The sequence below is a fragment of the Methylobacterium sp. A52T genome (assembly GCF_053346095.1).
Map to the genome: position 1 here is coordinate 1 of NZ_JBKFBI010000026.1, position 50,227 is coordinate 50,227.

Annotated in this window: 50 protein-coding genes, 2 tRNA genes and 1 pseudogene; 21 read left to right on the forward strand and 32 right to left on the reverse strand. The window is 71.1% G+C overall.

The genetic code is table 11. The features are described from left to right. Window positions 1-220 (forward strand): annotated as a pseudogene (locus ACLBYE_RS08975) (glycosyltransferase); the annotation flags it as partial. Between the two features lie 174 nt (window positions 221-394). On the opposite strand, the gene ACLBYE_RS08980 reads toward ACLBYE_RS08975, so the two are convergent. The 23 genes from ACLBYE_RS08980 to ACLBYE_RS09090 all read right to left on the reverse strand — a co-directional run bounded on the left by ACLBYE_RS08980 (window position 395) and on the right by ACLBYE_RS09090 (window position 24,334). After that, the gene (locus ACLBYE_RS08980; RefSeq protein ID WP_020092251.1) at window positions 395-655 is read right to left on the reverse strand and encodes a hypothetical protein; all 261 of its coding nucleotides are present in this window, start codon (window positions 653-655) and stop codon (window positions 395-397) included. 299 nt (window positions 656-954) lie between these two features. Further along, window positions 955-1,668 (reverse strand): ABC transporter ATP-binding protein, encoded by a 714-nt coding sequence (locus ACLBYE_RS08985; protein WP_020092250.1) that lies wholly within the window; start codon window positions 1,666-1,668, stop codon window positions 955-957. A 13-nt stretch (window positions 1,669-1,681) separates the two neighbouring features. Next, window positions 1,682-2,992 (reverse strand): lipoprotein-releasing ABC transporter permease subunit, encoded by a 1,311-nt coding sequence (locus ACLBYE_RS08990; RefSeq protein ID WP_447693887.1) that lies wholly within the window; start codon window positions 2,990-2,992, stop codon window positions 1,682-1,684. 9 nt (window positions 2,993-3,001) lie between these two features. Then, on the reverse strand, window positions 3,002-4,327 hold the full coding sequence (gene proS, locus ACLBYE_RS08995; RefSeq protein ID WP_447693888.1) for a proline--tRNA ligase: 1,326 nt from the start codon (window positions 4,325-4,327) through the stop codon (window positions 3,002-3,004). A 508-nt stretch (window positions 4,328-4,835) separates the two neighbouring features. Next, window positions 4,836-5,162, reverse strand: coding sequence for a DUF1467 family protein (locus tag ACLBYE_RS09000; protein ID WP_020092247.1), 327 nt, complete (start codon window positions 5,160-5,162; stop codon window positions 4,836-4,838). A gap of 5 nt (window positions 5,163-5,167) precedes the next feature. Continuing rightward, window positions 5,168-5,572, reverse strand: coding sequence for a methylmalonyl-CoA epimerase (gene mce / locus ACLBYE_RS09005; RefSeq protein ID WP_447693889.1), 405 nt, complete (start codon window positions 5,570-5,572; stop codon window positions 5,168-5,170). A gap of 261 nt (window positions 5,573-5,833) precedes the next feature. Next, window positions 5,834-7,507 carry a ribonuclease J gene (locus ACLBYE_RS09010; protein ID WP_447693890.1) on the reverse strand — a complete coding sequence of 558 codons (1,674 nt, stop codon included), beginning with the start codon at window positions 7,505-7,507 and terminating at the stop codon, window positions 5,834-5,836. 16 nt (window positions 7,508-7,523) lie between these two features. Then, a complete protein-coding gene (locus ACLBYE_RS09015) occupies window positions 7,524-8,327 on the reverse strand; it encodes a biotin--[acetyl-CoA-carboxylase] ligase (RefSeq protein ID WP_447693891.1) in 804 nt (267 codons plus the stop codon). Between the two features lie 7 nt (window positions 8,328-8,334). Then, window positions 8,335-9,780: an NADH-quinone oxidoreductase subunit NuoN gene (nuoN, locus tag ACLBYE_RS09020; RefSeq protein ID WP_020092244.1), complete on the reverse strand. Its 1,446-nt coding sequence runs from the start codon at window positions 9,778-9,780 to the stop codon at window positions 8,335-8,337. A 10-nt stretch (window positions 9,781-9,790) separates the two neighbouring features. Beyond that, the gene (locus tag ACLBYE_RS09025) at window positions 9,791-11,311 is read right to left on the reverse strand and encodes an NADH-quinone oxidoreductase subunit M (RefSeq protein ID WP_020092243.1); all 1,521 of its coding nucleotides are present in this window, start codon (window positions 11,309-11,311) and stop codon (window positions 9,791-9,793) included. A 1-nt stretch (window position 11,312) separates the two neighbouring features. Continuing rightward, window positions 11,313-13,436 carry an NADH-quinone oxidoreductase subunit L gene (gene nuoL, locus ACLBYE_RS09030; protein WP_091977237.1) on the reverse strand — a complete coding sequence of 708 codons (2,124 nt, stop codon included), beginning with the start codon at window positions 13,434-13,436 and terminating at the stop codon, window positions 11,313-11,315. Window positions 13,437-13,518: 82 nt separating this feature from the next. Next, window positions 13,519-13,824 (reverse strand): NADH-quinone oxidoreductase subunit NuoK, encoded by a 306-nt coding sequence (nuoK, locus tag ACLBYE_RS09035; protein WP_010686008.1) that lies wholly within the window; start codon window positions 13,822-13,824, stop codon window positions 13,519-13,521. A 34-nt stretch (window positions 13,825-13,858) separates the two neighbouring features. Then, window positions 13,859-14,479 carry an NADH-quinone oxidoreductase subunit J gene (locus ACLBYE_RS09040; RefSeq protein ID WP_020092241.1) on the reverse strand — a complete coding sequence of 207 codons (621 nt, stop codon included), beginning with the start codon at window positions 14,477-14,479 and terminating at the stop codon, window positions 13,859-13,861. 222 nt (window positions 14,480-14,701) lie between these two features. Then, window positions 14,702-15,190: an NADH-quinone oxidoreductase subunit NuoI gene (nuoI, locus tag ACLBYE_RS09045; RefSeq protein ID WP_007560744.1), complete on the reverse strand. Its 489-nt coding sequence runs from the start codon at window positions 15,188-15,190 to the stop codon at window positions 14,702-14,704. Between the two features lie 28 nt (window positions 15,191-15,218). Further along, the gene (gene nuoH / locus ACLBYE_RS09050) at window positions 15,219-16,241 is read right to left on the reverse strand and encodes an NADH-quinone oxidoreductase subunit NuoH (protein WP_447693892.1); all 1,023 of its coding nucleotides are present in this window, start codon (window positions 16,239-16,241) and stop codon (window positions 15,219-15,221) included. A gap of 13 nt (window positions 16,242-16,254) precedes the next feature. Continuing rightward, window positions 16,255-18,336, reverse strand: a complete 2,082-nt coding sequence (gene nuoG, locus ACLBYE_RS09055; RefSeq protein ID WP_447693893.1) for an NADH-quinone oxidoreductase subunit NuoG — start codon at window positions 18,334-18,336, stop codon at window positions 16,255-16,257. A gap of 192 nt (window positions 18,337-18,528) precedes the next feature. After that, on the reverse strand, window positions 18,529-19,830 hold the full coding sequence (gene nuoF / locus ACLBYE_RS09060) for an NADH-quinone oxidoreductase subunit NuoF (RefSeq protein ID WP_447693894.1): 1,302 nt from the start codon (window positions 19,828-19,830) through the stop codon (window positions 18,529-18,531). Between the two features lie 13 nt (window positions 19,831-19,843). Continuing rightward, the gene (locus ACLBYE_RS09065; RefSeq protein ID WP_447693895.1) at window positions 19,844-20,098 is read right to left on the reverse strand and encodes a hypothetical protein; all 255 of its coding nucleotides are present in this window, start codon (window positions 20,096-20,098) and stop codon (window positions 19,844-19,846) included. A gap of 4 nt (window positions 20,099-20,102) precedes the next feature. Next, window positions 20,103-21,464 carry an NADH-quinone oxidoreductase subunit NuoE gene (gene nuoE, locus ACLBYE_RS09070; protein WP_447693896.1) on the reverse strand — a complete coding sequence of 454 codons (1,362 nt, stop codon included), beginning with the start codon at window positions 21,462-21,464 and terminating at the stop codon, window positions 20,103-20,105. A 10-nt stretch (window positions 21,465-21,474) separates the two neighbouring features. Next, on the reverse strand, window positions 21,475-22,665 hold the full coding sequence (locus tag ACLBYE_RS09075; RefSeq protein WP_020092237.1) for an NADH-quinone oxidoreductase subunit D: 1,191 nt from the start codon (window positions 22,663-22,665) through the stop codon (window positions 21,475-21,477). 16 nt (window positions 22,666-22,681) lie between these two features. Then, window positions 22,682-23,329: an NADH-quinone oxidoreductase subunit C gene (locus ACLBYE_RS09080; RefSeq protein ID WP_447693897.1), complete on the reverse strand. Its 648-nt coding sequence runs from the start codon at window positions 23,327-23,329 to the stop codon at window positions 22,682-22,684. Between the two features lie 9 nt (window positions 23,330-23,338). Next, window positions 23,339-23,926 (reverse strand): NuoB/complex I 20 kDa subunit family protein, encoded by a 588-nt coding sequence (locus ACLBYE_RS09085; RefSeq protein ID WP_010686017.1) that lies wholly within the window; start codon window positions 23,924-23,926, stop codon window positions 23,339-23,341. Window positions 23,927-23,968: 42 nt separating this feature from the next. After that, entirely contained in the window at window positions 23,969-24,334 is a 366-nt protein-coding gene (locus ACLBYE_RS09090; RefSeq protein WP_007560754.1) for an NADH-quinone oxidoreductase subunit A, read from the reverse strand. A gap of 383 nt (window positions 24,335-24,717) precedes the next feature. Here ACLBYE_RS09090 and ACLBYE_RS09095 point away from each other — a divergent pair. After that, window positions 24,718-24,794: transfer RNA gene (locus tag ACLBYE_RS09095), tRNA-Asp, on the forward strand. Between the two features lie 99 nt (window positions 24,795-24,893). Here the strand turns inward: ACLBYE_RS09095 and ACLBYE_RS09100 are convergent. Then, window positions 24,894-25,796 carry an EamA family transporter gene (locus ACLBYE_RS09100; protein ID WP_447693898.1) on the reverse strand — a complete coding sequence of 301 codons (903 nt, stop codon included), beginning with the start codon at window positions 25,794-25,796 and terminating at the stop codon, window positions 24,894-24,896. A 62-nt stretch (window positions 25,797-25,858) separates the two neighbouring features. Further along, window positions 25,859-26,182: a DUF1127 domain-containing protein gene (locus ACLBYE_RS09105; protein ID WP_447693899.1), complete on the reverse strand. Its 324-nt coding sequence runs from the start codon at window positions 26,180-26,182 to the stop codon at window positions 25,859-25,861. Between the two features lie 114 nt (window positions 26,183-26,296). Between ACLBYE_RS09105 and ACLBYE_RS09110 the strand changes: the two genes are divergently transcribed. After that, entirely contained in the window at window positions 26,297-27,688 is a 1,392-nt protein-coding gene (locus ACLBYE_RS09110) for an aminotransferase-like domain-containing protein (protein ID WP_447693900.1), read from the forward strand. Here the strand turns inward: ACLBYE_RS09110 and ACLBYE_RS09115 are convergent. Both ACLBYE_RS09115 and ACLBYE_RS09120 read right to left on the reverse strand, forming a co-directional pair. Next, entirely contained in the window at window positions 27,627-29,021 is a 1,395-nt protein-coding gene (locus ACLBYE_RS09115; RefSeq protein ID WP_447693901.1) for a sensor histidine kinase, read from the reverse strand. The two genes, ACLBYE_RS09110 and ACLBYE_RS09115, sit on opposite strands and share 62 nt — an antisense overlap. Next, window positions 29,021-29,686, reverse strand: a complete 666-nt coding sequence (locus tag ACLBYE_RS09120) for a response regulator transcription factor (protein ID WP_020092230.1) — start codon at window positions 29,684-29,686, stop codon at window positions 29,021-29,023. The genes ACLBYE_RS09115 and ACLBYE_RS09120 overlap by 1 nt, the downstream gene beginning before the upstream one ends. A gap of 291 nt (window positions 29,687-29,977) precedes the next feature. On the opposite strand from ACLBYE_RS09120, the gene ACLBYE_RS09125 reads away from it, so the two are divergent. From ACLBYE_RS09125 to ACLBYE_RS09145, 5 genes are all read left to right on the forward strand, one after another. Next, a complete protein-coding gene (locus ACLBYE_RS09125; protein ID WP_447693902.1) occupies window positions 29,978-30,664 on the forward strand; it encodes a DNA-binding protein in 687 nt (228 codons plus the stop codon). Window positions 30,665-30,819: 155 nt separating this feature from the next. Continuing rightward, window positions 30,820-31,083 (forward strand): hypothetical protein, encoded by a 264-nt coding sequence (locus ACLBYE_RS09130; RefSeq protein ID WP_447693903.1) that lies wholly within the window; start codon window positions 30,820-30,822, stop codon window positions 31,081-31,083. A gap of 79 nt (window positions 31,084-31,162) precedes the next feature. Further along, window positions 31,163-32,914 (forward strand): ABC transporter ATP-binding protein, encoded by a 1,752-nt coding sequence (locus ACLBYE_RS09135; protein ID WP_447693904.1) that lies wholly within the window; start codon window positions 31,163-31,165, stop codon window positions 32,912-32,914. 76 nt (window positions 32,915-32,990) lie between these two features. Continuing rightward, on the forward strand, window positions 32,991-33,866 hold the full coding sequence (locus ACLBYE_RS09140) for an aldose 1-epimerase family protein (RefSeq protein ID WP_447693905.1): 876 nt from the start codon (window positions 32,991-32,993) through the stop codon (window positions 33,864-33,866). Between the two features lie 3 nt (window positions 33,867-33,869). Then, on the forward strand, window positions 33,870-34,577 hold the full coding sequence (locus ACLBYE_RS09145; RefSeq protein WP_447693906.1) for a uroporphyrinogen-III synthase: 708 nt from the start codon (window positions 33,870-33,872) through the stop codon (window positions 34,575-34,577). On the opposite strand, the gene ACLBYE_RS09150 is transcribed toward ACLBYE_RS09145, so the two are convergent. Next, on the reverse strand, window positions 34,574-34,975 hold the full coding sequence (locus ACLBYE_RS09150; protein ID WP_447693907.1) for a hypothetical protein: 402 nt from the start codon (window positions 34,973-34,975) through the stop codon (window positions 34,574-34,576). The two genes, ACLBYE_RS09145 and ACLBYE_RS09150, sit on opposite strands and share 4 nt — an antisense overlap. Between ACLBYE_RS09150 and ACLBYE_RS09155 the strand changes: the two genes are divergently transcribed. The 7 genes from ACLBYE_RS09155 (at window position 34,965) to ACLBYE_RS09185 (ending at window position 41,627) form a co-directional block, all read left to right on the forward strand. Further along, complete coding sequence (locus tag ACLBYE_RS09155; RefSeq protein WP_447693908.1) at window positions 34,965-36,893, forward strand: translation initiation factor 2; 1,929 nt, start codon at window positions 34,965-34,967, stop codon at window positions 36,891-36,893. The two genes, ACLBYE_RS09150 and ACLBYE_RS09155, sit on opposite strands and share 11 nt — an antisense overlap. A gap of 125 nt (window positions 36,894-37,018) precedes the next feature. Beyond that, a complete protein-coding gene (locus tag ACLBYE_RS09160; protein WP_447693909.1) occupies window positions 37,019-38,695 on the forward strand; it encodes a heme biosynthesis HemY N-terminal domain-containing protein in 1,677 nt (558 codons plus the stop codon). A 226-nt stretch (window positions 38,696-38,921) separates the two neighbouring features. Then, a complete protein-coding gene (locus tag ACLBYE_RS09165) occupies window positions 38,922-39,356 on the forward strand; it encodes an NUDIX hydrolase (protein ID WP_447693910.1) in 435 nt (144 codons plus the stop codon). A gap of 103 nt (window positions 39,357-39,459) precedes the next feature. Then, window positions 39,460-39,534 (forward strand) — tRNA-Thr (locus ACLBYE_RS09170). 123 nt (window positions 39,535-39,657) lie between these two features. After that, window positions 39,658-39,939 carry a hypothetical protein gene (locus ACLBYE_RS09175; RefSeq protein WP_020092220.1) on the forward strand — a complete coding sequence of 94 codons (282 nt, stop codon included), beginning with the start codon at window positions 39,658-39,660 and terminating at the stop codon, window positions 39,937-39,939. 424 nt (window positions 39,940-40,363) lie between these two features. After that, on the forward strand, window positions 40,364-41,221 hold the full coding sequence (locus ACLBYE_RS09180; protein WP_020092219.1) for a manganese catalase family protein: 858 nt from the start codon (window positions 40,364-40,366) through the stop codon (window positions 41,219-41,221). A gap of 154 nt (window positions 41,222-41,375) precedes the next feature. After that, window positions 41,376-41,627, forward strand: a complete 252-nt coding sequence (locus ACLBYE_RS09185; protein WP_447693919.1) for a metal-sensitive transcriptional regulator — start codon at window positions 41,376-41,378, stop codon at window positions 41,625-41,627. A 35-nt stretch (window positions 41,628-41,662) separates the two neighbouring features. Here the strand turns inward: ACLBYE_RS09185 and ACLBYE_RS09190 are convergent, their stop codons facing one another. Beyond that, window positions 41,663-41,908: a hypothetical protein gene (locus ACLBYE_RS09190; RefSeq protein WP_020092217.1), complete on the reverse strand. Its 246-nt coding sequence runs from the start codon at window positions 41,906-41,908 to the stop codon at window positions 41,663-41,665. Window positions 41,909-42,207: 299 nt separating this feature from the next. Between ACLBYE_RS09190 and ACLBYE_RS09195 the strand changes: the two genes are divergently transcribed. Both ACLBYE_RS09195 and ACLBYE_RS09200 read left to right on the forward strand, forming a co-directional pair. Continuing rightward, the gene (locus tag ACLBYE_RS09195) at window positions 42,208-42,957 is read left to right on the forward strand and encodes a sigma-70 family RNA polymerase sigma factor (protein ID WP_447693911.1); all 750 of its coding nucleotides are present in this window, start codon (window positions 42,208-42,210) and stop codon (window positions 42,955-42,957) included. A gap of 87 nt (window positions 42,958-43,044) precedes the next feature. Further along, window positions 43,045-43,440: an energy transducer TonB gene (locus ACLBYE_RS09200; protein WP_447693912.1), complete on the forward strand. Its 396-nt coding sequence runs from the start codon at window positions 43,045-43,047 to the stop codon at window positions 43,438-43,440. A gap of 60 nt (window positions 43,441-43,500) precedes the next feature. On the opposite strand, the gene ACLBYE_RS09205 is transcribed toward ACLBYE_RS09200, so the two are convergent. Next, window positions 43,501-43,668 (reverse strand): hypothetical protein, encoded by a 168-nt coding sequence (locus ACLBYE_RS09205; protein WP_447693913.1) that lies wholly within the window; start codon window positions 43,666-43,668, stop codon window positions 43,501-43,503. Between the two features lie 447 nt (window positions 43,669-44,115). Between ACLBYE_RS09205 and ACLBYE_RS09210 the strand changes: the two genes are divergently transcribed. Then, window positions 44,116-44,337: a hypothetical protein gene (locus ACLBYE_RS09210; protein WP_020092213.1), complete on the forward strand. Its 222-nt coding sequence runs from the start codon at window positions 44,116-44,118 to the stop codon at window positions 44,335-44,337. Between the two features lie 88 nt (window positions 44,338-44,425). On the opposite strand, the gene ACLBYE_RS09215 is transcribed toward ACLBYE_RS09210, so the two are convergent. Beyond that, the gene (locus ACLBYE_RS09215) at window positions 44,426-45,013 is read right to left on the reverse strand and encodes a TadE/TadG family type IV pilus assembly protein (protein WP_447693914.1); all 588 of its coding nucleotides are present in this window, start codon (window positions 45,011-45,013) and stop codon (window positions 44,426-44,428) included. Further along, window positions 45,007-45,618, reverse strand: coding sequence for a TadE/TadG family type IV pilus assembly protein (locus ACLBYE_RS09220; RefSeq protein WP_447693915.1), 612 nt, complete (start codon window positions 45,616-45,618; stop codon window positions 45,007-45,009). The genes ACLBYE_RS09215 and ACLBYE_RS09220 overlap by 7 nt, the downstream gene beginning before the upstream one ends. Before the next feature lie 428 nt (window positions 45,619-46,046). Here ACLBYE_RS09220 and ACLBYE_RS09225 point away from each other — a divergent pair, with 428 nt between their 5' ends. From ACLBYE_RS09225 to ACLBYE_RS09235, 3 genes are all read left to right on the forward strand, one after another. Further along, a complete protein-coding gene (locus ACLBYE_RS09225; RefSeq protein WP_447693916.1) occupies window positions 46,047-47,438 on the forward strand; it encodes a TadE/TadG family type IV pilus assembly protein in 1,392 nt (463 codons plus the stop codon). A gap of 53 nt (window positions 47,439-47,491) precedes the next feature. Beyond that, a complete protein-coding gene (locus tag ACLBYE_RS09230; RefSeq protein ID WP_447693917.1) occupies window positions 47,492-48,529 on the forward strand; it encodes an HD-GYP domain-containing protein in 1,038 nt (345 codons plus the stop codon). A gap of 85 nt (window positions 48,530-48,614) precedes the next feature. Beyond that, a partial coding sequence (locus ACLBYE_RS09235) for an ATP-binding protein (RefSeq protein ID WP_447693918.1) occupies window positions 48,615-50,227 on the forward strand: 1,613 nt, incomplete at its 3' end.

The window sequence follows — 50,227 nt, forward strand, 5'->3', positions numbered from 1 at the left end:
GGGCCGGGATCCCGGCCCCACCCTCACCGGCCCCGCCTTCCGGCCCGCGCGGGCGGCGCGGGTCCTCGGCCGGCTGCTCGCCGACCCCGCGGTGGCGCGGGCCTGCGCGGCGGCCCGGGCGCGGATGGCCGACGGCCGCGACGCCGTCCTCGACGCCTGCGACTACGTCGAGCGGCTGACGACCGCCGAGTCCGGTCCCGGCCCGTCCCGCGCGACCTGACCGCGCCGGCGGCCCGAACGCGAGGGGCCCCGCCTCCGACGGAGGCGGCGCCCTTGAGATTACTGCCCCAGCAGCGCGGTGGCCGAACCGACGAACGTCATGAGCAGGCCGGTCACGAAGGCGCCGATCATGACGTAGGAGAGAGCCTTGAGCTTCATCCGTCCTCGCGTCGGCTCAGCAGCGGTAGCCGCCGGAGGTCTGGCCGTACTGCTTCACCGGCCGGGTCTGCTGGTCGGCGTTGCCCTCGGCGGCCGAGCTCAGCGGGCAGCCGACGTAGTTGGGATTGTCGTGGACCCCCAGTCCGAGCGAGCCCGTGGTCTCGACCTCGTACGGAGCGAGGCCCGTCCAGCGGGCGCCGTTCGCCGCCAGAGCGGACGAGATCGGGGCAACGCCAAGGACAAGTGCGGTGACGGCTGCGGCGATACGGGTCTTCATGGTCTGGCTCCAGAGATAACGCAGTACAGGCCGGTTGTTCGGCTCTGTTTTGTCTTGCGTGATCATAAGATAGGGGCCCAGTGTCCTCCGGGACGTGACGCGTCGCACGCGGCGCGACGGATTAAAGATCGCGTGCACTTGCGAGGCCCGGAGATCCGCGGGCCGGGTGGCGTCGCGGGCCGGGAGCGATGCGCCCTGTGGTTGATCGAGGCTGCCGGGGCGCGGCGTGGACGGGGCGCGCCGCCGCGCGTGCCGTCGCTGCGCCAACACACGGGAGACCTGCTCAGCGGGTGGCCCGCTCAGTCGAGCTGCGTGATCAGCCCGTCCCGGATGGTGACCCGCCGATCCATGCGGGCGGCCAATTCCAGGTTGTGGGTCGCGACCAGGGCGGCGAGACCCGAGGCGCGGACCAGCGCCATCAGGATCGAGAAGACGTGGCCTGCCGTCCCGGGATCGAGGTTGCCGGTCGGCTCGTCGGCGAGCAGCAGCCGCGGGCCGTTGGCCACCGCCCGGGCGATGGCGACGCGCTGCTGCTCGCCTCCCGACAACTCCGCCGGGCGGTGCGGCAGCCGCTCCTTGAGGCCGAGGAAGCTCAGGAGTTCCGTGGCGCGGGCCTTCGCCTCCGGGGCCTTCAGGCCGCGGATGAGCTGGGGCATCACCACGTTCTCCAGCGCCGAGAACTCCGGCAGCAGGTGGTGGAACTGGTAGACGAAACCCATCTCCTCGCGCCGCAGGCGCGTGCGCTCGGAATCCGCCATCGCGGCGGTGGGCTGACCGCCGATATAGATCTCGCCCCCGTCCGGCCGCTCCAAGAGGCCGGCGAGGTGCAGCAGGGTCGACTTGCCGGCACCCGACGGCGCCACCAGCGCGACCAGCTCCCCCGGCCAGATCGCGAGGTCGGCCCCGCGCAGGATCTCGAGGGCACCCTCGGCCTGGGCGTAGCGCCGCTCGACGCGGGAGAAGAACAGCGCCGGCACCGGCTGGTCGCCGGCGGTCTGGCTCGAATCGCTCATCGGATGCGGCCCGTCAGCCGTAGCGGAGGGCCTGCACCGGATCGAGCCGGGCGGCGCGCCAGGAGGGATACAGCGTCGCCGCGAGCGACAGCAGCAGGGAGGTGATCACCACGGCGGTGATCTCCTTCGGGTTCATCTGGGCCGGGATCTCGGCGAGGAACCGCACCGTCGGGTCCCAGGCGCCCGGAAACAGCACGTGCTGGATCGGCTTGATGTTGAGGGTGATCAGGATGCCGAGGCCGAGCCCGCTGAGCGTCCCGACGACGCCGATCAGCGCGCCGTTGATCAGGAACACCCGCATGATCGTGCCCGGCGTCGCCCCCATGGTGCGCAGGATCGCGATGTCGCTCGACTTGTCGCGCACCAGCAGGATCAGCCCGGAGACGATGTTGAGGGTCGCCACCACGACGATCAGGCTGAGGATCAGGAACATGACGTTCCGCTCGACCTCCAGGGCCCCGAAGAAGGTCCGGTTGCGCTGGCGCCAGTCGGTGAGCAGGATCGGGCGCTCGGCCGCCATCTCCAGGGGCTCGCGCATGTCGCCGACATGGTCGGGATCGTCGACGTAGATCTCGATCATGCTCACGTCGCCGTCCTTGTTGAAGAACGCCTGGGCCTCGGCCAGCGGCATGAACACGAAGGTCTGGTCGAACTCGGTCATGCCGACCTCGAACACCGCCTTGACCGTGTAGCTCTTGGTGCGCGGCGCCGTCCCGAAGGGCGTCGACGAGCCCTTGGGCGTGACCAGCGTGATCGTGTCGCCGGCCTGCAGGCCCAGCGTGTCGGCGAGCCGCCGCCCGATCAGCACGCCGGTGCCGTCGTCGAAGCCTTCGAGGGTGCCGCCGCGGATCGCCGAGGACACGGCCGCCAGCGCGTCGAGGTCGGCCGCCCGCACGCCGCGGATGATGACCCCCGAGCCGCCGTACTGCGACGAGGCGAAGGCCTGGCCCTCGACCAGCGGCACCGCGGCGCGCACCCCCGCCACCTTCGACAGGCGCTCCGACAGGTCGGTCCAGTCGTTGAACGGCCGGTCGATGGGCGTCGCGAACAGGTGGCCGTTGATGCCGACGATCTTCGACAGCAGTTCCGCGCGGAAGCCGTTCATCACCGACAGGACGATGATCAGCGTGCCGACGCCGAGCGCGATGCCGAGCACCGAGAAGAACGCCACCACCGAGACGCCGCCGCCCCGGCGCCGGGCGCGCAGGTAGCGGCCGGCGAGGATCCACTCGAACGGCGCGAAGGGCGCGGTGCCCTGGCGGAACGAGGCCGCGAGCGAGGCCGCGAAGGTCCGAACCCGGTCCAGCTTCGCTGAGGCGGCCATCGGCACGCCTCAGACGCGCCGGATGCGTGCCAGCAGATCGACGGTCGCGAGGCTCTCGCGCTCGCCGCCGGCACGCCGCTTCAGCTCGACCTTGCCCTCCGCCAGGCCCTTGGGCCCGACGATTACCTGCCAGGGCAGGCCGATCAGATCGGCGGTGGCGAACTTCGCGCCAGGGCGCTCGTCGCGGTCGTCGTAGAGCACCGACAGGCCGGCGGTCTCGAGGTCGGACTGGATCTGCGCGCAGGCGGCGTCGGTGGCCGCGTCCCCGACCTTGAGGTTGATGAGCGCGACATCGAACGGCGCCACCGCGTCCGGCCAGATGATCCCGGCCTCGTCGTGGCTGGCCTCGACGATGGCGGCGACCAGCCGGCTCGGCCCGATGCCGTAGGAGCCCATATGGACCGGCCGCTCGATCCCGTCCGGACCGGCGACCTTGGCGCCCATCGGCTCGGAATACTTGGTGCCGAAGTAGAAGATGTGCCCGACCTCGATGCCGCGGGCCGCCATGCGGTTGTCCTCGGGGACCTCCGCGAAGGCCGCCGGCTCGTGCATCTCCTCGGTGGCCGCGTAGTGCGAGGTCCAGGCATCCACGATGCCCTGGAGGGCGGCGACGTCGTCGAAATCGACGGTCGCCGGCGGGATGTCGAAGTCGAGATAGGCCTTGTCGCAGAAGACCTCGCTCTCGCCGGTCTTGGCCAGGATGATGAACTCGTGGGACAGGTCGCCGCCGATCGGGCCGGTATCGGCGCGCATCGGGATCGCCTTCAGGCCAAGGCCCGCGAAGGTGCGCAGGTACGCCACGAACATCCGGTTGTAGGCGTGGCGCGCCCCGGCCTGGTCGAAATCGAACGAGTAGGCGTCCTTCATCAGGAACTCGCGCGAGCGCATCGTGCCGAAGCGCGGCCGCACCTCGTCGCGGAACTTCCACGAGATCTGGTAGAGGTTCTTGGGCAGGTCCTTGTAGGAGCGCACGCTCGCCCGGAAGATCTCGGTGACCATCTCCTCGGCGGTGGGGCCGTAGAGCATCTCGCGGTCGTGCCGGTCCTTCAGGCGCAGCATCTCCTTGCCGTAGGCGTCGTAGCGGCCGGATTCCCGCCACAGCTCGGCGGACTGCACCGTCGGCATCAGGATCTCGACGGCGCCGGACCGGTCCTGCTCCCGCCGGATCACCGCGCAGACGCGCTCCAGAACCCGCAGGCCCAGCGGCAACCAGGCGTAGATGCCGGCGGCTTCCTGGCGGACCAGGCCGGCGCGCAGCATCAGCCGATGCGAGACGATCTCGGCTTCCTTGGGCGTCTCGCGCAAGGTCGGCATGAAATAGCGGGAGAGACGCATGTCGTCAGAGTCTTGGAAGAGGATCGGCCGGGAGGAGCCGCGGCGCGCCGGCACACAACACGCCGGAGACGCAAATTACAAGCACTGCGCGACCACGGCGGGGCGTAATCGCGGCGAACCGGAGGCGGCGACCCGGCCGCGCTGAGGCCGCTGCCTAGGCGGAAAGCGGTCTGCCCATTTGCCGGCAAGAAAGCGCAGATTTTTCTCGCAGACCCGGTGACAACACGAATTGTTGTTCCTATAAGCGTCCGGCGATGTTTGCGACGCCCGGAAGAGGTGGCGCAAGGTCCGAGTCTCGGGAGGAAAAGCGACCGCCCCGCAGCCAATGCGAGGGATATTTCAAGGTCGAGCCAGTGAAGCTTGAAAGCAAGGCCTCGGGCCTTGCTTTTTTTATTCTTGGGTCCGGTCGGCGCGGCCGTCTCGGACCACCGGGAGGGCCCGCGCCCATCTGGTTTCCCGGGCCGTGACCCGACGCGGGGCGTCTCCCGGATCGCCGCTCAGAGCCGTCCTAAAGTCCGGTCAGCGGGAACACCGCCAGGGCGATCAGGAAGGCGGCGCCCGCGACCAGCGTCGTCCAGATCGCCTTCTCGCGCAGTCGCGGCGCCGCCGGCGCCCCGGGATCCTGGCCCGGCACCACGTGGCTGGGCCGCGTCTCCGGCTGGTTGCGCAGGGGCAGGACCGCGAAGAGCAGCGTCCACCAGACCACGAAGTAGAGGGCGATCGCCCCGCCCACGGTCAGCTTGAACAGGCTCACCGCCGCCGCCACGAAGGCGGCGATCAGGACGGTGATCGCCGCCAGAGTCACCGGCGTCGAGCGGGCCAGCGCGTTCATCATCCGGTTCACACCTGCTCCAGCTCGACCAGGGTACCCAGGAAGTCCTTGGGGTGCAGGAACAGGACCGGCTTGCCGTGCGCGCCGATCCGCGGCTCACCGGTGCCGAGCACCCGGGCGCCCTGCGCCTTGAGCTGGTCGCGGGCGGCCAGGATGTCGTCGACCTCGTAGCAGACGTGGTGGATGCCGCCGCCCGGGTTGCGGGCCACGAAGGACTCGATCGGCGAGCCATCGCCCAGGGGGGACATCAGCTCGATCTTGCTGTTCGGCAGCTCGACGAACACGACGGTGACGCCGTGCTCGGGCTGCGGCAGGGGCGCGGTGATCGTCGCGCCCAGCGTGTCGCGATAGACCGCGCAGGCGGCGTCGAGATCCTGCACGGCGATGGCCACGTGGTTGAGACGGCCGATCATGATGTTTCCTCCCCAGCATGCTCGCTTCCTGTCCAGAAGCTTCGTTCGTTCGTTGGTGAGGCTCCACCGGCGCGCTCGGCGCGACGTGTCCCCTCTCCCGTGCGGGAGAGGGTTGGGGTGAGGGATACGCCCTCTCCGGCAAAACCTGTCCCCTCACCCTATCCCTCTCCCGCACGGGAGAGGGACCAGCGCCGCATCCGGCAGCCGGTCAGCTGCATTCAGACGCTGTAGATTACAGCGGCGCAGTATCGGCAGCCAGCCTCACACCTCCACCACCTGCACGTGGCAGGCCGGCTTCTTGCCCCACACCTCGTTGACCGCGGTGCGCACCGCCCGGTCGACCGTCTTCTCGACGCTCTCCGAGTCCTTGAGCTTCCCCCGCGACATCCCCGACAGGGTGCGGGAGACGGCGTCCACCACGGTCTCGATCAGCGGCTCGCCGGACCGCCCGCGGTTCGGCAGGCCGATGATGTCCACCGCCGGCTCGCCGAGCACGACGCCGTCCTCGTCGATAGCGATCGCCACCGAGACCAGGCCGGCCTGCATCAGCTTGCGCCGCTCCGGGATCGCCCGGTCCTTCTCGTCGATCAGGACGTCGCCGTCCTTGAACAGGCGGCCGGCCTTCACGTGGTCGATCACCTCGGGCTTGCCGGGGCTCAGGCGGATCAGGCTGCCGTTGCGGGCCTTGACCACGTTCTGCACGCCCTGCGCCCGCGCGAAGCGGGCGTGCTCGTCGAGGTGCAGGGCCTCGCCGTGGACCGGGATCGCGGTGCCCGGGCGGGTCCACCGGTACATCTCGACCATCTCGTCCCGGCGCGGATGGCCGGAGACGTGGACGAGGTCGGTGCGGTCGGTGATCACCTCGACGCCCTGCTCGATCAGGTCGTTGATGATCGAGCCGACATCGCGCTCGTTGCCCGGGATGGCGCGCGAGGAGAAGATCACCTGGTCACCGGCGGTGAGGCTGATATCCGGGTGGTCGCGGCGGGAGACGCGGGCGAGCGCCGCCCGCGGCTCGCCCTGGGAGCCGGTGAGCAGCGCGACGACGCGCTCCCGCGGCAGGCTCTTCCACGAATCCGCGCGGCGGAACTCGGGCAGGCCGTCGAGGTAGCCGCACTCGCGGGCCACGTCGATCACCCGGTCCATGGCGCGGCCGACCGCGATGACCTCGCGACCGCAGGCGGCGGCGGCCTCGGCGACCGCGCGGATGCGCGCCACGTTCGACGCGAAGGTCGTCACCGCGACCCGGTGCGGCGCGTCCGCGATCAGCGTCTTCAGCGTCTCGGCGACGGTCTTCTCGCTCGGCGAGAAGCCCTCGCGCACGACGTTGGTCGAGTCGCAGACGATGGCGAGGACGCCCTCGTCCCCGAGCGCCGTGAACGCCTCCGGCGACGTCACCGAGCCGGCCACCGGGGTCGGGTCGATCTTCCAGTCGCCGGTGTGGAGGACGAGGCCCGCCGCGGTGCGGATGGCGATGGCGTTCGATTCCGGGATGGAGTGCGAGACCGGCACGTACTCGAGCTCGAACGGACCGACGGTCACGCGCCGCCCGGGCTTCACCTCCCGGAGCTCGACCTTCGGGGCGCCGGGCTCGGACAGGCGCCGGGTCTCCAGCAGGTTCTTGGCGAAGCGGGTCGCGTAGACCGGCGCCTTGAGCCGGGGCCACAGTTCCGAGATCGCCCCGATATGGTCCTCGTGCGCGTGGGTGATGAAGATCCCCAGCAGGTCCTTGCGCCGCTCCTCGATGAAGGAGAGGTCGGGGAACATCAGGTCGACGCCCGGCATCTGCTCCTCGCCGGCGAAGCCCATGCCGCAATCGACCAAGATCCACTTCCGGCCCTTCTCCGGGCCGAACCCGTAGAGCGCCGCGTTCATCCCGATCTCGCCCACGCCGCCGAGCGGCAGGAAGACCAGCTCCTCCTGTCCCTTAACCATCTGTCGTCGTCCAAACTCAGGCCGCCGTCGCGGCCGATCCGAAATGCACCTCGCCCGCCGTCACGGTATGCCGGTTCCCGTCGGGGGCGAGGATCACGAGCCGCCCCCCCTCGTCGATCGTCTCGAACACGCCCCGCAGGATGTGACCGCCGCTGTGCACCGCGATCTCCGATCCGAGACCCGCGGCCCGCGCGAGCCAGGCCGCGCGCAGGTCAGCGAAATTCCGTCCCCGGTCCCAGGCGCGCGCCCGCGCGGCCACCCGGTCCGAGAGATGTTCCAGTAGCGTCTCGGCGCCGCACGCGTAACCCGCCGCCGCCAAGCTCGCGGCCCCGAGGCCCTCCGGCGCCGCCGCGACGTTCACGCCGAAGCCGATGACCGCGGCGCGGCGCCCGCCCGGCAGCGTCTCCGCCTCCAGGAGCAGGCCGGCGAGCTTCGCCCCGCCGAGCAACACGTCGTTCGGCCATTTGAGCCTGAGAGATCGGGCTCCGGCGCCGGATCCGGTATCCGGCAGGGTGCCGCAGGCCGCCTCCAGCGCCTCGATCAGGGCGAGGCCGGCCACGAAGCCCAGCTCGGCGAGGTGGTCCGGCGCGACTCCGGCGACCGGCCAGAGCACGCTCGCCGCGAGATTGCCGGGGAGCGAGGACCAGCTGTTGCCCCGCCGGCCGCGGCCCGCCTCCTGGCGGTGCGTCACCACCCAGAGCGGGCCTGTCTCGCCGGCGCGCGCGCGCGCCACGGCCTCCGTGTTGGTGGAGCCGAGGGTGTCGTGGACGTGCAGGCGGTGGCCCTCGGCGCGCGCCGAGGGCCCGAGTCGGTAGGTCAAGGCCGTCCTAGAACAGCGACTTCGCGGCCCGGCCGGCGGCGCCGACCAGCGGTCCGGGCAGCAGGAAGAACAGCACCACCACGACGCTCGACAGGGCGAGCACGATGCGCAGGCCCGGGGCCATCGCCTCGTACGGCTCCTTCGGCTCGTCGAAGTACATGATCCGCACGACGCGCAGGTAGTAGTAGGCGCCCACCACGCTGGTCACCACGCCGATCACCGCCAGCGTCACGAGACCCGCCTTGATGGCGGCGGCGAAGACGTAGAACTTCGCGAAGAACCCGGCGAGCGGCGGGATGCCGGCGAGCGAGAACATCATCGCGGCGAGGCAGAAGGCGAGCCAGGGATGGGTCCGCGACAGGCCCGACAGGTCCTCGATCTTCTCGAACATCACGTCCCGGCGCCGGAGCGACAGGATGATCGCGAAGGTGCCGAGCGTCATCGCGAGGTAGATGATCATGTAGGTGACGAGCCCGCTGATCCCCTCCTCCGAGCCGGAGGCCAGGCCGATCAGCGCGTAGCCGATATTGCCGATCGACGAGTAGGCCATCAGGCGCTTGATCGAGGTCTGCCCGATCGCCGCGAACGAGCCGAGCGCCATCGACGCGATCGAGACGAAGATGAAGATCTGCTGCCAGATCGCCGTCACGTCCGGCATCGCGCCGATGAAGACCCGCACGGTCATCGCCACGGCGGCCATCTTGGGCGCCGAGGCGAAGAAGGCCGTCACCGGGGTCGGCGAGCCCTCGTAGACGTCGGGCGTCCACATGTGGAACGGCACGGCCGCCAGCTTGAAGCACACGCCGGCCGCCAGGAACACGATGCCCAGCACGATGCCGAACCCGGCATTCTCGTTGAGCGCCGAGACGATGCCGGGGAACGAGACCGTGCCGGTGAAGCCGTAGACCAGCGAGGCGCCGTAGAGCAGCATGCCGGAGGAGAGCGCGCCGAGCACGAAGTACTTGAGGCCGGCCTCGGTGGACTTCACGTCGTCGCGGTGGAAAGCGGCGATCACGTAGGCGGCGAGCGACTGCAGTTCCAGGCCCAGGTAGAGCGCGATCAGGTCGTTGGCCGAGACCATGACCATCATGCCGATGGTGCAGAGCACGATCAGGACCGGGAACTCGAACCGGTCGATGCGCTCGCGCTTGAAGAAGTCGTGCGCCAGCAGGATCGTCGCCGCGGATCCGAGCAGCACCAGCGACTTCATCACCTTGGCGAAGGAATCGGACACGAACGCGCCCGACAGGGTCGTGACCCGGCCGTGCACCGGCTGCGAGATCACCACCGACAGGGCGACGAGGAGCAGGGCGAGGGCGCCGATGCTCACGGTCTCGGCGGAGCGGTCGCCGCGCCACGCGCCGTAGAGGATCAGGCCCATGACGCCGACGCCGAGGATCAGCTCGGGCATGAGCGGCGCCAGCGAGGGCAGGACGGAGTGGACGGTTGTCATGGTGTCCGCCTCAGCGCGGGATCGGCAGCGCCGCGGCGGCCGTCTGGGTGTTCGAGAGCGCGGTCTTGATGCTCGCCATCAGCGCGTCGGTCGAGGGCGCGAACACGTCGAGCACGGGGGCCGGGTGAACGCCGTAGTAGATCGTCAGGACGACCAGCGGCGCCAGGATGATCTTCTCGCGGGTGTCGAGATCCAGGATGCCCTGGAGATTCGGCTTCTCCAGCTTCCCGTAGATCACCCGGGCGTAGAGCCACAGGGCGTAGGCCGCCGACAGGATGATGCCGAAGGTCGAGAAGAACGCCACGTTCGGGTTCGCCTTGAAGGCGCCGAGCATGGCCAGGAACTCGCCGACGAAGCCCGAGGTGCCCGGCAGGCCGACATTGGCCATCGTGAACACCATCATGGCCACGGCGTAGAGCGGCATCCGCTTCACGAGGCCGCCATAGGCCGATATCTCGCGGGTGTGCATCCGGTCGTAGACGACGCCGACGCAGAGGAAGAGCGCCCCCGACACGATGCCGTGGGAGATCATCAGGAACAGCGCGCCCTGGATGCCCTGCTCGTTCAGGGTGAACAGGCCCAGCGTCACGAAGCCCATATGGGCCACCGACGAGTAGGCGATCAGCTTCTTGATGTCGGTCTGCATCATCGCGGTGAGCGACGTGAAGATGATCGCGATCACCGACAGCGCGAACACGAAGGGCGCGAAGTCGTGGCTCGCCACCGGCAGCATCGGCAGCGAGATCCGGATGAAACCGTAGCCGCCCATCTTCAGGAGGATGCCCGCCAGGATCACCGAGCCGGCGGTGGGCGCCTCCACGTGGGCGTCGGGCAGCCAGGTGTGGACCGGCCACATCGGCATCTTCACCGCGAAGGAGGCGAAGAAGGCGAGCCACAGCCAGGTCTGCATTTGCACCGGGAAGCGGTACTGCAGCAGGGTCGGGATGTCGGTGGTGCCGGCCTGCCAATACATCGCCATCACGGCGAGCAGCATCAGCACCGAGCCGAGCAGGGTGTAGAGGAAGAACTTGAAGCTGGCGTAGACCCGGCGCGCGCCGCCCCAGATGCCGATGATCAGGAACATCGGGATCAGGCCCGCCTCGAAGAACAGGTAGAACAGCACCAGATCGAGGGCCGCGAAGACGCCGATCATCGTCGTCTCGAGGACGAGGAAGGCGACGAAGTACTCCTTCACCCGGAAGTGGATCGAGTGCCACGAGGCGCCGATGCAGAACGGCATCAGGAACGTGGTCAGCAGGATCAGCGGCATCGAGAAGCCGTCGACGCCGAGCTTGAACCGGATCGTCTCGGTGAGCCACGCGTGGCTCTCCACGAGCTGGAAGCTCGACGAGGCGGTGTCGTAGCGGCTCCACGCCACCAGGGAGAGCAGGAAGGTGACGATCGTGGTGGCGAGCGCGGCCCAGCGGCTGTTGCGCGCGACCGACTCCTCGTCGCCGTTCAGCGTCAGGATGAAGGCCGCGCCGCAGAGCGGCACGATCAGCAGGCCGGAGAGGATGCCGAGGCCGAGCATGTCAGTGTGCACCCTTGGGCAGGCCGGACATCAGGTACCAGCTGATCAGGCCGGCGACGCCGATGAGCATGACGAAGGCGTAGTGGTAGACGTAGCCGGTCTGGAGACGGACCACCCCGCGGGTCACGTCCACGACGCGCGCCGCGATCCCGTTCGGCCCGAGGCCGTCGATGATCCGGCCGTCGCCCTGCTTCCAGAGGAACAGGCCGAAATCCTTGGCCGGGCGGACGAAGATCCGGTCGTAGATCTCGTCGAAGTACCACTTGTTGAGCAGGAACCGGTACAGCGACGGCTGCTGCGCGGCGAGCGCGCCCGGCAGTTCCGGCCGGCGGATGTACATCCAGTAGGCCACGACGAAGCCGAGGATCAGCATGATCAGCGGCGAGTACGAGACCAGCGCCGGGACGTCGTGGATCTCGTGCATGATGTGGTTGTTCGGCCCGTGCGCCAGGGCGTGGCCCCAGAACGCCTCCATCCCCTCGCCGATGAAGCGGTTGTGGAAGATGATCCCGGCGAACAGCGCGCCGAAGGCGAGCACCGCGAGCGGGATCGTCATCACCAGCGGGCTCTCGTGGGGCGTGTGGTCGCCGTGGTGGCCGTGCCCGTGATGGTCGTCGGCGACGAGGTCGCTCTTGTGGGCCGGCTCGATGTCGTGGCCCTTGTCGTCGTGGGCGACGCCCTCGGTGTGCCCGGGCGCGCCGTCGGCCTCGTGGGCCATGGTCGCGTGGGCCGTGGTCGCGTGGGCGACCGCGGGCGCGTGGTGCTGATCGTGGGCGGCGTGGGCGCCCCAGCGGGCCGGACCCTCGAAGGTCATGAAGAACAGGCGCCAGGAGTAGAACGAGGTGAAGAACGCCGCCACCACGGTGCACAGGAAGGCGAGCGTGTGCCCGGGGCGGGTCGAGGCGTAGGCCGCCTCGATGATCGCGTCCTTCGAGTAGTAGCCGGCCGTGTAGGGGAAGCCGATCAGCGCGAGCGAACCGATCGCCATCATGGCGCTGGTGTAGGGGATGTAGCGGCGCAGGCCGCCCATGTTCCGCATGTCCTGCTCGTGGTGCATCGCGTGGATGACCGAGCCGGCGCCGAGGAACAGCAGCGCCTTGAAGAAGGCGTGGGTGAACAGGTGGAACACGCCGGCCGCGTAGGCGCCGACGCCGAGCGCCACGAACATGTAGCCGAGCTGCGAGCAGGTCGAGTAGGCGATCACCCGCTTGATGTCGTTCTGCACGAGGCCGATCGTGGCCGCGAACAGGGACGTGATGCCGCCGATCACCGTCACGACGATCAGCGCGTTCGGCGCCTCCTCGAAGAGCGGCGACAGGCGGGCGACCATGAACACGCCGGCGGTCACCATGGTGGCGGCGTGGATCAGCGCCGAGACCGGGGTCGGGCCCTCCATGGCGTCGGGCAGCCACGTGTGCAGCAGGAACTGCGCCGACTTGCCCATGGCGCCCATGAACAGCAGCAGGCAGGCCAGCGTCAGCGCGTTCCAGTCGTAGCCGAGGAGGTGGAAGCTGAGCGTCTTGATCGCGTCGACCTTGCCGAAGACGGCGTCGAACGCCACCGAGCCGGTCAGCACGAAGACCAGGAAGATGCCGAGCGAGAAGCCGAAATCGCCGACGCGGTTGACGATGAACGCCTTCATGGCGGCGGCGTTGGCCGAGGGCTTCTCGTACCAGAAGCCGATCAGCAGGTACGAGGCGAGGCCCACGCCTTCCCAGCCGAAGAACATCTGGACGAGGTTGTCGGCCGTCACCAGCATCAGCATGGCGAAGGTGAACAGCGACAGGTAGGCGAAGAAGCGCGGCCGGTGCGGATCCTCCTCCATGTAGCCCACGGAGTAGAGGTGCACGAGGGTCGAGACGGTGGTCACGACGACCAGCATCACCCGGGTCAGGGTGTCGACCTTGAAGGCCCAGTCGACCTGGAGGTCGCCGGCCGCGAACCAGGACGCCACCTGCACGCGCTCGGCCGGCCCGCCGTCGATGAACACGCCCCAGGCGATCAGCGCCGTGAAGGCGAGGAAGGACGTGGTGATGTACTCACAGGCCCGCGCCCCGATGTACCGGCCGAACAGGCCGGCGATCAGGAAGCCGATGAGCGGGAAGAAGACGATCGCGTGATACATCGCTCTCTTGCAGTCCGTCCTCCGGGCCGGCCGCGAAGCGGCGGCGTCCGGATGTCACTCGGGGCGCGCGAAGGGGAAGGCCCTAGCCCTTCATCATGCTGACGTCTTCCACCGCGATCGAGCCGCGGTTGCGGAAGAACACCACCAGGATGGCGAGGCCGATCGCCGATTCGGCGGCCGCGACGGTCAGCACGAACAGGGCGAAGACCTGTCCGGTGATGTCGTTCAGCTGCGTCGAGAAGGCGACGAGGTTGATGTTGACCGAGAGTAGGATCAGCTCGACCGACATCAGGATGACGATGATGTTCTTGCGGTTGATGAAGATGCCGAGCACGCCGAGCGTGAACAGGATCGCCGCGACGGTGAGGTAGTGGCTCAGGCCGATCATCGTTCGATTCCTCCGGCTCTCATCAGCGCGCGCATCAGACCTCGACACCCTGGCGCGAGGGGACCTTGCGGGTCTCGACCGCCATGGCCTGGGTGCGGGCGTTCTGGACCGCGATGTTCTGGCGCTTGACGCCCGGCCGGTCGCGCAGCGTCAGCACGATGGCGCCGATCATGGCGACCAGCAGGATCAGGCCGGCGAGCTGGAAGAAGTAGGCGTAGTCCGTGTAGATCACGCGGCCCAGCGCCTGGGCGTTGGTCAGGTTCTCGGCCGAGGCGACGTTGCCGAGCGGGGCCTGGACGAGGCCCGGATCGATGCTCCACGAGCCGACGACCAGCAGGATCTCGACCAGGAAGATCGCGCCGATCAGGGCGCCGATCGGGAGATACTGCTGGAAGCCCTGGCGAAGCTCGGCGAAATCGACGTCGAGCATCATCACCACGAACAGGAACAGCACCGCGACCGCGCCGACGTAGACGACCACGAGGATCATCGCGAGGAACTCGGCGCCCATCAGGACGAACAGTCCGGCGGCGTTCACGAAGGCGAGGATCAGGAACAGCACCGAGGCGACGGGATTGCGCGAGGCGATCACCATGAAGCCCGACGCGACCGTGATGCTCGCGAACAGATAGAAGAAGGCGGCTGCTGCGGTCATGCGCTGATCGGGATCGGCCGCCGGAGCGGCCCCTTCTGCCGTGCGTGGAGACGGTCCGCGGCGGGCGGCCCGTCTATAGAACCCGGTCGACGGGGGCACAACAGCGCCCCCGGCATGGCTCTAGAGCATCGCACCGGAACCGGGAACCGGTGAGATGCTCTAGAGCCTTGTTTTCGCGTCATCTTCTGCCGGGCACCGGCGACCGGTGCCCGGGACGATGGCTCAGCGATACGGCGCGTCCATCGCGATGTTGCGGGCGATCTCGCGCTCCCAGCGGTCACCGTTCAGCAGGAGCTTCTGCTTGTCGTAGAGAAGCTCCTCGCGGGTCTCCACCGAGAACTCGAAGTTCGGCCCTTCCACGATGGCGTCCACCGGGCAGGCCTCCTGGCACATGCCGCAGTAGATGCACTTCACCATGTCGATGTCGTAGCGCGTCGTGCGGCGGGTGCCGTCGTTGCGCCGAGGGCCCGCCTCGATGGTGATCGCCTGTGCCGGGCAGATCGCCTCGCAGAGCTTGCACGCGATGCAGCGCTCTTCGCCGTTCGGGTAGCGGCGCAGCGCGTGCTCGCCCCGGAAGCGCGGTCCGCGGTGGCCCATCTCGAAGGGGTAGTTGATCGTGGCCTTCGGCTTGAAGAAGTAGCGCATGCCGAGGATCATCCCGGACACGAACTCCTTCAGGAGGAGGCTCTTGGCGACCTGATCGAGCTTCATGCCCGGATCTCCGATGCGAAGGGTGGGCTCAGGCGCCCGGCGCGAGGCCGGTCAGCTTGAGCACGAAGGCGACGACGACGACCGAGATCAGGGAGATCGGCAGGAAGACCTTCCAGCCGAGGCGCATGAGCTGATCGTAGCGGTAGCGGGGCACGATGGACTTCACCATCGCGAACAGGAAGAACAGGAAGCTCGCCTTCAGGACGAACCAGATCACGCCGGGCACCCAGGTGAAGGGCGCGAACGGGATCGGGGACAGCCAGCCGCCCAGGAACAGCACGGTGCCCAGCGCGCACATGCTCATGATGGCGACGTACTCGCCGAGCATGAACAGCAGGTACGGCGTCGAGGAGTACTCGACCATGTAGCCGGCCACGAGTTCCGACTCCGCCTCCGGCAGGTCGAAGGGCGGGCGGTTGGTCTCGGCGAGCGCCGAGACGAAGAACACCACGAACATCGGGAACAGCCACAGCCAGTACCAGCCGAACAGGCCGAGGCTGGTGTCCTGCGCCATCACGATGCGCGAGAGGTTGAGCGAGCCGGCGCAGAGCAGCACGCAGATGATCACGAAGCCGAGCGAGACCTCGTAGGAGATCATCTGGGCCGCCGAGCGCAGGGCGCCGAGGAAGGCGTATTTCGAGTTCGACGCCCAGCCGCCCATGATGACGCCGTACACGCCGAGCGACGAGATCGCGAAGATGTAGGTGATGCCGACATTGATGTCGGCGATCGCCCAGCCGTCCGCGAGCGGGATCACCGCCCAGCTCGACAGGGCGAGCATCGCGAAGACCAGCGGCGCCAGCAGGTAGATCGCCTTGTTGGCGCCCGCCGGGATCACCGGCTCCTTGATCACGAACTTGATCAGGTCGGCGAAGGACTGGAACAGGCCGAACGGCCCGACCACGTTCGGGCCGCGGCGGAGCTGCACCGCCGCCCAGATCTTGCGGTCGGCGAGCAGCGCGTAGGCGATGAAGACGAGCAGTGCCGACAGCAGCACGAAGCTCTTCAGCACGATCAGGAGCACGGTCCCGAGGATTTCGAGCGGCGTCATCGGTCTTGAGCTCCTACTCGGCCGCCGCGAGGGGCCGCGCCTCGGCGGCGCGCTCCCGGGCGAGGCGCGAGCACTCCGCGAGGATCCGCGAGGCGCGGGCGATCGGGTTGGTGAGGTAGAAGTCGGTCACGGGCGACGCGAAGGCCGGACCGGTCGCGGTGCCGCCGAGGCCGGCGAGCCGGTCGACCGCCTCGGTCACGTTGCCCGGCTCGACGGCGCCGACCGCCGCCAGATGCGGGTGGGCGGCGTAGAGCGCGCGGCGCAGCGCGGTCAGCGAGTCGAACGGCAGGCGCTTGCCCAGCACGTCCGAGAGCGCGCGCAGGATCGCCCAGTCCTCGCGGGCGTCGCCCGGCGGGAAGGCGGCGCGGTTGCCCATCTGGACCCGGCCCTCGGTGTTCACCCACGTCGCCGACTTCTCGCTGTAGGCGGCCCCCGGCAGGATCACGTCGGCGCGGGCGGCGCCGCGGTCGCCGTGGCTGCCCTGGTAGACCACGAAGGCGCCCGGGGCGACGTCGCGCTCGTCGGCGCCGAGGTTGAACAGGACGTCGAGCGCGCCCGGCTCCAGCATCTGCGCGAAGGTCAGGCCGCCCTCCCCCGGCACGAAGCCGAGATCGAGCGCGCCGACGCGGGCGGCGGCCGTGTGCAGCACGCCGAAGCCGTTCCATTCGGCCGAGACCGCGCCGATCTCCTTCGCGAGGGAGGCGGCCGCCGCCAGAACGCCCGGCGCCGCATCGGCACCGACGATGACGAGCGGCGCCTTCGCCCCCTTGAGCACGTCGAGGAAGCTGTGCTCGCCGCGGGCGAGCGCCGCCAGCGAATCGGGGCCGGCGCCGATGTAGTGGCTCGGATAGGTCAGGTCGACCGGCTCGCCGATCACGCCCACCGCCAGCGGCGCCATGCGCCAGCGCTTGCGGATGCGGACGTTCAGCAGCGAGGCCTCGGTGCGCGGGTTGGCGCCGACGATCAGGATCGCGTCCGCCGCCTCGATGCCGGGAATCGTCGGGTTGAAGATGTAGGAGGCGCGGCCCAGCGCCGGGTCGAGGCCGGCATCGGTCTGGCGGCAGTCGAGGTTCGGCGAGCCGAGGCTCTTGATCAACTCGCGGAGCGCGAAGATCTCCTCGACGCCCGCGAGGTCGCCGACGACCGCGCCGACGCGCTTCGGATCCGCGCCCTTCACCTTCGCGGCGATGGCCTGGAACGCCTCACCCCAGGAGGCGGGCCGCAGCCGGCCGTTCTCGCGCAGGTACGGACGGTCGAGGCGCTGCATCCGCAGCCCGTCGATGTGGTAGCGGGTCTTGTCGGAGATCCACTCCTCGTTGATCTCCTCGCTGATCCGCGGCTCGATCTGCATGACCTCGCGGCCGCGGGTATCGATGCGGATCGACGAGCCGACCGCGTCCATCACGTCGACCGACTCGGTCTTGTTCAGCTCCCAGGGGCGGATGTTGTAGCTCTGCGGCCGGTGCACGAGGGCGCCCACCGGGCAGAGGTCGGCGACGTTGCCCTGGAGCTCCGAGGCCATCGACTGCTCGAGGTAGCTGGTGATCTCCATGTCCTCTCCGCGGCCGATGGCGCCGAGGTCGGGCACGCCCGCCACCTCGGCGAGGAAGCGCACGCAGCGGGTGCAGTGGATGCAGCGATTCATCGCCGTCCGCACCAGCGGGCCGATATGCTTCTCCTCGACCGCCCGCTTGTTCTCCGTGTAGCGGGTCGAATCGACCCCGTAGGCCATGGCCTGGTCCTGCAAGTCGCAATGGCCGCCCTGGTCGCAGATCGGGCAGTCGAGCGGGTGGTTGATGAGGAGGAACTCCATCACCCCCTCGCGGGCCTTCTTGGTGCCCTGCGAGCGCGTCAGCACCTCCGGCGGCTCGCCGTTCGGGCCGGGGCGACAATCCTTCACCGCATAGGCGCAGGAGGCCACGGGCTTCGGCGCGCCCTTCAGCTCGACGAGGCACATGCGGCAATTGCCGGCGATCGACAGGCGCTCGTGGAAGCAGAAGCGCGGGATCTCGGCCCCCGCGGCCTCGCAGGCCTGGAGCAGCGTGTAATCGGCGGGGACGTCGACCTCGGTGCCGTCGACGAGGATTTTTGTCATCGGATCGTCTCGTAAACTGGCCCAAACGCGCGAGGCCGGATCCCACCCACACCCTCATCCCGAGGTGCGCGGCGTGGCCGAGCCTCGAAGGAGATGTCCAGCCCGCCTCGCGCTCTCCGGAGGCCTCCTTCGAGGCCCGCTGTCGCGGGCACCTCGGGATGAGGCTGTGGGTTGGACACCGGCATCGTGCTCCTACTCCGCGGCCATCGGCACAGGCTCGCTGTGCGGGTTGGCCGTGTAGCGGTCGATGCGCTTCTCGATCTCAGGGCGGAAATGCTTGATCAGGCCCTGGATCGGCCAGGCTGCCGCGTCGCCCAGCGCGCAGATCGTGTGGCCCTCGATCTGCTTGGTCACCTCGAACAGCATGTCGATCTCGCGCTTCTGGGCGCGGCCCTCGGTCATGCGCTGCATGACCCGCCACATCCAGCCGGTGCCCTCGCGGCAGGGCGTGCACTGGCCGCAGGATTCGTGCTTGTAGAAGTACGAGATCCGGGTGATCGCCGCGACGATGTCGGTGGACTTGTCGAGCACGATCACCGCCGCGGTGCCGAGGCCGGAGCCCAGGTTGCGCAGGGTGTCGAAGTCCATCTTGGCGTCGACGATCTGCTCGGCCGGCACCAGCGGCACCGAGGAGCCGCCCGGGATCGAGCACAGCAGGTTGTCCCAGCCGCCGCGCATGCCGCCGCAATGGCGATCGATGAGCTCGCGGAAGGTGATGCCCAGCTCCTCCTCGACGTTGCACGGCTTGTTGACGTGCCCGGAGACGCAGAACAGCTTCGTGCCGGTGTTGTTCTTGCCGCCGAGCCCGGCGAACCATGCACCGCCCCGGCGCAGGATCGTGCCGGCGACCGCGATCGACTCCACGTTGTTCACCGTCGTGGGGCAGCCGTAGAGGCCCATATTGGCCGGGAACGGCGGCTTCAGCCGCGGCATGCCCTTCTTGCCCTCGAGGCTCTCGATGAGCGCCGTCTCCTCGCCGCAGATATAGGCGCCTGCGCCGTGGTGGACGTAGATGTCGAACGGGTAGTCGTGGACGTTCGACTGGCCGACGAGGCGGGCCGCGTAGGCCTCGTCCACGGCCTTCTGGAGGGCGTGCTTCTCGGCGACGTACTCGCCGCGGATGTAGATGTAGCAGGCATGCGCGTTCATCGCGAAGCAGGCCAGCATGCAGCCCTCGATCAGGAGATGCGGGTCGTGCCGCATGATCTCCCGGTCCTTGCAGGTGCCCGGCTCCGACTCGTCGGCGTTGACCACGAGGTAGTGCGGGCGCCCGTCGGACTTCTTGGGCATGAACGACCATTTGAGGCCGGTGGGGAAGCCCGCGCCGCCGCGGCCGCGCAGGCCCGAGGCCTTCATCTCCTCGATGATCCAGTCGCGGCCCTGCTCCAGCAGGAACTTGGTCCCGTCCCAGGCGCCACGCTTCTTGGCGGCCTCCAGGCCCGGCGAGTGCAGCCCGTAGAGGTTGGTGAAGATGCGATCCTGATCCGACAGCATGTCCGAAAATCCCTCAGCTGACCGGAGCGTCGGTGATGTCGAGGCGGCGCTCGATGCGGGCGAGCCGCACATCGAGGGCACCGAACGCCTCGTAGAGATTGCCAATATCAGTCTGCACAGCGTTCATCTGGAGCTGCTGCGCCTGCTGGTTGCCACGCACGCCCTTCAGCTCGCCACGAACTTCTCGCAGGCCCTCTTCCATGTTGCCAAGGCGCGCCTGCACGGCCTTCAGCACCTCATAGATCAGCTCATTCGTCACCGCGGCCATGGCGTCACGCTCCGGTGCCCGACAGGGCCTTGGCCTGCCCCACCCAGTCCTCCCGGTCGATGCGACCCGGGAACGCGAGGTAGGTGCCGACCCAGGTGATTTCGTCGCGGGACCAAGCGGCGATCTGGTCGAAATGGTAGATGCCGAGGCCGTTCAGGCGCTGGCTGTTGCCCGGACCGATGCCCTTGATCCGGGTGAGATCGTCCGGCTGCCCGGCCCGAGCCGCGTCCAGCCCCGGGGGGCGCTTGCCGACCGCGTCGGCCTTCTGCTCGGGGCTTGCATCCTTCGGCAGGGCCGCGAGCGCGCCGGCGACGCGGGCCTCCTCGGCCTCGGCCGCCACCTCGCCCTCGCTCGCGCCGGAAGCCTCCGGCTGCTGCGGGACGGCATCACGGTCCGGCACTTCCTGATGGCCCTGCTCGCCTGCGGCGGGCTCGCCCTCGGCGACGCGCTTGGCCGGCGAGTCGAGCACGTCCGCGTCGCCCTGCCGGGCCGATCCATGTTTGGCAGTGGAGCGGCCGCGCTCGGCCGCGTCGGCGCGATCCTCGGGCTTGACCGGTTCCTCGCCGCTGGCGGCGCGCTGGGCCGGTGCATCGCTCACGGTCCGCTCGACCGGGCGGCCGGCATCGGGCCGAGCCGGCTTCGGGTTCGTTGCGGCCTGTTGCGCGCCGGCGGCAGCCTCACCGGTCTTGGCGGCCGGATCCTCGGCCTTGCCCGCCTCCTCGAAGCGCTTGCGCCAAGCGCCGACCCGGGACCCGTCGAACAGGGTCGGATCGGTGAGGGTGTTCACCGCGCCCTGCGGCTCCGACGAGACGCGCCCGGTCTGAGAGCCGATCTTCACGGGCCGGCCGGCCGCGAGGTCGTCCATCAGCGTGCCGAGCGATTCGGGCGTCAGGTCCTCGTAATAATCCTGGTTGATCTGCACCATCGGCGCGTTGCAGCAGGCGCCCAGGCACTCGACCTCCAGCCAGGAGAAGGTGCCGTCCGCCGAGACGTGGCCGGGCGGCCCGAGCCGGTCGTGGAGCATCTCCTTCAGCCCGCGCGCGCCGCAGGAATCGCACGGGACCGTGCCGCAGACCTGGATCCAGTAGCGCCCCACCGGCTCCAGCGCGAACATCGTGTAGAAGGTCGCGACCTCCAGCACGCGGATGTTCGGCATGCCGAGTTCGGCCGCCACCGCCTCGATCGCCGCCCGCGGCAGCCAGCCGCCGTTCTGCTCCTGGGCCTTCCACAGGAGCGAGATCACCGCGGAGGCCTGACGGCCTTCCGGGTACTTGGCGATCTGGGTCTTCGCCCACTCGGCGTTCTCGGGCGAGAACGCGAAGCTCTCGGGCTGCTCGGAGGCGGGGGCGAGTCTGCGGTTGGCCATCGCTTGAGTCTTACCGATCCACTTCGCCGAACACGATGTCGAGCGTGCCGAGCACGCAGGACACGTCGGCGAGAAGGTGCCCGCGGCACATCCAGTCCATCGCCTGCAGATGCGCGAAGCCCGGCGCGCGTATCTTGCAGCGATACGGCTTGTTGGTCCCGTCGGACACCAGGTACACGCCGAACTCGCCCTTCGGCGCCTCGACCGCGGCGTAGACCTCGCCCTCGGGCACGTGGAAGCCCTCGGTGTAGAGCTTGAAGTGGTGGATGAGCGCCTCCATCGAGCGCTTCATCTCCCGGCGCGGCGGCGGCGCGAACTTGCCGTCGACGGAGGCGATCGGCCCCTGGCCGGCGGGCTCGCGCAGCTTGGCGACGCATTGCTTCATGATGCGCACGGATTCGCGCATCTCCTCCATCCGGATCACCTGGCGATCGTAGGTGTCGCCGTTCTTCCCGACGGGGATGTCGAACTCCATCTCCTCGTAGCACTCGTAGGGCTGCGCCTTGCGCAGGTCCCACGGGATGCCCGAGCCGCGCACCATCACGCCCGAGAAGCCCCACTCCATCGCCTCGTCGACTGACACGATGCCGATATCGACGTTGCGCTGCTTGAAGATGCGGTTGGCCATGACGAGGTCGTCGAGGTCCTGGACGACCTGCAGGAACGGGTCGCAGAACGCGTCGATGTCGTCGATGAGCTTCGGCGGAAGGTCCTGGTGGACGCCGCCGGGCCGGAAATAGTTGGCGTGGAGACGGGCGCCGGAGGCCCGCTCGTAGAAGATCATCAGCTTCTCGCGCTCCTCGAAGCCCCAGAGCGGGGGCGTGAGGGCGCCGACGTCCATCGCCTGCGTGGTGACGTTGAGCAGGTGCGACAGCAGGCGGCCGATCTCGCAGAACAGCACGCGGATCAGCTGCGCGCGGCGCGGCACCTCGATCCCGGCGAGCTTCTCGATCGCCAGGCAGAAGGCGTGCTCCTGGTTCATCGGCGACACGTAGTCGAGCCGGTCGAAATAGGGCGTCGCCTGCAGGTAGGTCTTGTACTCGATCAGCTTCTCGGTGCCGCGGTGGAGCAGCCCGATATGCGGGTCGACCCGCTCGACCACCTCGCCGTCGAGTTCCAGCACGAGGCGCAGCACGCCGTGCGCCGCCGGGTGCTGCGGGCCGAAGTTGATCGCGAAGTTGCGGATGTTGTGTTCTGTCACCGACGGTCTCCGCGGCTCAAGCCGACGTCTTCTCGTCGCCGGGGAGCACGTAGTCGGTGCCTTCCCACGGGGACAAGAAGTCGAAGTTCCGGAATTCCTGCGTCAGCTGCACCGGCTCGTAGACCACCCGCGCCTGGTCCTGGTCGTAGCGGACCTCGACGAAGCCGGTGAGCGGGAAGTCCTTGCGCAGGGGGTGCCCCTCGAAGCCGTAATCGGTGAGCAGGCGGCGCAGGTCGGGATGGCCCGAGAACAGGATCCCGTAGAGGTCGTAGGTCTCGCGCTCGTACCAGTTGGCCGCCGGGAAGACCTCGATCACCGAGGGGACCGGTGTCACCTCGTCGGTCTGCACCTTCACCCGGATGCGCAGGTTATGGCGCAGGGAGAGCAGGTGGTAGACCACGTCGAAGCGCTTCTCGCGCTGCGGGTAGTCCACGCCGCATATGTCGATGAAGTTGCGGAACGCGCAGGCCGGATCGTCGCGCAGGTAGGTCAGCGCGTAGACGATGTCGGAGGCCTGGACCACCAGCGTCAGCTCGCCGAACGCGATATTGTGGGACACGACCGCCGGGCCGAGGGCGCCGAGGACGCGCTCGGCCAGGGCCGAGACGGCGTCGTCGCCGTAGGCCGGCTGGGTGTGGGGCAGGATCGAGATGCCGTTCGTCATGGCCGCTCCTCAGCGCTCGATCGTGCCGGTCCGGCGGATCTTCTTCTGCAGCAGCAGCACGCCGTAGAGCAGCGCCTCGGCGGTGGGCGGGCAGCCGGGCACGTAGATGTCCACCGGCACCACCCGGTCGCAGCCGCGCACCACCGAGTAGGAGTAGTGATAGTAGCCGCCGCCGTTGGCGCAGGAGCCCATGGAGATGACGTAGCGCGGCTCCGGCATCTGGTCGTAGACCTTGCGCAGAGCCGGGGCCATCTTGTTGGTGAGCGTGCCGGCGACGATCATCACGTCGGACTGGCGCGGCGAGCCGCGGGGGGCGAAGCCGAATCGCTCGCAATCGTAGCGCGGCATCGACATCTGCATCATCTCGACCGCGCAGCAGGCGAGACCGAAGGTCATCCACATCAGCGAGCCCGTGCGGGCCCAGTTGATCAGCTCGTCCGTGGTGGTGAGCAGGAAACCCCGGTCGGCCAGCTCGTCGCTGATCGACAGGAAGGTCGGGTCGTCCGCGCCGATCGGGCGGCCGGTGTTGGGATCGATGATCCCCTTCGGCTGGGGCGCGATCGCGGGGGCGCGGTTGGTGTCGGTGATCAGGGCCATCGGCGACTCAAGAAATCTGTGCGGGCGGCGAGCGGCGGGACATCAATCCCATTCGAGGGCGCCCTTGCGCCACTCGTAGACGAAACCGACGGTCAGCACGCCCAGGAAGACGATCATCGACCAGAAGCCGAACCAGCCCAGATCCCCGAAGGTGATCGCCCAAGGGAAGAGGAACGCGACCTCGAGGTCGAAGATGATGAACAGGATGGCGACGAGGTAGAAGCGCACGTCGAACTTCATGCGGGCGTCGTCGAAGGCGTTGAAGCCGCACTCGTAGGCCGAGAGCTTCTCGGGATCGGGGCTCTTGAAGGCCACCAGGAACGGCACGACCAGGAGCGCCGTGGCGATGAACAGCGCCACGCCGATGAACACGATGAGCGGCAGGTAATCCGCCAACAATCCGGTCATGCCAGGGCCTCGCGAGACGAGTGAAACCGCGGTGCGACGCCGACCCGGATCCGCCCGTGGAATTGTTCTTATGCCAGGATGCGCGCGGCCGGAGGCTTAGTCGAGCCGCCGGCCCGTGACAATGGCTTGTCGCGTCGCACAAAGCGCGCTGTCAGCCATCCTGTCGGTCGTCCTGTCGGACATGTCCGAGATGGGCTTGCGCGGCGCCGGCGCAACACGACGGAAGCGCGCAGGCCCGAGTCGGGGGGCTGGTATGCCTGCGGCGGCGGTCGCGGATCGAGGCCGATGCGAATCCGTGCGGGACGCGCTTGACAGGGCACCGGGCGCCCCATAAACCCCGCCCCGTCGCCGGGCAAAATGCCCCTTCGAAGCGACCACGCCGTGCGGGCGTAGCTCAGTTGGTTAGAGTGCCGGCCTGTCACGCCGGAGGTCGCGGGTTCGAGCCCCGTCGCCCGCGCCACGTCCCCCCATATCACCATCAGAAACCGTTTCGCGGCGCACCGTGCCGACGCGCAGTCGCGCGTGCCAGAGCGGGACGGGTGACGGCTCGGCCGTGCGGTCAGGCCACCTTCGACGATTCGGGGACAGGACTCGGCGGAGCGACCGCGCCCGGCCGCGTCCCGCGCAGGCTGAGGGCGATTCCCGTCAGGATCAGGCCTCCCCCGGCCAGGATGTCGGCGCTCAGCGGTTCGCCCAGGACGAGATGCGTGCTCAGGATGCCGGCCACCGGCACCAGCAGGGCGAAGGGGGTCACGGCAGCCGCCGGGTAACGGGTCAGGAGCCCGTTCCAGAGGCCGAAGGCGAGGAGCGTCGTCGGGTAGGCCTGGAACGCGACCGATCCGATCGCCCCCCAGCTCGGATGCGCCAGCGCCGTGAGCGCCCCGGGGCCCTCGACGATCAGCGACAGGATCAGCAGGGGCGGCGTGGTGGCGAGGCTGCTCCAGACCATCAGCGCCAGCCGGTCGACCCGGCCGATCCGCTTCGCGACGACGTTCGCGCTGGCCCAGGACAGGGCCGCGCCGACGACGAGGATCAGCGGGCCGAGCGGGGCGCCCCCGCCCCGCCCGAGCGCCACCGCGGCGACGCCGAGGAGCGCGATGCTGCCGCCCAGGATCTGCCGTCGGCGCGGGCGCTCCCCCTGCAGCGCCCAGGCGAGCGCCACGGTGAACGGGACCTGGACCTGGATGAGGAGCGACGACAGCCCGGCCGGCATGCCGAGGCGGATCGCCGTCATGAGCAGCCCGAACTGGCCGACCCCGAGGGCGAGGCCGAACCCCGCCACCAGGGCGACGGGGGCCCGGGGCGGCCGGATCACCAGCGCCGCCGGCAGCGCCGCGAAGCCGAAGCGCAGGGCGCACAGCATCAGCGGCGGCACCGTCTCCAGGCCCACCTTGATGGCCACGAAGGCCAGTCCGAGGATCGTGACCACCAGGATTGCGGCGAGCCCGTCGCGCAGCGTCATGCGCGCACCCTACGCCGCACGCCGCCGCGTCACCACCGCGTCACCACCGCGTCACCACCGCGTCACCACGGCCGTACGGCCGCCCGGGCGTGGCGTCGCTCGTCGCGCCGGCCGACCAGCAGGTGGATCGCGTCGCCGGTGCCCGGCACGCAGGCATCGGCCACGTCCTGCCGCGTCAGGCCGATATCCTTCAGTTCCCGGTCCGACAGGGTCGACAGGCGCTGGATCACGCGCCGGTTCATCGCCGCCCGCGTCAGGCCCGCGCGCACCTCCGCGGCGACCGTCAGCACGGGCCCGGCCATCCGGGCGAGCCATCCGCCGCGCGATCTGATCCGGGATCCGATCCGCGTTTCCAGGGCGGCGGTCTCTGTCAGGCACTGAGTCATGGATCCCCTCCTCCATCGTTCCGGGGCGTCGCGATCCTGGCGGGCGGGGGCTGGCGGCGACAGGAACACTTCGGTACGGTTCGGAAGAATTGTCCGGACGAAAGAGCAGTACGGATGGCGGTCGCAGTCAGAAGCCCCGGGACGCGCGTCGAGGCCGTGGTCGGCGAGATCCGCGAGCGGATCGCGGCGCGGCGGCTGGTCCCGGGCGTGCGGATCCCCTCGGTCCGGGCCTTCGCGGAGACGATGGGCGTCTCGAAATCCACCGTCGTGGAGGCCTACGAGCGCCTCGCCGCCGAGGGCGCGGTGGTGCCGCGGCCGGGCTCGGGCTTCTACGTCGCCGGCAAGACCCGGCCGCTCTCGCTCCAGGCGATGGGGCCGCGCCTCGACCGGATCGTCGACCCGCTCTGGATCACCCGGCAGGCGCAGCAGGCCGGCTCCGACCAGCTGAAGCCCGGGGCCGGCTGGCTGCCCGATTCCTGGATGCCCCACGAGGCGATCCGCCGGGGCCTGCGCCGGGTGGCCCGGGCCGACCTCGCCGAGATGACCAATTACGACCGGCCCCTGGGCTACGAGCCCCTGCGCCACCAGATCGCCCGCAAGGTCGGCGAGAAGGGCGTCGGCGCCGAGCCCGACCAGATCGTGCTGGTCGAATCGGCCACGCAGGCGCTCGACCTTGTCTGCCGGTTCCTGCTCCAGCCCGGCGACACCGTGCTGGTCGACGATCCCTGCTACTTCAACTTCCTGGCGCTGCTGCGCGCGCAGCGCGTCGCGGTGGTCGGCGTGCCGATCACGCCGGAGGGGCCGGACCTGCAGGCGCTCGCGATCCTGCTGGAGCAGCACCGGCCGCGCTTCTATCTGACCAACGCCGCCCTCCAGAACCCGACCGGGGCGAGCCTCGCGCCGACCGTGGCGCACCGGCTCCTCAAGCTGTGCGAGGCGCACGACACGCTCATCGTCGAGGACGAGATCTTCGGCGACCTCGAGCCCGAGGCCGCCCCGCGGCTCGCCGGCTTCGACGGGCTGGAGCGGGTGATCCAGATCGGCAGCTTCTCCAAGACCCTGTCGGCGGCCGCGCGCTGCGGCTGGATCGCGCTCCGGGCCGACTGGGTCGAGCCGCTGGTCGATCTCAAGCTCGCCCTCAGCCTCGGCAACGGCCACATCACGGCCGCGCTGGTGCACGCGCTGATCACCGAGGGCGCCTACCGGCGGCACCTCGCCGAGACCCGCCGCCGGCTCGCCGGCGCGATGGTGCAGGCCTCCGCGGAGCTGCGCGCCTGCGGCCTCGAGACCTGGGCGCAGCCCCGGGGCGGCTTCTTCCTGTGGATGCGGCTGCCCGACGGGCGCGACGGCGCCGACGTCGCCCGCCGGGCGCTGGCCCGCGGCATGGTGCTGGCGCCCGGGACCTCGTTCAGCCTGTCGGATGCGTGGAACGGCTACATGCGCTTCAACGTGGCCCACTGCGCCGATCCGCGGATCCGGCCGATCCTGCGGGAGGCGCTGGGCTGAGGGGCGCGGTCAGGCCGGCAGCCGCAGCTCCGCCCGCAGGCCGCCGAGATCCGACCGCCCGAGGCTCAGGCCGCCGCCGTACAGCTCGGCGAGCTCCAGGGTGATCGGCAGCCCGAAGCCGTGGCCCGGCACTCCCTCGTCGAGGCGGCGGCCCCGGGCCATGACGGCGGGGGCCGCCGCCGGGGCGAGGCCGGGCCCCCCCTCCTCCACCCCCCCGGCCACCGCGCGCCCGCGCCGTCGCGGAGACCCGCACGCGGCTGCGGCACCAGCGGCAGGCATTGTCCACGAGGTTGCCGAGCATCTCGTCGAGATCCTGGCCCTCACAGGAGACCGAGAGCGTCTCCGAGACGTCGAGGTCGATCGCCGCGCCCTTCTCGGCGTGGATTCGGCTCAGCGCCGCGCGCAGGTCCGACAGCCGGGGCGCCAGGGCGGTGCGGCCCCGGGCCGAGCCCGCCAGGGCCGCGGCCCGGGCGCGCCGGAGGTGGTGGCGCACCCGCCGGTCCATGTCGTCCACCTGCCGGCGCAGGGCGCCGTCCGGGTCGCGGGCGGGCTCGGCGAGGGCCATCGACAGGGTGGCGAGCGGCGTCTTGAGGGCGTGGGCGAGGTTGGCGACGTGGCCGCGGGCGCGCTCCAGGTTCTGCGCGTTCTGGTCCAGGAGCGCGTTGAGTTCCGCCACCATCGGCGCGATCTCGGAAGGCTGGTCCGCCGGCACGCGCTCGCGCCGCCCCGCCCGGACCGACGCGAGGTCCGCGCGCAGGCGCGTCAGCGGCGCGAGGCCCAGGCGCACCTGGAAGGCCAGGCCCGCGAGCAGGCACAGGCCGAGGATGCCGAGCGCCAGGGCGAGGCTCGTCAGCGCCTCGCGCAGCGGCCCGCGCAGCTCCCCCTCCGGCGCCGCCACCACGATCGTCGCCGGCTGGGGCCCGGGCACGGCCAGCACGCGGGCGACGAGGGGCTCGCCGCGCGGCCCCGTGCCCGAAGCCGGGTGCGGACGGCCCGGATCGTCGTCCGGTCCGGGATCGGACAGGCGGATGTCCCCGCCCCGCAGGGAGCCGGAGCGGATCGTCTCGGCGCCGCGGCGCACCTCCCAGGCCCAGCCGGGGCCGGGTCGGTCGAAGGGCGGCGCGTCGAGACCCTGCGGGAGGATGCCGGCCTCGAGCCCGGCCCGCAGGGCGACGATCTGCGCGTCGAGCCGACCGTCGAGCTGCCCGCGCACGAAGCGGTGCAGGATCACTCCGATGGCGAGGCCCGCCACCACCAGGGCCGCCAGCACCAGCACCAGGGCCGACGCGAGCAGCCGTGTGCGGAGTGAGCGGCGCCGCGCCGTCGCCGCCATCAGGCGGGCTCCGCGTGCAGGCGGTAGCCGTGGCCGCGCACGCTCTCGATCCGCGCCGGCGCGATCTTCCGGCGCAGGCGCGTGATGATCACCTCGACGGAGTTCGAATCGACGTCGGCGTCGCCCTCGTAGACCCGCTCGATCAGGTGCGGGCGCGGCACCACGGTCTCGCGGTTCAGCATCAGGCAGGACAGGACCCGCCATTCCAGGCCGGTGAGCTTGAGCGGCAGGCCCTCGTGCTCGAAGGCGCCGAGACCCGGATCGAAGCTGAGGGGACCGCAGGTGATCCGGCTCGCGCCCCCGCCCTGGGACCGGCGCACGAGGGCGCGGAGGCGGATCACCAGCTCCTCCACGCGGACCGGCTTCACGAGATAGTCGTCCGCCCCCGCCTTGAAGGCCGCGACCTTGTCGCTCCAGCCGTCCCGGGCGGTGAGCACCAGCACCGGCAGGGTCCGGCCGGCCCCGCGCCAGGCCCGCAGCACCGAGACGCCGTCGCCCTTCGGCAGGCCGAGATCGAGCACGACGGCGTCGTAGCCCTCGGTCTCGCCGAGATGCTGGGCGTCCTCGCCGGTGGCGGCGTGGTCGAGCACGAAGTTCTCGGCGCGCAGCACCTTGGCGACCTCCGCCGCGAGGGCGGCGTCGTCCTCCACCAGCAGGATCTTCACCGGTCTCACCTCCCCGTCCGAACCGCGGCGGCCGGCCGGTTTCGCCCGCCGCCGCCGGCACTTAGGGCCGTGGTTTCACCCGGGCTGCCGGGACAGCCGCGCGGGCGCCGACCTGTCGGCCCGCATCAGCGCCCGCTGCCAAGCCTCTGAACCCGCACGGGTTCCACACGGAGCGCTCTAGGGCGGCGCGTTTAACCGGGCCTGAACCGCGCGGTTCAGACGGGATTGCCGGCGCCTCCCTAGGAAGGGGCATCGGATCGAGCGGATCCGGACCCTTCAGAGGATGAGATCATGAGCGACGACAAGACTATCGACGGGACGGCGCGGGAAGTCCGCGAGCCCGAGGCCGCCGGGCCGGCGCCGAGGGCAGTCCCGCGACGGACCTGGGTGGTGGGCGCGGTGGCGCTGCCGCTGGCCCTGGGCGCCGTCGGCCTGTCCCTGGCACAGGGAACGCCGTTCCAGCCGACGCCGGTCGCGCCGGTGGCGATCCAGGCCCTGGCCCCCTCCGGCGCGACCGCCATCAAGGGTGAGGTCGCGGAGATCTTCGGCAACAAGTTCGTGGTGCAGGACGGGACCGGGCGGGCCCTCGTGGAGACGGGCCGCGAGGGCGAGGGCGGCGGCCTCGTCGCCAAGGGCGAGACCGTGACGGTGCAGGGCCGCTTCGAGACCGGCTTCCTGCACGCCCGGGTCCTGACCCACGGGGACGGGCGCACGCTGCTGCTCGGGCCGGCCGGCGGCCCTCCCACCGGCAGCCTGGACTGGGCCAAGGACCGGCTCGGTCTCGGGCCGAAGCCCGACATGGCCGCCCTGACCGCCTCGGTCCAGGCGGCGGGCTACGGCGACGTGCGGGTCACGGGTCGCGGGCCGCGCCACGTCGAGGTGGCCGCGAAGGACCGGGACGGCCGCGAGCACTGGCTCCATGTCGGCTTCGACGGCCAGGTGCGGGAGCGCCCGGCGCTGGGGCTGCCGCCGCTCTGAGCCGCGCCCGGGCGGGGCGCGGCGTGCAACCCTTCCGCGCCTGCCGCGTCCTCCTGTCTCTCGCTGGACAGGAGGTGCGCGCCGTGGAGCCGATGAAGCCGATGGAACCCATGAAGCCTATGAAGCCTATGAAGCCTATGAAGCCCATGGAGCCCATGAAACCGATGACGGGCGCGGAGCCCTGGTGGCCGAAGGATCTCGGCGAGCCCGCGACCAGCGGCGCGCAGAACGGGATGAAGTACGCGTTCTTCCCGGACAAGCGCCGCCTCCTCGTCGACCGCGACGGGCAGGTCTCGACCTACGACAGCGGCGACCACCGGATCGGCGGCGTCGCGCAGGCGGACGGGGCGGCCAAGACCCTGACCTTCACCGGCCAGGACGGCGAGGTCGACCTGGGCTCCCTGAAGAAGCTCGACTGAGCGCGGCGTGGACAGGCCGGGACGGCGCGCTTAAGCCCGGCCCGACCATGCGAGCCGTCCCGCCAGACCCCGCGATGCCATGCGCGCGCTGATCGACCTCGTCCGCGCCATGCGGTCGGCCGACCGGCGCCGGCTCGCCCTGATCGCCCTCGGCCTCGCGGCGGCGGCGCTGCTCGAGGTGGTGGGCGTCGCCTCGGTGATCCCGTTCCTGACGCTGGTCGGGGACCCGTCGGCGGCGACCCGGATCCCCTACCTGGCCCAGGCCCGGAGCGCCCTCGGACTGACCGACGAGCGCGGCTTCCTGCTGGTGACCGGCGGCGCGGCACTCGCGGCCATCCTCGTCACCGCGCTGGTGAATGCCGGGCTGACCTACGCGCAGCTCCGGTTCACGCACCTGGCCGGCTACAGCCTCAGCCGGCGGCTGCTGTTCCGCTACCTCGACCGGGAGCGGCTGTTCTTCACGCAGAGCAACAGCGCGGAGCTCGCCAAGAACGTGCTGTCCGAGACCGACCGGCTGGTCATCGGCGCCCTGACGCCCGCCACGGTGCTCGCCTCGCGGGCGAGCTCGGCGTTCGCGGTGATCGCCTTCCTGCTGGCCTACGCGCCGCAGCTCGCGTTGATCCTGGGGGGCGGCTTCGGCGGCCTCTATGTCGGGATCTACCTCGTGATGCGCGCCCGGCTGGCGCGGCTGGGCGGCCGCACCGTCGCCGACAACGAGGCCCGCTTCCGGATCGTGCAGGAGACCTTCGGGGCGCTCACCGAGCTGAAGCTCTACGGGCGCGCGGAGGCGTTCGCGTCGCGGTTCGACGCCCCGGCCCGGGCCTACGCCCTCGCCACCGCGGCGAGCCAGCTCACCGGCCAGATGCCGCGCTTCGTCATCGAGGCCCTGGCGTTCGGCGGGGTGATCGTGGTGGTGCTGTTCGCGCTCGCACAGGGGCTCGACGTCGCCGGCATCCTGCCGCTGCTCGGCCTGTTCGCCTTCGCGGGCTACCGCATGCTGCCGGCCTTCCAGAACATCTTCACCTCGGTCGCGCTGATGCGCTTCACCCTGCCGGCGGTGCGGGTGATCGTCGACGAGCTCGCCGACGAGCGCGAATCCCGGCCCCGCACGGCGGAGCGGCTGCCCTTCGCGCGGGCGATCCGGCTCGAGGGCCTCGGCTTCGACTACGGCACCGGCCGTCCGGCCCTCGCCGGGATCGACCTGACGATCCCGGTCAACGCCACGGTCGGCCTCGCCGGGCGCACCGGCTCGGGCAAGTCGACGCTGGCGGGCCTGATCCTCGGCGTGCTGAGCCCGACCGCCGGGCGGATCACCGTGGACGGCCGGCCCCTCGATGCCGGGACCCTGCCCGCGTGGCAGAACCGGATCGGCTACGTCCCGCAGGAGGTGTTCCTGGTGGACGGGACCGTGGCGGAGAACATCGCGCTCGGCCTCGACGCGCCGGACCTCGCCGCCGTCGAGCGGGCGGCGCTGCTCGCCGGCGCCCACGACTTCGTCGCCGCCCTGCCGCACGGCTACGCCGAGCGGGTCGGCGAGCGCGGGGCGCGGCTGTCCGGCGGCCAGCGCCAGCGCGTCGGCATCGCCCGGGCGCTCTACCACGATCCGGACGTCATCGTCTTCGACGAAGCGACCTCGGCCCTCGACGATGAGACGCAGGCGGCCGTGATGCGGGCGCTGCGCGCCATCTCGGGCCGGCGAACGCTGATCCTGATCGCCCACCGCCTCTCGACCCTGGAGGGCGCCGACGCGGTCCACGTCCTGGAGGCCGGCCGGATCGTCGCCTCCGGGCCGCCCGAGGCGGTCCTGCCGGGGCTCGGAACGGCGGCCTGAGCAACCGCGCGCCGGGGCCTTGCGTCCGGCCCCGCCTCCGTTACCTCGGCTCTCCGAGGCAGACCGGGAGAGCACCGTGACCACGCGCATCGAGCTGACCGCACCGGACGGCACCACCGCGACGCTCGCGACCGACGGGGCCGAGCCGGTCTCGTGGCGGGTCGGCGGGACCGAGTATCTCTGGAGCGGCGATCCGGAGCACTGGAACCGCCACGCGCCCTGGCTCTTCCCGGTGGTCGGCGCCTCGGCGGGCGGGCACGTGACGGTCGGGTCCGAGCGCTACCCGATGGCCCAGCACGGCTTCGCCCGGGACCTGCCCTTCGCGGTGGTCGACCGGAGCGCCGACGCGGTGACCCTGCGCCTGACCGACGGGCCCGGGACGCGGGCGCACTACCCGTTCGCGTTCCGGCTCGACATCGCCGCGCGGGTTCGCCCGGCGGGTCTCGACCTCGACGTGACCGTCGCCAATCCCGGCGATGTCCCCCTGCCCTACGCCCTCGGCTTCCACCCGGCCTTCCCGTGGCCCTTCGCGGGCGGCACCCGCGCCCGGGACGGCGGCTACGCGGTCGCCTTCGAGGAGGCGGAGCGGCCCTTCGCCCCCCAGGTCGGCCCGGGCGGCCTGCTGCTGCGCGACGAGCAGCCGATCCCCCTCGCCGGGGACACGCTGCCCCTCGATCCGGCGCTCTTCACCGAGGCCTTCGTGTTCCGGAACGCCCGCAGCCGCTGGATGCGCTTCACCGGCCCCGGACGATCGATCCGCATGGAGATGGCGGATTTCCCCCACCTGGCGGTCTGGACCAAGCCGACCGCACCCTTCCTGTCGCTCGAGTGCTGGACCGGCTACGCCGACTGGTCGGACTTCGCGGGCGACCTCGCCGCGCGCGATTCGCAGCGCCTGCTCGCCCCGGGCGCCGCGGCGCGCCACGGCGTCCGCCTGACGCTGGAGACCTAGCCCTTGCGGATCTGGGTGGCGCGGCCCGAGCCGGGAGCGACGCGGACCGGGGCGGCCCTGGCCGACCTCGGCCATGCGCCGCTCGTGGCGCCCGTCCTGGCCGTGCGGCCGACCGCGGCGGCCCCGCCCATGGGACCCTTCGCCGCGCTGCTGCTGACCAGCGCCAACGCGGTTCCGGCGCTCCGCGACGCGCCGGCCCTGCGCGGCCTCCCGGTCTTCGCCGTCGGCGCGCGGACGGCCGCCCTGGCCCGCGCGGCCGGTCTCGGCCCCGTCCGGCAGGGGTCCGGCGACGCTTCGGGGCTCGCCGCCCTGGTGGCGGCGACGCTGCCGCCCGGCCAGCCGCTCCTCCACGCGACGGGAGCCGAGCGCAAGCCGGAACCGGCGGCGACGCTCACGGCGGCCGGATACCGGGTCACCGTTTTCGTGGCGTACCGGGCCGAGGCGCTGGACCGCCTGCCGCCGGCGGTCGGCCGCGAACTCGCCGGGAACCGCCTCGAGGCGGCCCTTCACTATTCCCGGCGCAGCGCCGCCGTCGCCCTTGCCCTCGCGGATGGATCGGAGCACGGCGGAGCTTTCCGCCGGCTGAGGCATTACTGCCTATCGCCGGATGTTGCGGCACCCCTGGAAGCGGCCGGTGTTCCGGTCCATTTCGTCGCGGCACGCCCGCGCGAAGCGGACCTGCTCGACGCCCTGGCAGGGCGACCGGGCTAACCGCGCGGTGACAGGGAGGCCGGGCCGCCGTATCTCGCCCTCGCGCCCGGCGCCGCCGCGGTGCTAGGGGGGCGCGGCGACGCCGAAGAGTTGGAGGACTTGCCCGTGACGCCACCACCCAGCGACGCCGACAAGCCCGGCCCCGGCGGCCGGAAGCCGGACGCCGCGCCCGGCAAGCCCGGGCAGTCCAGCCCGCCCGGTGGCGCGTCCCGACCGGCCGCGACGTCGGCGTCCACAGCCTCCACGTCGGCCTCGACGTCCGCTTCCACGTCGGCGAGCACGTCGGCCTCGATGTCGGCCTCCACCTCTTCCACCGCCGGCGGCGGCGTGCGGGGGCCGCAGGGATCCGCGTCCGGAACGCCGCCCAGGCCGGCGACCGATCCGGTCGTGGCTGCCAAGCCCGGCACGACCGATCCGAAGTCCGACGCCGGCAAGCCGGCCTCCGGGACCGACGGCCTGAAGCCGTCGACCGGCCCGGCCGCCCAGTCGGCCGGTGCGAAGCCCGATCCCGTGACGGCGGGCGCCGCGTCGTCGGCCTCCGACGGCAGAACCGGAGCGTCCGCCTCGTCGTCGTCGACGGCCTCCACCGCCGCGTCCGGGACGTCCGGCGCGAAGATCGATCCGAAGGCCGCGCAGCCCGGAACCGGCCCGCAGGGCGGTCCCCGTCCGGGCGGACCCGCACCCGGCGCCGCGGGCCCGGCGGCGGCCAGCGCGGTGACGGCCGGCCCGATCATCGACCTGAAGGCCAAGCGGATCCCGGATCCGGCGACCGCCGGCAAGGAGCCGGGCAAGGACGCTTCCAAGGATACCGCCAAGGACACTCCCAAGGACGCCGCCAGGGACGGCAAGGAGCCGCCGAAGGGCCCGATCCCCGCGGTGGCCGCCGTCGATCCCAGCAGGAGCGCCGCCGCGCCCACCGGCCGGGCCCGGGCCGGGTTCGGCTCGCTCGCGGCCGCGGGGCTGCTCGGCGGCGTGATCGGCGCCGGCCTGCTGTTCGGCGCCGAGAAGGCCGGGATCGGTCCCGACCCGCGCCTGAGCGCCCTGGACCAGAGGCTCTCCAGCCAGCTCACGTCCCTCGACAAGCGTCTCGACGGGCTGGCCCCGCGCGACGCGGTGACGGCGCTCGACAAGCGCGTCGCCGCCGCCGAGGCGAGCGCCAAGCAGGCCCTGGACAAGTCCGGTGCGGCGCCCGCGTCCACCGCCGACGGGCAAGCGGCCGGTCAGGCCTCCGGGCAGGCCCCGGCCGTGCCGCCGGATCTCGTCGCCCGCCTCGACAGCCTCGACCAGCGCGTCGCGGCGCTGCAGGAGGAGCCCGGTCAGGAGCCCGGTCGCGACCAGCCGGCCGATTCGAAGCTCGGCGTGGTCCAGGACAACGCGAAGCAGATCGCCGACCTCGAGACCCGCCTGAAGGCGGTGGAGGATGGCGGCGCCAACAAGGGCGCGGCCGAGGAGGCCGCCCGGAAGGTCGCGGCGCTGCAGAGCGAGGTGGAGCAGAAGACCAAAGCGAACGCCGAGGCCGACGCGACCCTGGAGCAGCGCCTCGACGCGCTGCAGCAGGCCGTCGACGCGCGGGTGAAGGCCGCGACCGAGGCGGTCCAGGCGGCGACCCAGGCGAGCCGCACCGCCGCCCAGGCCGGACAGGCCCAGGCCGCGGAGGCCGCGAAGGCGGTCGACCGGCGGCTGCAGGAGCAGGCCGACCAGATCGCCGCCCTGGACAAGAGCGTCGCGCAGCGCGCCGAGGCCAGCACCGTCCAGGCGGCGCTCCGGGTCGTCGTCGCCGACCGCGTGGCGGCCGCCTTGGAATCCGGGACGAGCTACGCCGAGCCACTCGCGACCCTGCGCAAGCTCGATCCGGGGACCGACGCGCAGGCCAAGGCCCTGGCGCCCTTCGCCGACGGCGGTGCCCCCTCGGCGGGGGATCTCGCCGACACGTTCCGGCCGATCGCCGAGCGGATCGCGGCCAAGCGGCAGGCGCAGCGGGCCAAGAGCGCGGCCGAGACCGGCGATTTCCGCACCAAGCTCCTCAGCATGGCAGACGGTCTCGTGCAGATCCGCAAGGCCGACGCACCCGCTCCCGAGGCCGCGGACGATCCGGAGAGCAAGGTCCAGGCGGCCCTCGACCGCGGCGACCTGCCGGCGGCCTCGGCGGCCTTCGCGGCGCTCCCGGCCGAGGCCCGGGAGCAGGCCGGGGATTTCGGCGCCAAGCTCAAGGCCCGAGCCGAGGCCGAGCAGGCCGTGCGCGCGCTGCTCGACGGCGCCTTCAAGGCCCTGCCGGTCGGCGCCGCCCAGCCGGCCCAGGCCGCCCCCGGGCGCTAGTCCGGTGAGGGCCCCGATCCGCGCGCTGCGCGGCCGCACCATCTCCGAGCGGGCGCGCAGGCGCCCCGCTCCTCCCGCACCCCGCGACGGCCGCCAGCCGGCCGCCGACAGGAGATACTGACCCCATGTGGCGCGCCCTCGCCTTCCTGGCCCTGCTCGCACTCGCCGCCTTCGGGGCGGTCTGGATCGCCGACAGGCCCGGCACCGTCACCGTCGTCTGGAACGGCTACCAGATCGGCACCAGCCTCGCGGTCGCCCTCGTCGGCGTGATCGCGGCGGCGATCGTCCTGGGCGTCCTCTGGGCGATCGTGCGCAGTGTCATCGGCCTGCCCGAGGCCCTGGTCCGCGGCTCGGCCGAGCGGCGCCGGGCCAAGGGCCTCTCGGCCCTCTCGCGGGGCATGGTGGCGGTGGGCTCGGGCGATCCCCTGGCGGCCCGCCGCTTCGCGGGCGACGCCGAGCGGCTCCTCGGCAACGAGCCGCTGACCCTGCTGCTCAAGGCTCAGGCGGCGCAGATCTCCGGCGACCGGGACGCGGCCGAGAGCGCCTTCCAGCGCATGGTCGACGATCCCGAGACCCGGGTCCTGGGCCTGCGCGGCCTGTTCGTCGAGGCCCGGCGCCGCGAGGACGAGACGGCCGCCCGCGCCTACGCCACCGAGGCCGCCCGCCTCGCCCCGAGCGTGACCTGGGCCAACGAGGCTCTTCTGGAGGCGCAGAGCGCCGACGGCGACTGGGCGGCTGCCCTGGAGACGATCGAGCGCCGCTCGTCCCTCGGACTGATCGACAAGGCCGCGGCCCGGCGCCAGCGGGCGGTGCTCCTCACCGCCATCGCCGGCGAGCGCGAGGCCGGCGAGCCGGAGATCGCTACGGAGCGTGTCCTGCAGGCGGTCAAGCTCGCCCCCGACCTCGTGCCGGCGGCCTGCATCGCCGGCCGCCTCCTCGCCCGCCGCGGCGACGTCAAGAAGGCTGCCCGGATCGTCGAGGCGGCCTGGAAGGCCAATCCCCATCCCGACCTCGCGAAGGTCTATCTGGGCCTGCGTCCCGGCGATTCGGTCCGCGACCGCCTCGCCCGCGCCGAAGTGCTGGCGAAGCTGTCGGTCTGGGATCCCGAATCCCGCCTCGCCCTGGGCCAGGCCGCCCTCGACGCGCGGGACTACAAGCGGGCCCGCGAGGCCGTGAAGCCCCTGCTCTCCGAGCGTCCGACCGCCCGGGCCTGCCTGATGATGGCGGCCATCGAGGAGGCCGAGCACGGGGCCGCCTCCGGTCAGGCCCGCGAGTGGCTGGCCCGGGCCGCCCGCGCCCCGCGCGACCGCGTGTGGATCGCCGACGGGATCGCCACCGATACCTGGGCGCCGGTCTCGCCGGTGACCGGGCGCCTCGACGCCTTCGCGTGGCGCGAGCCCCCGAACACGCTCGGTGCCGCGCCCGCGGTGCAGCCGGAGGCGGACGCCGCCGGCCCGGCCCTCGTGCCGGCGGCCCCGAACGCCGCGGCGCCTGGCGCCAGACCGCTCGCCCCATCGGCCCCCGTGTCGCCTCCGACCGTGTCCCCCGCCGCCGCGACGGCTCCGGTCCCGTCGCCGACACCCGCGTCGACTTCCACGGCGACCTCCGCGTCGGCCCGCGCCGCATCCTCGACCTCGGTCACGTCCGCGGCGTCGACCTCCACCGGCCCGATCCCGACCGTCCTTCCGGCCAAGGCGGGCGCCGCGAAGGCGGCCGGTGCCGACCCGGTCTCGGCCGGGATGGCGTCCGCGGCGCTGCCGCCTTCCGGCTCGGGTGAGCGGCCGGTTCGTCGGATCGGGTGACCGGTTTCACGGCGCGCCGGCCGTCTGAGCGCGGGATGACAGGAGCGCCGCGGGATCACGGACACGCCGCGGCGTTCGACTATTGCAAGTTGAATGAGCCGGCGCTCCGTGTAGCTTGTCGTGAGCTGCCGACCGAGGATCCGATCATCCCCCAGCCCGCTCACAGCCCGCGCACGCCGTCGATCCGGTCGGATCGGAGGGGCGTCCCGCGTCGCCCGGTACGGCCGTGACCGTCCTCGACGAGGACGGAGAGCCGCGCCGGCAGGTCGGGGCCCTGCCGTTCCGGCACGGGCGGGACGGCAAGACCAGGATCTTGCTGGTGACCTCCCGGGAGAGCCGCCGCTGGGTCATCCCCAAGGGATGGCCGATGAAGGGTCGCAAGCCGTTCGAGGCGGCCGCGCGGGAGGCCTACGAGGAGGCCGGCCTGCGCGGTGCGGTCGGCAAGCGGCCGATCGGGCTGTACCTCTACCAGAAGCGTCTGAGGAACCTCGACACCGTCCTGTGCCAGGTGAAGGTGTTTCCGCTGGAGGTGCGCAAGCAGCTCAAGCACTTCCCGGAGGCGCGCCAGCGGGAACTCCGCTGGTTCACCCCGTCGGACGCCGCCGAGGCCGTGTCCGAGCCCGGGCTTGCCGCCCTGATCCGGGCCGCATCGCGCACCTAAAACGGCGCGGAAGCGCAACACGGCGTTGCCAACCCGGCGGCGATCCGTTATGGCCCCACTCGGCCGGACGGACACGCCCCCCGCGGGAGCGCCCCGGTCACCTGCTGCGGTAGCTCAGTGGTAGAGCACTTCATTGGTAATGAAGAGGTCGAGAGTTCAATCCTCTCTCGCAGCACCAGAAACCTTCCCGATCTCGCAATCAGTCCGGACGATGCTAACGGTTCCCTAGCGGAACTCGTCGCAGACTGAGGATCGCGTCGGCTGTCCGGCCGACACCATCCGCTGAAGGGGATGCGCGGACGTGAACTCGACTGCCCTGTTCACCATGCTGGGCCTCGTCATCGGTTGGGCGGTCCTCGCCGGCGCGGCCCTGATCACCGGGCGGGTCGCCACCTTCGCGTTCCTGATCCTGACGCTGATCGCCCTCTACCTCTACGTGCCGTGGGTGCGGCTGCGGGCGAGCGGGATCGATGGGTCCAGCCGGCCGGTCCGGTTCTGGACCAACGTCGCCATGCTGGCCGTCAGCCTCGCCGCGTGCCTCGCCTTCGGGATCATGCTCGCCCGGCGCACCGGACTCCTGTAGGCGCCCGTAGAGCGGCGCGTTCCGCGGCCGCGCCGCGCGTGCCCTCGGCGATCCCGAGAGAGCTGTCCGCTGTCCGACCACCGAGCGCCCTCACGCGGCGCATCGCGCGCAGAGGAAGTGGCCGCTGATCGGGTCATTCGCGGCGCCCCCTTAACATGGGTGAGGCGCTCTTAACTTACATTGTGTAATCCTGGCCGGTTGAGCGCGGCCATGATCGCAGATTTTCAAGCCAATACCCTGGCAGGGCGCGGAAAAACGCGTTCGGTCAAATATTGATCGTTATAAAATTCGCGAAAGATCGAACCGTGGTCCCGAAGCGGGGTTGGACAGGGTGCGAGGCGCGATGCTCCCACGGAGTACCGGGCCGACGGCCGATCGTGCGGTGGGCTTGAGCACGCCGTGCCTCTCGCGAGGGACAGACATCATGTACTATCACGACAAGCGGCTTCAGTACCCGGTCAAGGTCGACAGCCCCGACCCGATCTACGCCCGCATGCTCCAGCAGGCGATCGGCGGGATCGAGGGCGAGATCCGGGTCGCCTTCCAGTACTTCTTCCAGGCCTGGGGGAACCGCGCCCCGACGACCAAGTACCGCGACATGCTGCTCAATACGGCCACCGAGGAGATCGGCCATATCGAGATGCTCGCGACCGCGGTGGCGCTGAACCTCGAGAACGCCCCCACCAAGGTCCAGGAGGCCGGGGCGGCCGACGCGATCGTCGGCGCCGTGATGGGCGGCGAGAACCCGCGCCACATCGCCGAGGGCATGCTGCACAAGACGCTGCTGTCGACCGGCATGGCCGCCTTCCCGGGCAATTCCGACGGCCAATCCTTCGACATGAGCCACATCTACGCCAGCGGCAATATCGCGGCCGACATGTACTGCAACGTCGCCGCCGAGAGCACCGGGCGCGTTCTGGCGGTGCGGCTCTACAACGCCACCAACGATGCCGGCATGCGCGACATGTGGAGCTTCCTCATCGCCCGCGACACGATGCACCAGCAGCAATGGCTGGCGGTGATCGAGGAGCTCGGCGGCCACGCCGGCACGCTGCCGATCCCGAACTCCTTCCCGCAGGAGAAGGAGAATCAGAAGTTCAACTACAACTTCTTCTCCACGTCGGCGGACGGCTCGCCGCCGCCGGCCGGGCGCTGGACCCAGGGCCCGTCGCTCGACGGCAAGGGCGAGTTCAGCGTCGTCCAGAACCAGCCGATGGGCGAGGAGCCGGTGCTCGGCCCGGCCCGGCCGGACAGCGGCGCCGAGAGCCAGCAGATCGGCTGATCCGCCGGCCGGGACGGCTCACCCGAGGTCGCGGCGCTCCGGTGCGCCGCGACCCGCGCGCGGACGGGAACTGGTGGCTCGCAGGACGGTGACACGCGGCACGCTCGTCGACGGTCGTGTCTGCCTCGCCCGGACCGACGCGGAGCGCGCCCCGCTGGTCCGGCGACTGGCGCGGATCGAGGGTCAGGTCCGGGGCCTGCGGGCGATGGTCGAGGCCGACCGGCACTGCCTCGACGAGGTCCAGCAGATCCGGGCCGCCACAGCGGCCCTGCGCGAGGTCGGCCTCCTGATCATCGACCAGCACGTCGCCGCGGGGCTCCGTCTCGCGGCGCGCGATCCGGACCGGGAGGCGGTCATGGCGGACCTCCTCCGGGTTCTGCGGGCGGCCATGGTGGAGGCCGGATAGGCCGGGGCGCCGGCCCGCGCGCCCGGCGCCCACGCTCAGTGCTTGGTCAGCGTCTCGACGACGGTGCCCGGCCCGATGCGGGCCGAGAAACGGGCCAGCCGGCTGCGGCTGGGCTCCTCGAGACCGCCGGCATGCGCGAAGGTCGTCAGGGCGATGCCGACGAGGAACCGGGCCTCCTCGACGGTCACGGCCCGGCCGCTCAGGGTGCTGGCCGCACCCCGAACGGCGAGGACGGCCTCCTGGAAGGCGGGATCGTCCTCGAGATCGGAGAGCCGGGTCATGGGCGCGATCCCGCGGTCGAGAGCGTCCCGCACCCGCCCCGCACAGGACGGGCATTCGCAGCAGCGAGACCTCCGCGTGCGGTGCCGCAGATACGGCCGTGCGGAGAACAGTTTTCCGGTGCGTATGACCTCATCGAACTCCCTCTTTCCGTGGACATCTCTGTCGCGATTGTCGCGGACGCCAGCATATATCGGTCCGAATATGCGCCTATCCGCTGATCTATGTTGCGGCGGATGCGGCGTGATCGGGGATTAATGGCGCCACGCGATTTTTCATACCCTTCAGGTGATCGGCTATCATGCTCGAACTCTCGCTCGACGCTGATACAATCGACGCGCAGGGCCCCCGGCTCCCCGACAGCGTGCAGTATCACCTCGGCCATCTGCTCGCGGCGACCTACGCGCAGGACAACGTCGAGCCGACCATCGCGGATCGCTTCGCCGAACTGCTGAGGTTGCTCGACGGCGCCTTCGGCCGGGCGCAGGACGGGCGCGAGAAGGCGTTCCAGGCCTCGCTCCTCGCCCTGGTGCCGAACCTGCAGCGCTTCGCCCGCTCGCTCCTGCGCAGCCATGTCGGTGCCGACGACCTCCTGCAGAACACGCTCCTCCGGGCCTGGCGCTCACGCGCGAGCTTCGCGCCGGGCACGAACCTGGAAGCGTGGCTGTTCACCATCATGCGCAACCAGTTCTACAACGAGCACCGCAAGCGCGGGCGCGAGGTGCAGGACGAGGACGGCGCGCAGGCGGAGCGGATGGTCTCGCTGCCCGAGCAGGGCGGCCATCTCGACCTGAGCGACGTCCAGGCCGCCCTCGACCGCCTGGCGCCGCCGATGCGGCAGGCGCTGGTGCTCGTGGCGATCGAGAACCTCACCTACGAGGAGACCGCCGCCGTCATGCAGTGCCGCATCGGGACGGTGAAGAGCCGGGTCTGGCGGGCCCGGACGCAGCTCGCCGAGATGCTGGGCTACACCGGCCTCGAGGTCGGCAGCGACGACGTCATGCTGGCCGCTGCGGGGCCGAAGGGCCGGAAATCCACCGCTGTCTCGTGACGGCGACCGGCGGACGGGGTCGCTAGGGACCCGCCTCTGCGCGTAGGGTCGATCCCCGATCCCGGGCTCGAGGAGCCGCCGTTCCCCATGTCGCCGCTCCCCATGCTGCCGCGCGCCGTGATCGCCGCTGCCGTCGTGTTCGGCCTCGCCCTTTCGTCGGCGGCGGTGGCGGCGCGGACCGCGCCGGGATCCGCCGCGCGGGCCTGGCTCTCCGACCTCGTCACGCGGATCGATGCCGCGGACCGCGCCGGGACGCGGCCGGGACCGGGCCGTGGCCGCGGAACCGTGGTCGTCCACGTGCAGATCGCCGCGGACGGTGCGGTTCAGGGCGCGGAGATCGAGGAGAGCTCGGGCTCGGCGAAGCTCGATCAGCGGGCGCTCCGCGCCGTGCAGGGCATCAGTCCGGCGCCCGCGCCGCCCGCCGCACTCCTGGGTGTGGACGGGATCGTCGATCTCAGCATCCCGGTCGCGCTTGGCCACTGAGCGCGCGCTGCGTATGCGTGGGCCGGCCGGACCCCGATCCCGGCGGCGCCGCCGGACCGGTCAGCGGCTCGGGCCGGTATCGGTGCTGATATAGGCCCCGACGAGATAGCCGGCCTGGAGGGCGGTGAGGTAGGCCAAGAGCAGCAGCACCTTCTCGGCGTCGAGCTGGGCCCAGACGAAGATCGAGAGGGCCAGCCACCCGAGGGTGACCAGCATCGAGCTGGCCATCAGAACCGATGCCCGATACCGCCAGCCCTCCCATATGCCCACCGCGAAAAGCAGGGCCGCAACCAGCAACGGGCCGTCTCCTTCCGCGCGAACAGATAAAGTTTTACGCGCTAAACCTCTGGTATTTCGAAGATTTTCGACTGCGTGCCCGACATTCGGGGGGGAGTTTTAATTTTGCATTAACTCGGCCCGTCCGCCGGGGCCGTCCGTCGTCGGACGATCCGGTCACGGCCCGCGTCCAGCAACGCCTTCACTCTGCGCCGGCCGCCCGAGGATGCAGAATGCGAGCCAGGAAGACGGCGGCGCCGGCCGGCAGTTTCGCCGGCGATCCATCATTGACAGGATCGATAATGCAAATCGATCGCATCTGTTTGGATCATGTTGCTCTGCAGCGTAGATATCCCCTCGAAACCGGGCACGCCCCGGACAACGAGAGGACTTCAGATCATGACCGTTCGCACCATCGTTCTCGCCGCCCTCGCTGCCGTTCCGATGATCGGTGCCGCCCGCGCCGACGAGAGCATCGCGCTGACCCCGCCGCTCTATCGCGAGCAGGCGCGTCCCACGGCCGCCGTTCGGCCGGCCTCCGAGCTGGCCACGACGCCGCGTCTCGTCCCGGCGAGCCCGGCCTCGCGGCGAGTCGTCGCCACCGCGGTCCCGGCCCGCTGAGGCGGGGCGTGTCCGCGATCCGGCGTCACCGGGTCATCCGGTGGCGCCGGCCGCAGAGCCGGGCCGGTACGAAGCGTCAGCCTATCCGTCAGGCTGGGCAGGGTTTTCCCCCCGGCAGAACTACCTCGCTCTGCCCGTTGTAGATCTCGCCGCCGCGCACCGGCCAGATCTTCTTGTATCGGAAGGTCCACCGGGTCAGGTTCGAGAGGACCGGGAAGATCGGGTGGTAGGTCATCGTGACTTCCGACACGACGAAGCGGTCGCCGTTCCGGGTCATCCCGGCGGGCGGTGCGCCGAGCGAGGAGCCCGCCGTGCGGGCCTGTCCGTTGGACTCGGCGCTCGAGCAGACCTTGGTCGCCGCCGAGCTGCCGTCGCTGTAGGTGCCCGCCGCCGTCAGCACGATGCTCGCCCGGCTCACGTCGTAGGGATTGGAGATCGCGCTCGTCGCGGCGAAGACCGGCTTGAGGTCGGCGTAGCTGCCGCGCGAGATCAGGTCCGCCATCGTGGCCGCCGCGTTGTCAAGCCGCTTCCCGATCATGTAGGCGCGGGGCAGCTCGATCGATCCCATCAGGATCAGCAGCAGGATCGGGGCGATCACGCTGAACTCGATCGCGCTCACGCCCTCCCGGTTGCCGATCAGGCGGATCAGGCGGGCGCGCAGGCGACCGCTCAGCACGGCTTGGGCTCGTAATCCTCGGCCCGGAAGATCTCGGTCGTGACAAGCAGCTGAGTCTTGTCGGCCATGATCCGGCCGGTGAAATCCAGCATCTGGAACAGCCGCATCACCGGCACGGCGACCCGGACCGTGACGGTGTCGCCGCCCTGCGGGCACTCGAAGCGCTGGCCGAAGCCCGGCGTCCAGGTCTTCGTGGTCTTGTCGAACGGCTCCGCCGGCTGCGAGGTCGAGAACGAGGGCGTCCGGGAGACGTCGAGGCGCAGGTCGGCGCAGGGGAACAGCGCCGAGGGGCCGGTGCAGACGATCCTGCGGAGGCGCTCGCTCGGATCGCTGCCGTCGGAGCCGTCCTGGAAGGTGCCGGTTCGCAGCTGCCGGACACTCCGGTCGACCGCGATGTCCAGCGTCTGCTGCTCGATCGCGATGACGCCGGATTCCGCCACGACGCCCAGGAGGGCCAGGAACGGCGCGGCCAGGAGCGCGAACTCCACCGCGGAGGCGCCGGTCCGGTGGCCGGCGAACCGTCGGACGCGTCCGGCCGTGCCGGCGCGGTCCTCGGTCCCGCCCGGACGGCGGGCGGTCGCGACGCGACGAAAGATGCCCATCATGCCAAACGAACTCTGCAGGTCCGTGCCTGCCGCCGTCCGGCCGTAGAGGCACGGACGGAAATAACCCTATGATGAGGCCGTTTAAAAACGGTTCAAATCTGGGTAGAAATTGCGGGTTCAGCAAGATTTTGCGGCCGCGATCTGTGATGAGGACGCAAATTCACCCTGAGGTTGTGTGCTGCTGTGTTCATTCGACGGCCGGCCGGTGAGGCGGTCAGTCGTCGAGACGGTGCCGGGCATTGTACGGCCGCATATAGAAGTTGTTCACAGCTAAAGGCGGCTCTATCGCGTGGCGATAGCTTCGCGGTGCTCGGACGCCACGGATTCTTAGGAGCTGTGCCTTAGGCCAACGGTTCGGTGGCCGGTGCCGCCGCAGCCGCCGATCCGGTCCCGCCCTGGGAGACGCGTCCATTTCCCAGTTCTGGAGAGTGCTCCGCGCCGGCCCGCGGGCCCTGACGGACCGGTCCGGCTCGGTCGCCCTGACCTTCGGCCTGAGCGCCGTGGTGCTGCTCGGCCTGACCGGGGGCGGCATCGATTACGCCCGCCTCGCCTCGCGGCGCAGCCAGCTCCAGAACGCGGCCGATGCCGGAGTCCTCGCGGCGGGCAACTACCTCAAGCTCGCCGTCTCGACCTCGGCGGCGGCCAAGAGCATCGTGGTCGACACGGTCCACGCCCAGGCGGCGCCGCGGCCCGAGAGTCCCTACGCCCTCCGGGTCGACGTGGCGGACGACAAGACCAGCGTCGCGACGACGGTCGACGAGACCGTCAAGCTCGCTTTCGGCGGCTTCGTCGGGGTGCCCACCGTCAAGGTCTCGGTCCGCTCGACGGTCCGCGTCGTCGGCAAGATGCGCCTGTGCCTCCTGACGCTGGACCCGCTCGCAGCCGGCGCGTTCGAGCTGGAGAAGAGCGCCGAGGTCACTGCACAGGATTGCTCGCTCTACAGCAACTCGCAGAGCCCGCGCGGCATGGTCGGCAAGGACAGCGCCTATGCCCGGGCGCAGACGATCTGCACGGCGGGCGGCTTCGACGGCGCCCGCGCGAATTTCGCGCCGCCGCCGCAGACGGGCTGCCCGCCGATCCAGGACCCCCTGAAGGACCGGGCGGCGCCGCCGGTCGGCGCGTGCACGGCGATCCCGTCCTCGGCGAACAGCAAGCGCGTCACCGGCGGCAACCTCGTCGACCAGAGCGTCACCCTCGATCCGGGCACCTATTGCGGCGGCCTGTACATCACCAAGAACGCCTCCGTGACGCTGCGCGCCGGCATCTACGTGATGAAGGACGGCCCGCTCATCGTCGACAAGAATGCCGCCATGACGGGGACCGACGTCGCCTTCTACTTCACCGGCAACAAGGGCGGCCTCCTCTTCGACAAGAAGACCACGGTCAGCCTGTCGGCGCCGACCACCGGCCCTATGGCCGGCCTGCTGATGATGGAAGAGCGCTCGGTCAGCGATCCCGTCGACCCCGCGGCGATCCTCGCCGGCCTGGTGGACCAGACCGTCACGCCGCTGCTGCCCGGGCCGCCGCCACCGCCGCCGACCCCGCCGCCGCTGGCCGCGACCAAGCCCATGCGGACCTACCGCATCATCAGCGACAACGCGCGGACCATGCTGGGGACGCTCTACCTGCCGGCCGGCCGTGTCGTGATCGACGCCGACAAGCCCGTCGCGGACCAGTCGGCCTACACGGTGATCGTGGCCCAGCAGGTCAACCTGTACCAGGGCCCGAACCTCTATCTGAACGCGAATTACGACGGGACCAGCGTGCCGGTGCCGAAGGGGGTCGGACCCCTCTCGGGCAAGCTGCTGCTGTCCCAGTAGGGAGGACGCGATGCGGATCCTGCGTCGACGACTCGTCGCCTGGGAGTGACACGGTGCTCGCGCTGATCCTCGACGATTCCGAGATGAACAACCTGCTGATCATGCAGGCGCTCAAGCCCGTGGCCGACTGCGAGCCGGTCGCCTTCACGTGCCCCGTGACGGCGCTCGACTTCCTGCGGGCGCATGTCGACCGGATCGGGGTCGTCGTCACCGATTACGACATGCCCGGCCTGACGGGCCTCGAGGTGATCGCGGCGGCGCGGGCGGTCCCGGGCTTCGCGCACGTGCCGATCGTGATGGTGACGAGCCTCGACCAGCGCAGCCTGCGCCACGAGGCCCTGCGCGCCGGCGCCACCGACTTCCTCGGCAAGCCCTGCGATCCCGTGGAGATTCAGGCCCGCATCACCAACCTGATGAAGATCAGCGCGGCCCACCGGCAGGAGCAGGACCGGGCCGCGTGGCTCGCCCGCGAGGTCGCGGCGGCGGTCGCCGTCATCGAGGCGCGGGAGCGCGAGATCATCGCCCTGCTGATGCGGGCCGCCGAGCACCGCGACACCGATACCGGCGACCACATCGCCCGGGTGGCCGGCTACGTGGGCGTCATTGCCCGGAACCTCGGCTTCGGCCCGGAGGAGATCCGGATCCTGAAGCTCGCCTCCACGATGCACGACGTCGGCAAGATCGGCGTGCCCGACGCGATCCTGCTCAAGCCGGGACCGCTCTCCGCCGAGGAGCGCGCCGAGATGGAGAAGCACGCCGAGCGCGGCCGGCGGATCCTGGAGGGCAGCACCTCCGACGTCGTGCGGCTCGCCGCCGAGATCGCCGAGAGCCACCACGAGCGCTGGGACGGAACCGGCTACCCGAAGGGCCTGCGCGGCGAGGGGATCCCGCTCTCGGGCCGCATCGTGGCGGTGGCGGACGTGTTCGACGCCCTGGTAACCGAGCGGCCCTACAAGGCGGCCTGGCCGCTCGAGCGGGCGCGGGCCTTCGTGGCGGACCAGGCCGGCCGCCACTTCGACCCGCGCTGCGTCGCGGCGTTCCTCGCGGGCTGGGACGCGGTGACGCGGACCTGCCTGCGCGCCGCTGCCTGATCCGCTCCCCGGTACCGTCCCCCTTACCGCCCTTCCCTTCCCTCCCCGCGATCGGGCCCGACCGGGCCACCTGAAGGAGCCGAGCGTGCATCTCGCGTGGCTGAGGCCGAGGCGCTCCCTGGCGGGCCGGCTGGCTCTGGCGGTGACCGGCGCCGTCACGGCGGCGCTCGTCCTGGCGGCGGCCCTGTCGGTCTGGCGCGAGGTCGCCCGCTACGCCGCCGACAAGCAGGCGGCGCTGGAGGCCGTCGCGCAGGTCTTCGCGCATGGGGGCGCCCGGGCTACCGCGGCGGGCGACGCCGACGGGGCGGACGCGTCGCTGCGGGCGATCGGCAAGGTGCCGTCCATCGTCTACGGGGCGATCGAGCGGCCGGACGGGTCCGTGCTCGCCGAGCAGGGGATCGGCCTGCGCCTGACCCGGGACGCCGCCCAGGACGGCGCGGACCTGTCGCTCCTGCACCTGCTCGCCACCCGCAGCCTCCAGGCGACCGCGCCGATCGTGGAGAACGGGGTCCCGGTCGGCCGGGTCGTGCTGATCGGCGAGACCGACGACATCCTCGGCCATCTCTGGGCCGCCGCGCAGAACGCCGCGCTGGCGGCGCTGCTCGCCGTCGCGATCGGCGTCGGCGTGTCGCTCTACCTGCAGCGCAGCGTCACGCGCCCGCTCGCCGCCCTCGCCCGCACCATGGAGGCGGTCCGCCTGCGCCACGACTACGCGCAGCGCGCGCCCGTGGGCGGCGACGACGAGGTCGGCGCGCTGGCGCGGACCTTCAACGACCTGCTCTCCGCGGTGAACGAGCGCGATCACCGCCTCGCCGCCCACAGCGCCCACCTCGAGGCGGAGGTCAGCGCCCGGACGGCCGACCTGAGCGAGGCCAAGCAGGCCGCCGACGCCGCCAACGCCGCCAAGTCGGCCTTCCTGGCCACGATGAGCCACGAGATCCGGACCCCGATGAACGGCGTCCTGGTCATGGCCGAGCTGCTGGCGGGGTCCGACCTGCCGGCGCGCCAGCGCCGCTACGCCGAGGTCATCGCCCGGTCCGGCCGGTCGCTCCTGGCGATCATCAACGACATCCTCGACTTCGCGAAGGTCGAGGCGGGCAAGCTCGAGCTCGAGCGCGTGCCCGTGAGCCCCGCGGAGCTCGCTGACACCGCGGTGACGCTCTTCGCCGAGCGGGCCCGGACGGCCGGGCTCGACCTCGCGGCCGAGGTCGGGCCGGAGGTGCCGCGGGCGATCCTCGGCGACCCGGTTCGCCTCGGGCAGGTGCTGAGCAACTTCGTGTCGAACGCGCTGAAGTTCACCGAGGCCGGTCACGTCGCCGTCCGGATGACGGTCGATGCCGCCGACGGGTGCCTCGTGATCGCGGTCTCCGACACCGGGATCGGCATCCCGCAGGACAAGCTGGCGACGATCTTCTCGGCCTTCTCGCAGGCCGACCAGTCGACGACGCGCCGGTTCGGCGGCACCGGCCTCGGGCTCTCGATCGCCCAGCAGATCGTCGCCGCGATGGGCGGCACCGTGGCGGTGACGAGCCGCGTCGGCGCGGGCTCGACCTTCTCGGCGCGCATCCCCGTGACGGTCGCCGAGCCGGCCTGCCCGGTCCGGCGCCGCGACGCGGTGCCGGCCGCGATCGCGCTCGACACGGCCGGTCCCGCCACCCGCGCCGCGCTCGCGGCCGGCCTGCGCGCGGCCGGCTTCGC

Coding starts and splice junctions, on each gene's coding strand:
- mce (WP_447693889.1), bottom strand. CDS start 5,572: ATGATCGGCCGTCTCAACCACGTGGCCATCGCCGTGCAGGATCTCGAC.
- ACLBYE_RS09025 (WP_020092243.1), bottom strand. CDS start 11,311: ATGCTCGGCCTCGGCATCCTCTCCGGCCTGCTGATCGTGCCGCTCTGC.
- ACLBYE_RS09085 (WP_010686017.1), bottom strand. CDS start 23,926: ATGGCCCTGATCACCGACACCAACCGCGCCCCCGCGATCGCGCCCCAG.
- ACLBYE_RS09135 (WP_447693904.1), top strand. CDS start 31,163: ATGCGCGCGCTGATCGACCTCGTCCGCGCCATGCGGTCGGCCGACCGG.
- proS (WP_447693888.1), bottom strand. CDS start 4,327: ATGCGTCTCTCCCGCTATTTCATGCCGACCTTGCGCGAGACGCCCAAG.
- ACLBYE_RS09180 (WP_020092219.1), top strand. CDS start 40,364: ATGTACTATCACGACAAGCGGCTTCAGTACCCGGTCAAGGTCGACAGC.
- ACLBYE_RS08985 (WP_020092250.1), bottom strand. CDS start 1,668: ATGAGCGATTCGAGCCAGACCGCCGGCGACCAGCCGGTGCCGGCGCTG.
- ACLBYE_RS08980 (WP_020092251.1), bottom strand. CDS start 655: ATGAAGACCCGTATCGCCGCAGCCGTCACCGCACTTGTCCTTGGCGTT.
- ACLBYE_RS09160 (WP_447693909.1), top strand. CDS start 37,019: ATGTGGCGCGCCCTCGCCTTCCTGGCCCTGCTCGCACTCGCCGCCTTC.
- ACLBYE_RS09220 (WP_447693915.1), bottom strand. CDS start 45,618: ATGATGGGCATCTTTCGTCGCGTCGCGACCGCCCGCCGTCCGGGCGGG.
- ACLBYE_RS09190 (WP_020092217.1), bottom strand. CDS start 41,908: ATGACCCGGCTCTCCGATCTCGAGGACGATCCCGCCTTCCAGGAGGCC.
- ACLBYE_RS09200 (WP_447693912.1), top strand. CDS start 43,045: ATGTCGCCGCTCCCCATGCTGCCGCGCGCCGTGATCGCCGCTGCCGTC.
- nuoN (WP_020092244.1), bottom strand. CDS start 9,780: ATGACAACCGTCCACTCCGTCCTGCCCTCGCTGGCGCCGCTCATGCCC.
- ACLBYE_RS09105 (WP_447693899.1), bottom strand. CDS start 26,182: ATGACTCAGTGCCTGACAGAGACCGCCGCCCTGGAAACGCGGATCGGA.
- nuoL (WP_091977237.1), bottom strand. CDS start 13,436: ATGTATCACGCGATCGTCTTCTTCCCGCTCATCGGCTTCCTGATCGCC.
- ACLBYE_RS09205 (WP_447693913.1), bottom strand. CDS start 43,668: ATGGCCAGCTCGATGCTGGTCACCCTCGGGTGGCTGGCCCTCTCGATC.
- nuoE (WP_447693896.1), bottom strand. CDS start 21,464: ATGGCCAACCGCAGACTCGCCCCCGCCTCCGAGCAGCCCGAGAGCTTC.
- nuoF (WP_447693894.1), bottom strand. CDS start 19,830: ATGCTGTCGGATCAGGATCGCATCTTCACCAACCTCTACGGGCTGCAC.
- ACLBYE_RS09080 (WP_447693897.1), bottom strand. CDS start 23,329: ATGACGAACGGCATCTCGATCCTGCCCCACACCCAGCCGGCCTACGGC.
- ACLBYE_RS09100 (WP_447693898.1), bottom strand. CDS start 25,796: ATGACGCTGCGCGACGGGCTCGCCGCAATCCTGGTGGTCACGATCCTC.
- nuoG (WP_447693893.1), bottom strand. CDS start 18,336: ATGACAAAAATCCTCGTCGACGGCACCGAGGTCGACGTCCCCGCCGAT.
- ACLBYE_RS09040 (WP_020092241.1), bottom strand. CDS start 14,479: ATGACCGCAGCAGCCGCCTTCTTCTATCTGTTCGCGAGCATCACGGTC.
- ACLBYE_RS09195 (WP_447693911.1), top strand. CDS start 42,208: ATGCTCGAACTCTCGCTCGACGCTGATACAATCGACGCGCAGGGCCCC.
- ACLBYE_RS09010 (WP_447693890.1), bottom strand. CDS start 7,507: ATGGTTAAGGGACAGGAGGAGCTGGTCTTCCTGCCGCTCGGCGGCGTG.
- nuoI (WP_007560744.1), bottom strand. CDS start 15,190: ATGAAGCTCGATCAGGTCGCCAAGAGCCTCCTCCTGAAGGAGTTCGTG.
- ACLBYE_RS09110 (WP_447693900.1), top strand. CDS start 26,297: ATGGCGGTCGCAGTCAGAAGCCCCGGGACGCGCGTCGAGGCCGTGGTC.
- ACLBYE_RS09090 (WP_007560754.1), bottom strand. CDS start 24,334: ATGACCGGATTGTTGGCGGATTACCTGCCGCTCATCGTGTTCATCGGC.
- ACLBYE_RS09210 (WP_020092213.1), top strand. CDS start 44,116: ATGACCGTTCGCACCATCGTTCTCGCCGCCCTCGCTGCCGTTCCGATG.
- ACLBYE_RS09125 (WP_447693902.1), top strand. CDS start 29,978: ATGAGCGACGACAAGACTATCGACGGGACGGCGCGGGAAGTCCGCGAG.
- ACLBYE_RS09130 (WP_447693903.1), top strand. CDS start 30,820: ATGAAACCGATGACGGGCGCGGAGCCCTGGTGGCCGAAGGATCTCGGC.
- ACLBYE_RS09065 (WP_447693895.1), bottom strand. CDS start 20,098: ATGGCCGCGGTGACGAATGAGCTGATCTATGAGGTGCTGAAGGCCGTG.
- nuoK (WP_010686008.1), bottom strand. CDS start 13,824: ATGATCGGCCTGAGCCACTACCTCACCGTCGCGGCGATCCTGTTCACG.
- nuoH (WP_447693892.1), bottom strand. CDS start 16,241: ATGACGCCGCTCGAAATCCTCGGGACCGTGCTCCTGATCGTGCTGAAG.
- ACLBYE_RS09115 (WP_447693901.1), bottom strand. CDS start 29,021: ATGGCGGCGACGGCGCGGCGCCGCTCACTCCGCACACGGCTGCTCGCG.
- ACLBYE_RS09000 (WP_020092247.1), bottom strand. CDS start 5,162: ATGATGAACGCGCTGGCCCGCTCGACGCCGGTGACTCTGGCGGCGATC.
- ACLBYE_RS08990 (WP_447693887.1), bottom strand. CDS start 2,992: ATGGCCGCCTCAGCGAAGCTGGACCGGGTTCGGACCTTCGCGGCCTCG.